Source organism: Paraburkholderia sp. DHOC27, from assembly GCF_003429005.1.
Lineage (GTDB): Bacteria > Pseudomonadota > Gammaproteobacteria > Burkholderiales > Burkholderiaceae > Paraburkholderia.
This window is the reverse complement of the sequence record NZ_QVQV01000013.1, coordinates 55,273-109,754: the sequence shown is the minus strand read 5'-3', so window position 1 is coordinate 109,754 and position 54,482 is coordinate 55,273. Positions and strand designations below refer to the sequence as shown.

Genomic DNA, 54,482 nt, shown 5'->3' with positions numbered 1-54,482 from the left:
GCCTTTACCCGATACGCCCATCCTTTCCGGAGTCCGCTCCGCACCGTCCCATGAAAACGAGCATGCAAAGCAAGCTCGACCAGCTCACCACCCGGCTGGCCGAACTGAACGATCTGTTGAGCCGCGAGGACATCACGGCGAATCTCGACCAGTACCGCAAGCTCACGCGCGAGCACGCGGAGCTGGGGCCGGTGGTCGAGCATTACGCGCTCTGGCGTCAGGCCAGCAACGACGCGGTGACGGCGCAAGAACTGCTGACGGACGCGTCGATGCGCGATTTCGCCGAAGAAGAAATCCGCGCCGCTCGCGAGCGCATGGAGCAACTCGGCAGCGAACTGCAGAAGATGCTGCTGCCGAAAGACCCCAACGACGATCGCAACATCTTCCTGGAAATTCGCGCGGGAACCGGCGGCGACGAGTCGGCGCTGTTTGCGGGCGATCTGCTGCGTATGTACTTGCGCTTCGCTGAACGCAACCGCTGGCAAGTCGAGATGATGTCGGCCAGCGAATCGGATCTGGGCGGCTACAAGGAAGTGATCGTGCGGATTGCGGGCGAAGCGGCCTATTCGAAGCTGAAGTTCGAATCCGGCGGGCATCGTGTGCAGCGCGTGCCGGCCACGGAAACCCAGGGGCGCATCCACACCTCCGCGTGCACAGTGGCGGTGATGCCGGAAGCGGACGAAATTGGCGAAGTGGAGATCAATCCCGGCGATCTGCGTATCGACACCTTCCGCGCCTCCGGCGCTGGCGGCCAGCACATCAACAAGACCGATTCGGCGGTGCGGGTGACGCACTTGCCTACAGGCATCGTCGTGGAATGTCAGGACGACCGCTCGCAGCACAAGAACAAGGACCGCGCGCTCAAGGTGCTGGCGGCGCGGATCAAGGACAAGCAGTACCACGAGCAGCACGCCAAGGAAGCCGCGACCCGCAAGAGTCTGATCGGCTCGGGCGACCGCTCGGAGCGTATTCGCACGTATAACTTCCCGCAGGGGCGCCTGACGGATCACCGTATCAATCTGACGTTGTATCGCCTCGAATCGATCATGGATGGCGACCTCGAAGAACTGATCGCCGCGCTGGTCAGCGAACATCAGGCCGAATTGCTGGCGTCGCTTGGCGATGCGGACTGATCACGAAACCGCACGCGTGCCATCAACCATGAACGACGCCGCCGGCCTGCTTCGCGCCTCACCGTTGCCTGCGCTTGAAGCGCGCATTTTGCTCGGGCATGTGCTCGGCTGGCGCCGCACGGAGTTGATCACGCGCAGCGACGAACCGCTCGCGCGTGATCAGGTGGCGCGCTACCACGCACTGGAAGCGCGGCGTATTGCTGGCGAACCGGTTGCGCAACTGGTGGGTGCGCGCGAATTCTTCGGGCTTGAATTCGAAGTCACACCCGACGTGCTGATTCCGCGCCCCGAGACGGAGTTGCTGGTCGAGACGGCATTGGCCGCGCTCGACGGCCTCTCGCGGCCATCCGTGCTGGACCTCGGCACCGGCACTGGCGCCATCGCGGTGGCGCTTGCCTCGGCGCGACCCGATGCGCGGGTCTGGGCCGTCGACCGCTCGGCCGAAGCGCTCGACGTCGCGGGACGCAACGCTGCGCGCCTGCTGGATCCGCAGCGCCCCGGTGGCCCGGTTCAGTTCACACGTAGCGACTGGTACGCAGCGCTTGATTCCGCGTTGCGTTTCGATGTGATCGTCAGCAATCCGCCGTATATCGCCAGCGGCGATCCGCATCTGGTGGAAGGCGATCTGCGTTTCGAACCGCGCGGCGCGCTGACCGACGAAGCCGACGGCCTGAGCGCGATCCGCGCAATCATCGCCGGCGCGCCGGCACGCTTCGAGGCCGCACGCGGCGGCGTGCTGTGGCTCGAACACGGCTACGATCAGGCCGCCGCCGTGCGCGCCTTGTTGTCGGAACGCGGATTCGCAGCGGTACGTTCGGCAGAAGATCTCGCCGGCATCGAACGCATCAGCGGCGGCACATGGCTGCCCGAGGGCGCCTGACGTTGCACCAGTGATTACACCTTCGATTGCAATCGCGCTGATCGGGCCCACCTGAACTCATGCGGACGGCCGCTGGCGCCTTTGCCCCTCGTCAGCCCATTGCAACGAAATCCGCTATCATTTGCATCTATCTCCACCACATTCCGGAACCGCAAGGTCAGTCATGGATACGCAACAACGCATCAAGCAAATCGTCGACGACAACGCCGTCGTGCTCTTCATGAAGGGCACCGCGCAGTTTCCGATGTGCGGCTTCTCGGGCCGCGCCATCCAGATTCTGAAGGCATGCGGCGTCGACGCGCCGAAGACCGTCAATGTGCTCGAGGACGAAGAAGTCCGCCAGGGCATCAAGCAATTCTCCAACTGGCCGACCATTCCGCAGCTCTACGTGAAGGGCGAATTCATTGGCGGCTCGGACATCATGATGGAGATGTACCAGAACGGCGAACTGCAGCAGCTGTTTGCCGCTGCCTGATCTGGTCAAGCCGGGCAATCAGGTGCCGCAAGCCACCGCAACATACGCTGCGGCACCGCGCCGGCTGATCATCGCGATCACCGGGGCGACCGGCGCCATCTACGGCGTCCGGCTGCTCGAAACGCTGCGCAAACTGGGCGGCGTCGAAAGCCACCTGCTGGTATCCAGCGCAGGCTGGCTCAACATCCAGCACGAACTCCAGCTCAGCAAGGACGACCTGCACGCGCTCGCCGATGTGGTCCACTCGGTGCGTGACGTGGGCGCCACCATTGCGTCCGGCTCGTTCGCCACTGACGGCATGATCGTCGCGCCCTGCTCGATGAAAACACTGGCGAGCGTCGCGCACGGCCTGTCCGACAACCTGATCACGCGTGCCGCCGACGTCACGCTGAAAGAGCGCCGCCGGCTTGTGTTGATGGTGCGCGAAACACCGCTCAACCTCGCGCATCTGCGCAATATGACCGCCGTCACCGAAATGGGCGGCGTGATCTTTCCGCCGCTGCCGGCCTTCTACAATCAGCCCGCTTCGATTGACGAAATGGTCGATCACACCGTCCTGCGCGTACTCGATCTGTTCGCGCTCGGCCCGGCGCTCGCGCCCGCCTGGGCGGGGCTGCGCGGCGCGCCGACGGACTGAGTCAGCCGCGCACGGGCCGTCCATTCACAACGCGTGTGACGCAATCAAATCCCGTTTGAGCCGTTTATCAACGGATTGTCCGGCCTTATATTGGCAGCAACCCAACTTCCGAGTCGCCCTCGCGCGAACTTGCTGCCATGTCCCGCTTGCCGTCGCTTTTCCTGTCTCACGGCGCTCCCACGCTCCCCATTGACCCGTCCATGCCGCGCGCCGAGTTCGGTGCGCTGTCGAGCCAGGTTCCGCATCCCGAAGCCATCCTGATGCTGTCGGCGCATTGGGGCAGCGCCCAGCCGCTCGCGAGCACGGCGGAGAAACCCGAGACCATCCACGACTTCTACGGTTTCCCGCGTCAACTGTACGAGATTCAGTACCCGGCTGCGGGCGCGCCGGACATCGCGCGTCGGGCCGTCTCGCTGCTCACCGAACACGGGCTGACCGCCGGCACCGAGCCACATGGCCTCGATCACGGTGCATGGGTGCCCATGCTGCTGATGTTTCCGCAGGCCAATGTGCCGGTCGCGCAGTTGTCGATCCAGCCACATAAGGATGCCGCGCATCATTTCCGCGTGGGTCGCGCGCTTCGGGCGCTGAAGGATGATGGTGTGATGGTGATCGGCTCTGGGCAGATCACCCACAATCTGCGCGCGGCGGATTTCTCGGCGCGGCCAGAAGACGCCGATCCACGCGTGATCGAGTTCACCGACTGGTTCGAGGAGAAGCTGGCCGCGCACGACATCGACGCGCTGCTCGACTATCGCCGCCAGGCGCCGCATGCTGTGTTGATGCATCCGACCGACGAGCATCTGCTGCCGGTTTTTGCCGCGCTCGGCGCGGCGGACGACGATTACACGTTGGCCATTCAGTCGCTCGGGACTTATCAGAAGTCGCTGGCGATGACGAATTACGTGTTTGGTACGGCTTGAGGGGTATGAGGCTGTGCGGGCGCCGCATTTGCGCACTGATTGGCTGAGTGTGCAACAGAGGCACAAATAAAAAAGCCTGCCTGATCATCTCAGGCAGGCTTTTTTGCTTCACGAGGACGCGCGGCCAGCAGAAAACCAGCGCCCCCAAAGCGCAAACTCAATGCGCTCCCATACCCTCGAGCACTTCATCGTGCTCATCGCGCTCGTCGAGATAATCGCTGCGATAACCGGTATGCACGCCCCAGTAATAGAAAATCAGCGCGGCGATAATCACCACCACCATGTCCACGCCATACGGCAGGATATCGTGGCCACCAAACTGCTTGCTGCCGATCAGCGACAGAATGGCCATCACCGGCAAATACGCCACCAGCCACCAGGCGGCCTTCAGATCACGCCCCCAACCACTGAAACCCGACTTCGCCTGGAAGTAGAAGTACACCGGCAGTGCAACGATCATCAGCAGAATGATTTCGCCCGTCAGCGGCCACTTTGCCCAGTACAGCACCAGTGACGCGCACACGAATGCGAACGGCGCGATCACCTTCATGCCCGGAATGTGCAGCGGACGGTCGAGGTCCGTTGCCGCGCGGCGCAGCGCCATCAGGCTGATCGGGCCCGTCAGGTACGAGATCACGGTGGCCACCGAAATCACGGCTGCCAGCGAACTCCAGCCCCGGAAGAAAAACAGGAAGATGAACGAAACCAGCAGGTTGAACCACATGGCCTGGCGCGGCACACCGTAGATGGGGTGCACGTTGCCGAAAATCTTCGGCATCGTGTTGTTGCGCTCCATCGCGTAGATCATGCGGCTCGTGGTCGCCATGTAGGTCGTACCCGTGCCGCTCGGGCTCACGAAGGCATCCACGTACAGCAGGAAGGCCAGCCAGTTCAGGTTGAGCGCCAGGGCGAGTTCGGCGAAGGGCGACGCAAAGCTGAAGTGGCTCCAGCCCTTCACCACGTCGGCCGGATTCACCGCGCCGATGTACGCGATCTGCAGCAACACGTAGATCACCAGCGCCAGCAGGATCGAACCGATCACCGCGAACGGCACGCTCTTCGCCGGATTACGCGCTTCCCCCGCGAGGTTGATCGGGCTCTGGAAGCCGTTGAAGGCAAACACGATGCCGCTCGTCGCCACGGCCGTCAACACGGCGGACCAGCCATACGGCGCAAACGTGCTCGCTTCACCAAAGTTCTCGTGGTGAAAGCCCGTGAACATCAAACCGGCAATCGTGGCCGCGGGAATCACAAACTTGAAGATGGTGATTGCCGAATTGGCGCGCGCAAACAACTTCACGCCCCAGTAGTTCAGCATGAAATAGATAATCACCAGAATCGCGGATAGTAATAACCCATTAGTGGTTAATGACCCGTCGACGAACAACGCATGCGCCCAGGGATATGGCCAGGTGCTCATGTATTGAATGGACGCCTCGGCCTCAATGGGAATCACTGAAACAATGGCGATCCAGTTGGCCCATGCGCTGATGAAACCCACCAGCGCACCATGCGAGTAGCGCGCATAACGCACCATGCCGCCGGATTCGGGGAACATGGCGCCGAGTTCGGCGTAGGTGAGCGCAATGGCGAGAATCACCACCGCGCCGATGACCCACGCGCAGACGGCCGCCGGACCCGCAATTTTTGCCGCCTTCCATGCACCAAACAGCCAGCCGGAACCGATGATGGAACCGAGGCCGGTCAGCATCAGCGCGAAGGGGCCGATGTTCCGTTGAATAGAACTTTTCACGTCTTCTCCTGAGTCAGAATCATGTCGGCACCGCGTGATGGCTTGTGACGCTGGAGACGGGTGACGGGCATGAGTGCGGCGGCGAGACCGAAAGGTGCAACCGCCATACGCGGCGCGTAGTTTAACGGTTGCACCACGAGATTGCAGTGAAGCAAGGGTTATCCCCTAGCGAGATTCTGATCTGTTTGCAAGCTTTGTAAGAATACAACGGACATGGTTGGAAATTCCTGTAAAGAATTGCGCCGACTGTTGACCTTCTCTCGAAATCGCCGTATAACGTTCGGGCAGGATTTCAAGCGGCGAGTGAATTGGTCTTTCGTAGTTCGCCCATCAACGGTACTCCGGTTGGTCCCATTACCCCCTTCCTTGATTTTCATGCACCCATTGGGCTTCGGCCTTATTTACCATCTTTAGGAACAAGTAATATGGAAACCGGTACCGTCAAGTGGTTCAATGACGCAAAGGGCTTTGGCTTCATCACGCCGGACGGCGGCGGCGAAGATCTGTTCGCGCATTTCTCGGAAATCCGCACGGAAGGCTTCAAGACGCTGCAAGAAAACCAAAAGGTCACGTTTGAAGTCAAGACGGGCCCGAAGGGCAAGCAAGCTGCTAACATCAAGCCGGTGTAAGCAAGCACGCTTCCTTCTGGATGCGAAAAAACCCCGCCAAGGCGGGGTTTTTTTATGTCCGGCTCAAAGGCATTCTGCCTGAGTTTTGGAAAACGGTTCTGTTATCCGAACACGCGGCGTGCGTGAATGCCGAGTCCCGTCGCGACGCTGGCGAGGCGGTCGCCGAAAACCGGTTGTGCGTCGGGAAATGCCGCGGCCAGCGCGGTTGAGAGAAACGCCAGGCCCGTCGAGCCGCCGGTGAAATAGATCGCGCTGACATCGCGCGGGGCGACGCCCGCTGCCTGCACCGTGTCGCGGGCCGCCTGCACGATGCGCAGGGTTTCGTCGTGACCCGCCTTGACCAGTTGGGCCTCGTCGAATGCCAGACGCAAATCCTCTTCCACCAGTTCCAGATCGATCATCGTCTCGCCGCCCGCCGCCACGCCGATCTTGGCCTCTTCCGCGTGGGCGGCCAGCGCGTGCCCGAGGCGGCGCTCGACCACGCGCATCAGCCGGTCGTGCTGGGTCACGTTGGTGAACAGATGGCGCATCAGCGCCAGTTCGCTTACGCGCTTGGGCGCGTAAACCGTGTTGATCAGATGCCAGGTGGCGAGATCAAAGTAAATCCGGTTCGGCAGTTCGCGCCCTTCCGGATCCAGCGACTGGTAGCCCAGTTCGCGCAGAATGGTGCCCAGTTCGACGCGCCGGTCGAAGTCCGTGCCGGCGACGTGCACACCGTGGTGGGCCAGCACGTCGTCCTTGCGCTCAACCCGCTTCATCCGCTCGGGTCCGACGCGCACCAGCGAAAAGTCCGACGTACCGCCGCCGATGTCGGCCACCAGCACCAAACCCTCTTCTGTCAGATGCGACTCGTAGTCGAAGGCCGCGGCGATCGGCTCATACTGGAAGTGAATCTCGCGCAGTCCTACCGAACGGGCCGCCGCTTCCAGTTGATGTTGCGCCAGTTGGTCCGCACGCGGATCGTCGTCGACAAAGAACACCGGGCGTCCGAGCACCGCGCGATTGATGGCTGCGCCCGCGCTTGCCTCGGCGGACCGCTTCAGATGATCGACGAAGATCGCAATCACTTCCGTGTACTTGATCGCCGAACCGTCGCCGAGATCCGTGGAATTCTCGGCGAGCGCCGAACCGAGGATGCTCTTCATCGAGCGCATGAGCCGGCCGTCGAAGCCGTCGATGTATGCCTCCAGCGCCGCCCGTCCAAAATCGCGGGTGTTTTCGTCGGTGTTGAAGAAGACCGCGGTGGGCAGCGTGGTGTACGCACCTTCGACTGGCGCGAGGCGCAGCGCGGCGCCGTCGGGAACGGCAACGGCGGAATTCGATGTGCCGAAGTCAATCGCGCAATAGGTCATGGCAGGGAATCGCCGCTTGCGGCTGGCGCGGACAGGAAGAGGATGGGCTTTGTATCACGAAAATGCGGCGGGTATCAACTGAAGTCGGTCTGACGGTTCGCCGTGCGCTCGCGTATCCAGCGGGCGCGACAAACCCGTCGTCAAACCGCACGCCTGGCTTCCGCCCATCAGACGCGGAACGCCATCTCGTACAAGGCACCCGCCGCGTCGCAGCGGAACGAAAATTGCTCATCCGCACAGGATACGCTGGTCAATTTTCCTGACACGAGGAGATTTATCGCAATGGCCGAACCGCCTACCGCAGCGGTGCAGGAAAAACCGCAGGCCGTGATCGAAACCGATCTCCCGTCGCGCCTCGACCGTCTGCCTTGGGGCCGGTTCCATTCCCTGATCGTGGTCGCGCTCGGCGTCACTTGGCTGCTGGACGGTCTGGAAGTTACCTTGGCGGGCGCCGTGGCCAGCGCGCTCAAGACCAGCCACACCCTGCACTTTTCCAACACAGATATTGGGCTCGCCGGCAGCGCCTATATTGCAGGCGCGGTGCTCGGGGCGCTGGGATTCGGCTGGCTCACCGACCGACTCGGCCGTCGCAAGCTGTTCTTCATCACGCTGTCACTGTATCTCGCGGCGACCGCCGCGACGGCGCTGTCATGGAACCTGGCGAGTTTCCTGCTGTTTCGCTTCCTGACCGGCGCGGGGATTGGCGGCGAATACACGGCCATCAATTCGACGATCCAGGAATTCACGCCCGCCCGCGTACGCGGCTGGACGGACCTCGGCATCAACGGCACGTTCTGGGTGGGCGCCGGCATCGGTGCGGCAGGCTCGCTCGTGCTGCTCGATCCGCATCTGCTACCGGGCGATTGGGGCTGGCGCGCGTGCTTCTTCATCGGCGCGGCGCTGGCGCTCGCGATCCTGCCCATGCGTATCTGGGTGCCGGAGAGCCCGCGCTGGCTGCTCACGCACGGCGAGGCGCAAGAGGCAACGGAGATTGTCGAGGGGATCGAAGCACGCTTTCGCGAGACCGGACACCGCCTCGACGACACGTCGTTTACCCGTTTGCGGTTGCGGACCCGCGACCACACCCCGCTCGCTGAAGTGTTCCACGCAATTTTCACCGTGCACCGGCGACGCGCGCTGGTCGGCTTGTCTCTGATGACCGCGCAGGCGTTCTTCTATAACGCCATCTTCTTCACCTATGCGCTGGTACTCACCGATTTCTACCACGTGCCGGGCGACCACATCGGCTGGTATCTGCTGCCGTTTGCGCTCGGCAACTTCCTCGGGCCGCTCTTGCTGGGGCGTCTGTTCGACGTGATCGGCCGGCGCAAGATGATCGCGACTACCTACGCGCTATCCGGCATCCTGCTGACAATCAGCGGCTATCTGTTCGAGCAGCAATGGCTCACCGTCACGACCCAGACGGCGGCGTGGATGGTGATTTTCTTCTTCGCCTCGGCCGCTGCGAGTTCGGCTTATCTGACGGTCAGCGAATCGTTTCCGCTGGAGATCCGCGCGCTGGCCATCGCACTGTTCTACGCGTTCGGCACCGCGCTGGGCGGCATCGCCGGACCGGCCTTCTTTGGACGACTGATCGATACCCACCAGCGCAGCGAAGTTTTCACGGGCTACTTGGTCGGCTCGGCGCTGATGGTGGGTGCAGCGATCGTCGCGGGCATCTGGGGGGTGGATGCGGAGCGGAAATCGCTGGAGAACGTGGCCGCGCCCTTGTCCGCGGTCGGCGAGGGGGAATGAAAAAGCGCAGTCCGTGTGGACTGCGCTTTTATCTTTTCATGCTGCCTGAGCGTGACCCGAAGCCTGAATCACCACTCACCCGCTATAAATATCAAAACGCTTTTTTCCACGCGCCGCTGAACGCAATGTCACTCAGCGGCAGACGCGTGCGCACCGACTTCTCACGCTCGCGCAACACCGGATCGAGCTTGTCCACTTCGCCGAAATGCCCGAGCGAGATCATCGCAATCACCTCCACATCGTCAGGAATCGCGAAGGCCTTGCGGAACGCATTGACGTCGAAGCCGCTCATCTGATGCGCCGCGAGTCCCAATGCGTGTGCCTGCAGCACCAGCGCCATTGCGGCCGCGCCCGTGTCGTACGGCGCGCAGCGGTTTATTTCGCCCTTGTTGGTCAGCGTATGCGTGGTCGCTGCGATCAGCACCGGAGCCGGCGCGTTCCAGCCTTGATTGAACGGCACCAGCGTGGCGAAGGCGCGCTTGAACGAGACTTCGTCGGCGCTGCGGTCGAACACCATGAAACGCCAGGGTTGGAGGTTATACGACGAGGGCGCCCAGCGCGCCGCTTCGAGAACAGCATGAAGATGCTCGCGGCTGACCGGCTCGCTCGAATAGGCGCGCGGGCTCCAGCGGCCGGCGATCAGTTCGTGGATAGGAACGGCGGTAGGGGCGGGTTTGTTGGCCATGCGCTTCTCTCGGTCGAAATTCATGATCGACGGGCAAGAGCCCGGGGCCACATAGCATAACCGGGGTTTGCAACGCGCGCTTTAAATGCCGGGAAGAAATGCAGTGGAATGCGGTGATGAAACGCGCCTGTCCAACGAGGGCGAAGAAACGCGGCGGTCAAAAGCGGTGGTCCAACGACAGCGGTGAAGGCGGCGGTCAAATAAGGCGGTGAAACACGGCGGCGAAACAAAGGTAGCGAAACGAAGACGGCGAAATGTGGCGGTCCGAAAACCGCGCGTCAAGACCGCCGCGCAAGGCGGCGGCCCGCAGCAGCGGGCCGCCCCTCGTTCAAACAGGCTGTGGAGTCGCCGCCCGCTCGCCGCGATTGATACGCAGCACGATCACCGACGCCACCAGACACAGGCCGCCCGAAATCATCGACGCCACGGTGTACGTGCCAAGGCTCGAGCGCAGCATGCCGGCGCCGAACGCAGCGAACGCCGCACCAAGCTGGTGGCCGGCCACCACCCAGCCGAATACGACCGGCGCGGCTTCCTTGCCGTAGACATCCGTGGCGAGACGCACCGTGGGCGGCACCGTCGCGATCCAGTCGAGCCCGTAGAACAGCGCAAAGAGCGGCAAGCCGAAGAAATCGATCCCAAACGCGTGCGGCAGATACATCAGCGAGAGCCCGCGCAGGCCGTAGTAGAAAAACAGCAGCACGCGCGCGTTGAAGCGATCCGACAGCCAGCCCGAGAGCGTCGTGCCGAACAGGTCGAAAATTCCCATCGCGGCCAGCAGCGATGCGCCCTGCACTTCGCTCAGCCCGTAGTCGCCGCACATCGCGATCAGGTGCGTGCCGATATAGCCGTTGGTGCTCGCGCCGCAGATGAAGAAGCTGAAGAACAGGAGCCAGAAGTCGCGCGTCTTGCTCGCCATCGCCAGGGTGCCGAAGGCGATCGCCAGCGGATTCTGTTTCGTGACGTTGGTGACGATGGGCGCGTCGGCGGGTTCGCCGTAGGGGCGCAGTGTCAGATCGGCAGGACGTTCGGGCAGCAGGAAGGCGATCAGCGGCAACACGATGGCCGCCGCGCCCGCTACCACCCACACCACGGGACGCCAGCCGTGGTGCTCGGCAATCGCCGCCAGCAAGGGCAGGAACACCAGCTGACCGGTGGCCGAACTGGCGGTGAGGATGCCCATCACCAGCCCGCGATGCGTGGTGAACCAGCGGTTCACGACCGTAGCCGACAGCGACAACGCCGCCACGCCGGTCGCGCCGCCCACCATCACGCCCCAGATGAGGATCATTTGCCACGGATGCGTCATCAGCGAAGACAGCCCAACGCCCGCAGCCATGACGCCCATCGCGACCAGCACGGTGGGGCGCACGCCGAAGCGCTGCATGGCGGCTGCCGCGAACGGCCCCATCAGGCCGTACAACGCGATATTCACCGAGATGGCGAGCGAAATGGTGGCCCGGCTCCAGCCAAACTGATGTTCCAGCGGCACCATCATCACGCTTGGCGTGGCCCGCGTTCCGGCGGCGGCCAGCAACACCAGAAACACCACCGCTACGGTCAACCACCCGTAGTGGAAGCGCCCGCCAATCATTCTCGCTGCCCAGTTCATCGCATCTCCAGACGGCGCACACCTGCTATCTCGCGCCGGGTCTACTTTATTACGGCTTTCGTAAAGGACTTGTGACAGATCAGTCACAATAGTGTTGCGATCTTAGTGACTGGTCAGTAACATGTCAAGGCATCCGCAACTGGAAGTGGACCCACCATGTCACGAAACGAAACCTCAAACCCCACCGGGGCGGCCCGCCGCTCGCGTGTGCAGACCGCCGGCCCGCTGGCGCAGGAGCGTCTGCTGCGCGCGGCCGGCGAACTGTTTTATCGGGAAGGCGTGCGGACCGTGGGGGTGGATGCCGTCGTCGAACGGGCGGGCGTCAACAAAATGAGCCTGTACCGCCAGTTCTCGTCCAAGGACGATCTGGTGCTCGCGTATCTGCAGCAGGCGGATCAGCGGTTTTTCAACTACGTCGAAAAGAGCTTCGCCATGCATCCGGGCGAGCCGGCCAAACAGCTTCAGCAATATTTTGACGATCTCGCCGTGCGGGCTTCGGTCGAGGACTATCGCGGCTGTCCGTTCGTCAATGTGGCCGTGGAATTTCCCGACGCGACGCACGCGGCCCGACAGTTTGTGTTCGACCAGAAGGCGCGGCTGCTGGCGCGGCTGACCGAACTGGCAACGGCGGCCATCGCCGATGATCCTGTCGCGCTGGCGCACGGACTCGGATTGTTGATCGAAGGCGTGTATGCCGCGAGCCAGACCTACGGCCCCGGTTGTGGCGCGATTCTCGCCGCGCCGCGCGTGGCCGCGCTGTTGATTGCCGCTGCCTGTCCGCCAGCCGTGGCGGTCTCCTGATGATCTACGCGTGATCTCCGCCATCTCATAGCGCGCCGGTAAAATAGCGGCTCTTGCTACGTTTTCAGCCGCGCTTTCCCCCATGCCGCTTTCCGCAGATTCCAACGAAGTCATCCTCTCCAACACCCGCCACTGGCTCACGCGCGCAGTGATTGGCCTCAATCTGTGTCCGTTTGCGAAAGCCGTGCATGTGAAGAACCAGATCCGTTACGCGATCAGCGAAGCGACCAGTCTGGAAGGTGTCCTGATGGATCTCGAGGCGGAACTGAACACGCTGGCCGAGACTGATGCCGCGCAGATCGACACCACGTTGTTGATCATCCCGCACGCGTTGGCGGAGTTTCTCGACTACAACGACTGCCTGTTCTTCGCGGACCAGCTGCTCAAGCAAATGCGACTGGCAGGCGAACTGCAGATTGCGAGCTTTCACCCTGCGTATCAGTTCGAAGGCAGCGAAGCGGACGATATCGAGAACTACACGAACCGTGCGCCCTATCCGATTCTGCATCTGCTGCGTGAAGCGAGCATCGAACGCGCGGTGGATGCGTTTCCGGATGCCGCGGACATCTACGAGCGCAATCAGGACACGCTGCGCCGCCTCGGGTTGGCGGGCTGGCAGAAGTGGATGAGTGAGCCGGCTGGAGAGTGAGCGGCCTAAGCCGCTTGCACCTCTTTAAGCTTCGACGAAAAACCGCTCGCGCAACTCCGCGAGACCGAGCGACTCCATCACCTCGTTCAGACGCTCCGCCGGACGCCGGCGCGGTAAATCCTTGTACTGGGCGATGATGAGTTCGTTCTTCATCGAATGCTCCCAGCCAACCAGTTCCGTCACGCTGACCTGATAGCCGTGCGCCTCGAGTTGCAGGCAGCGCAGCACGTTCGTGATCTGGCTGCCAAATTCCCGCGTGTGCAGCGGATGCCGCCAGATTTCCGTCAACGCATTGCCTAGCGATTTGCTCTTGTTCTGGCGCAGCACGCCGGCCACCTCGGCCTGACAGCACGGCACGACCACGATGTATTTCGCATGCTTCTGCAACGCGAAGCGGATCGCGTCATCCGTCGCGGTATTGCAGGCGTGCAGCGCGGTGACGATATCAATCGTCTCCGGCAGGCGTTCGGAGGTAATCGAGTCCGCAACGGACAGATTCAGAAACGACATCCCCTTGAAGCCGAGCCGCGCCGCCAGTGCCTCGGAACTCTTCACCAGCTCTTCGCGCGTCTCGATGCCGTAGATGTGCGATTGATCCTGTTGCTCCTTGAAAAACAGGTCATACAGGATAAAACCCAGATACGACTTGCCCGCGCCGTGATCGACGAGCGTCAGATCGCCTTGGGTTTCTTTCAGATCTTTCAACAACGGCTCGATGAACTGGAACAGGTGGTAGACCTGTTTCAGCTTGCGGCGACTGTCCTGATTCATCTTGCCGTCGCGCGTCAGGATATGGAGTTCCTTCAGCAATTCGACGGATTGGTTGGGACGGATTTCGTGAGTTTTGATCGACATCGCACAGACCGACATCCTTTACACGGCGAACGTGCGAAAGGCGACGGATAAAAGGAAAAGTTGCTGCCAGTTTACCCAAAGCGCGGCACGACCACTGATTCACCGCCGCGATGAGACGCAAACCGGGCCTTTCCTGGAACACTTCCTGCTCTAAATGGGAGCGCGGAGCGAACCAGAGGGCACGTGATAAGCGCGATATGCGGTCAAAGTCCTGTTTCAGGCCGTATAAGAACAACAAACACACTGTCGGGCGCTGTTTCGATAAGCGAACCGCATGCGTGTGGGGGAGGTCGGACCCGGAACATGGGGCCGAACGTTACGTAACCTGCAGTGCGCCGCGATCTTAACTGGAAGCGCGCTCAGAAGAAACTTGAGGCGGCAATGGATACGATACCCAACGGCAACGCCGAACAGAAGTTTCAGGAATTGCTGACCAAACTTTTGGCCACCCCCGCGTGGTCCGAGAAGCAGCAGCTCGAACTGGAAATGGCCCGTGACATCTCCGTGGAGATGCTGCGCCTCGCCGAAGCGATGCGCGACGGCAGCGTCGATATGGAAACCTGCCTGACGATGCTGAAGTACGCGAAGGTGCTCGACTTCGTGATGACGACGCTCGCGTCGCGCCGCGATATCAAGCCGCAAACACTGCGCGTCATTTTCAAGCTGGCCGGCCTGAAGGTCGACGAGGAGTACCCGGGCTGAGCCCGGCATGCCGCTTCGTCGCGCGGTGGGCACGGCGAAGCACGACGATCATGGCCGCTCACACGGCAGCGGCCATGCTTGACGCTTTCACACGATCGTCAGGTGTACCACCGTTTTCGCGGCACGCTGCATTGCAGCATTCGGCAATCCGGCCCATTCCCCTCGAAGCTTTGCAGCGCCAGCATCTGCCTCGGATATTTCGAGCATCGTAGTCCTTAGCTTCTCCACGTTATGCCGCAGTGCGGCACATCAGACATCGCATCCACACTGTGGAACGGTCAATGAATTGGCTTGACCGGATTTCTTCGGACCTCCTACTATCGGCATCGTGTCCTGCTTGATGCTCGCGTCACTCACGCGCGTCACTCGCGCGCGCGGTTTCGGCGCGAAGCGTCGCTCAAGGGGAGCCCTGATCATCACGCAGTCTCGCCGGCAGAGCGAGACGCACACGACAAGATGCGCCGCCAGCAGGCATCGCAGCGGACCGCGCGCTTCACAAAATGGATGCCGCCACGGAGGAGACGTTGTCATGCGCAAGATGCGTTGGGTCGTGATCTTTCTGTGTTTTCTCGCCATCGCAGTGAACTATGTAGACCGCGCGAATCTGGCGGTCGCGGCACCGCAGATCGAAAAATCGCTCGGCATCGGACCGGCCGAAATGGGCCTGATCCTCAGCGGCTTTTTCTGGACCTACGCGTTCATGCAGATGCCGTTCGGCTGGTTCGTCGATCGCGTCGGCGCGCGGATCGCGCTGCCACTGGCGGTGGGCTGGTGGTCGCTGTTCACGGCGGCGACGGCCGTGGCGAGCAGCGTCGGCGCGATGTTCGGCTGCCGTCTGATGCTCGGCGTCGGCGAGGCGGGGGCATACCCGTCGTGCGCGAAACTCGTCGCGCAGTGGTTCAAGCCAGCCGAGCGCGCAATCGCCACCAGCATCTTCGATAGCGGCTCGCGAGTCGGCTCGGCACTCTCCATTCCGCTCGTCGCGCTCATCATCAGCACGGCCGGGTGGAAAGCGTCGTTCGTCATCACGGGCCTCGTGGGCATTCTTTGGATCGTCGGCTGGCTGGTGATCTATCGCAGCCCCGCGCACGGCGACATGACCGGCCCCACGGATGCGATCGTGCCGCGCCCCACGCGCTCCGCGGTTCCGCAAGCCACGTGGGGCTCGCTGTTTCGCCACCGCACGCTGTGGGGCATGATGCTGGGCTTCTTCTGCCTGAACTTCGTGATCTACTTCTTCATCACGTGGTTTCCGAGCTATCTGGTGCAAACGCGCGGCTTTTCGCTGAAATCGCTCGGCACCCTCGGCATGATTCCGGCACTGGTCTCGATTCCGGGCGGCTGGCTCGGCGGTCTCGTCTCCGATGCGCTCTACCGGCGCGGCTGGAGCCTCACCGCGTCGCGCAAGACGTGCATGGTGGGCGGCATGCTGCTGTCGTCGGTGATCACGCTCTCCGCGTTCACTTCGAACGTGTACCTGATGCTGGCGTTCTTCGGCGTCGCGTACGGCAGTCTCGCGTTTGCCGCGGCGAGCATCTGGTCGCTGCCGGCCGACGTCGCCCCGACGCCGAATCACGTTGCGTCGATCAGTGGGATTCAAAACTTCGCGTCGAATCTGGCGGGCATCGTCATCACCACCTTCACCGGCGTGATGGTCGCCTTGACGAAGGGCTCGTTCACGATTCCGTTGATCGTCGCCGGCGGCTTCTGTTTTCTGGGCGCGTTCAGCTATCTCGTGATCGTGGGACGCATCGAACCTTTGCCCGCGGAACCGGGCGGCCAGCACGGCGGCACGGAGGCGGCGCGTTCGACGGTTTGAGGTTTTGAGTGCGCGAGTTCGAGGCGTGTAGGCTGGCCGGATGATTGGATGGCTGGCGCTGAGACGGAGTCGCGCAATCTGCGCGGAGACTTGATCTGCTGCGACCGCGCGATGAGCTTGTGGCCCGCTGCAACCGCACCGCATTTGCTGATGCGTCGCGTGAGCGGTCGGCCCAGTTGCGTGACGGCCCGGCGCGGTCCTGCGCGGATCGCGCTCAATCTCGCGTTTGCCCCGCACCGCACACGGTGGGAAAATAGCGCGCTTCGTGCGCCGCGCCTCGTGCATCAGGCTTTGTGCGCGGGCCGCGCGCAACGTGTCTCGTACGAATTGCGTTGAACCGCGCGGCGCGTGCTGCCAGAGCGCCCCCCCTCCACCAGAAAAGCACCGCATGCCCACTTCCCTTGATTCCGCTAGCGTCGCCGTAATCGGCGGTGGTCCTGCCGGCCTGATGGCCGCCGAGACGCTGGCTCGCCAAGGTGTGCGGGTCGATGTCTACGACGCCATGCCGTCGGTGGGTCGCAAGTTTTTGATGGCGGGCAAAGGCGGGATGAACATCACGCATTCGGAGCCGCTCGAACCGTTCCTCGGGCGCTACGGCGCGCGACGCGCCCAGATCGCGCCGCTACTCGACGTCTTCGGACCAGACGCGCTGCGGACATGGCTGAAAGAGCTGGGCGTGGAAACCTTCGTCGGGAGTTCGGGGCGGGTCTTTCCCACGGACATGAAAGCGGCGCCCATGCTGCGAGCATGGCTGCATCGTCTGAAAGAAGCGGGCGTGCGATTTCACATGCGCCACAAGTGGACCGGCTGGGTCGACGCGGAGGTCGGCCTTCAGCCGCAGGCGCTGCGCTTCAACACGCCGGACGGGGAACGTACCGTCAAAGCGGATGCCGTGATTCTCGCCCTGGGCGGTGCAAGCTGGCCGCGCCTCGGCTCAGACGCCGCGTGGGTGCCATTGCTCGGCGAACGCGGTGTGGCCATCGCGCCGCTGCGTCCCGCGAATTGCGGCTTCGAGGCGGACTGGAGCGACTTCTTTCGCGCCCGCTTTGCCGGACAACCGGTGAAGCCCGTCGCCATCCAGGTGACGGATGTAGACAAAAAAGTCCAGAATCGACAAGGTGAGTTCGTCGTGACCGAAACGGGCATCGAGGGGAGCCTGGTGTATGCGATGTCGGCGGCGATCCGCGAGCGGCTGTTGGCGGACGGCCGCGTCACCATCGAACTCGATCTGGCGCCCGATCTGCCGCTACAGCGCGTGATCGACGAAGTCACCCGGCCGCGTGGCTCGCGGTCCATGTCGAGTCATCTGCAAAGCCGGATCGGCCTGGGCGGCGTGAAGGTCGGCTTGCTGCACGAGGCGTTGTCGAAGGAAGCTTTCACCGATGCCACGCTCGTCGCCCACACGATCAAGCAGCTATCGCTAACTCTCACACGACCACGGCCGATCGAAGAAGCCATCAGCAGCGCGGGCGGCGTGCCCTTCGAAGCGGTGGATGCTCATCTGATGGTCGAGCAACTGCCCGGGGTGTTCTGCGCGGGCGAGATGCTGGACTGGGAAGCGCCGACTGGCGGCTATCTGCTCACCGCGTGCTTCGCGAGCGGACTGGTCGCAGGGCGTGGCGCGGCCGCGTGGCTCGGCGGCCGGAACGGCGGCGCACGAACCTAAGCGCGCAAACGGAAAGGCGGATGGCTCAGCAAAGCTCGAAGGTTGTGACGTAAGGGTTGCGGCTCGACGCCCCGCCTCGCACCCGACCCCGCTTCAACGCACCTTCAACCGCCACAACGACGTCACTTCAGCCATGCGCGCCGCATGCAGCGGATCCGTCTCATCAGTGGACTTCGGATGCCGCGGACGGACGTCCTCGCGGCCCGCCACCGTCAGCCCTGCTTTCTCGATCGCCGACAGCAGGAATTCGCGCGTGCGCAGGCCCAAGTGTTCAGCAAAGTCGGACAGGATCAGCCAGCCCTCGCCGCCCGGCGACAGATGCTCCGCGAGCCCATTGAGAAAGCCGAGCAGCATGTGGCTTTCCATGTCGTAGATGGCATATTCGATCGGCGACGCGGGCCGCGCCGGCACCCACGGCGGATTGCAGACCACAAGCGGCGCGCGGCCTTCGGGGAAGAGATCGGCCTCGATCACCTCGACCTGCTGCGCATAGCCGAGCCGCTCGATGTTCTCACGCGCGCAGGCGAGCGCACGCGGGTCCTGATCCGTGGCGACGATCTTCTTGACGCCCCGTTTGGCCAGCAGCGCGGCCAGTACGCCGGTGCCGGTGCCGATGTCGAACGCCTTGTTCAGCGAAGGCAGCAGCGTACGCGCCACGAGATCCACGTACTCGCCGCGCACGGGCGAGAACACGCCGTAGTGCGGATGAATGCGCTCACCGAGCACCGGAATCTCGACGCCCTTCTTGCGCCACTCATGCGCACCGATCAAGCCGAGCAGTTCGCGCAACGAAACCACGGAGGGTTCATCGGCGGCCCCGTACGTCTCAATGCAGGCCTGCTGCACATCGGGCGCACGGCGCAGCGGGATCGTGTACGTGGCGTCGAGCGGAATCAGCAGCATGCCGAGCGTGCGCGCGCGTTGCGACTGCGCCTGACGGTGAAAGTTGAAGGCGTCGATCAGTGTCTCGGCCTGCTTGCGCGGCTTGCGTTCGAGACGCCGCGTCACCGCCTGCAAAAGCTGGCGGGCGTTCTGGAAATCACCCTGCCACAGCAGCGCCGTCCCTTCGCAGGCGAGGCGGTAAGCGGTATCCGCCGTGGTACGGTCATCTGCCACGACCACGCGTTTGGGCGGCGGCACGGCCGCTTCGGAGCGCCAGCGGGCAGAGCGGGGGCCTTCGGCTTCGGGCCAGGTAATGGTGGCGGGCGTGGCGGACAGAGACATGGTGAACCAGGAAGTGATTGCTCGGACGACGCAGCAAAACTTGCGTCTTGGGCGGCCGTATGGCCGGGTGGACTTGGGCGGTGCCGAATGATGCCCGAATACTGACGCCTGCGTACGCCAAATCGAAAACCCGCAGATAGCCGAACGCTCCGGCTTGTCATATAATAGCGCCCTGCTTTCGCCCCCTTAGCTCATTTGGTAGAGCACTTGACTTGTAATCATGAGGTGGTCTGTTCGAATCAGACAGGGGGCACCAGAATGACGACGGGCTACGCGATGTTTGCGTAGCCCGTTTTGTTTTTGGCCTGAGTTTTTAGGTCCGGTTACTTCACGACCTTCAGATGACCCCGGCCGCCGGCTTTCGATCCATCGTCGTCGGGCTTGGGACCGTCATCATCCTCATCGTTCGCCCTGACGTCTTTCGACTCTGCCGCAGGCGCAACCTCAAGCGCACGCGGTCCCGCACCGGCCGCCTTCACCGGCGGTTCGACTTCTTCCGTGGTTTCTTCATCCGCGCCGGAATCGGTGGCCTCGCCGCCCGCTGAATCGACCGGGAACGCCATGCCCTGACCGTTCTCGCGGGCGTAGATGGCGAGGATGTTCGCCACCGGCACTTCGATCTTGTGGGACTTGCCCGAAAAGCGCGCGCTGAATTCGACCCACTCGTTGCCCATCTGCAACTGGCTGGTGGCCTCGAAACTGATGTTCAACACGATTTCGTTATCGCGTACGAACTGGCGCGGCACACGCGTCTGATTGTCGACGCGTACTGCGATATGCGGGGTATAGCCGTTATCCGTGCACCACTCGTACAGCGCACGCAGCAGATAAGGCTTGGTGGAAATCTCTTGCATCAACTGTCCTCATACCAGGCGGCGCGCCGCACTTCGTCGACACCGGGCGCTCAAACTCGACGCCCGGCGCGCAACGCCCCGCCTTCAGGCCAAACTCAACGACGCATCACCTTTTCCGACGGCGTCAGCGCTTCGATATACGCCGGACGGCTGAAAATACGCTCGGCGTATTTCATCAGCGGCGCTGCGTTCTTCGACAGTTCAATGCCGTAGTGATCCAGACGCCACAGCAGCGGCGCGATCGCCACGTCGAGCATCGAGAACTCTTCGCCGAGCATGTACTTGTTCTTCAGGAAGATCGGCGCGAGTTGCGTCAGACGATCACGAATCGCGAGACGGGCCTTCTCGTGATTCTTCTCGGCAGCCTTGCCCTTTTCGTTTTCCAGCGTGCCAACGTGGACGAACAGTTCCTTCTCGAAGTTGAGCAGGAACAGGCGCGCGCGTGCCCGTTGCACCGGGTCGGCCGGCATGAGTTGCGGATGCGGGAAGCGTTCGTCGATGTATTCGTTGATGATGTTCGATTCGTACAGAATCAGGTCCCGTTCGACGAGGATCGGCACTTGACCATACGGATTCATCACAGCGATGTCTTCCGGTTTGTTGAACAGGTCGACGTCGCGGATCTCGAAGTCCATGCCCTTCTCGAACAACACCAGCCGGCAGCGCTGGGAGAACGGGCAAGTTGTGCCGGAATACAGAACCATCATGTTTACGTTTCCTCAAAAAGCTGAAGGGCCAGCGCGCGGAAAAACCGTCCAGCGGTCTTTCCTTGCGCCGGCCCCACGCCAGTCATGGCGTGATTATTTGATATCTTTCCAATACGCGGCGTTCAATCGCCAGGCGAAAAAGCTCAGGATGCCGAGGAACAGCAGCACCCACACACCCAGGCGGTGGCGGGTTTGCTGCGTGGGTTCGGCCATCCAGGACAGGTACGACACGAGATCGGCCACATCCGAATCATAATCCACCGGCGATAACGTCCCCGGCGTGACCTGCTGATAACCGACGAATTTATGGACTGTTTCCCCGCTCCTTTCGTCGACTACGTCATCGAACTTCGCCGTACGCTGCCCCTGAAGCTGCCACAACACGTTGGGCATGCTCACGTTTTCATACACCAGATTGTTCCAGCCGGTTGGCCGCGTATCGTCGCGATAAAAGCTGCGTAAATACGTGTAAATCCAGTCTTTGCCTCGCGCCCGCGCCTCCAGCGACAAATCCGGCGGCGTGGTGCCGAACCACGCTTTCGCGTCGTCCGGCTTCATCGCGATCGTCATCGTGTTACCGATCTTATCGGTCGTGAACAGCAGGTTTGCCTGAATTTCCTGCGGCGTCAGCCCCAAACTGGTCAACGAACTGTACCGAACCAGGTTGGCGCTATGGCAATTCAGGCAGTAGTTTACAAACAATTTGGCGCCGTGCTGCAAAGAAGCGAAATTGTCCGCGTTATCGGGCGCGCGGTCGAGCGGGAAATTGTCGTCCGCATACGCGGGCGCCGCCAGCAACGCGAGCGCCAACGTCAACGATGCAGCCCCGATCACAGCGAGCCTCGCAAGTATTTTTCTCATCTTCGTGTCTCCTTGGCCTGCGATTAATGAGGCTTGAACCGCACCCGTTCGGGTGGCTGCTTGAAATTGCCAAGCGGCGTCCAGAACGGCATACCAAGGAAGAACGCGAAATAAATCAGCGCGCAAATCTGCGCAATCAAGGTCGCGGCGGGCGACGGCGGCTTGGTTCCGAGGAACGCCAGCGTCAGGAAGGCCAGCACGAAAATGCCGTAGAAGACCTTGTGGAAAAACGGCCGGTAGCGAATCGACTTCACCGGCGAGCGGTCCAGCCACGGCAGGAAGAACAGCGAGATCACCGCGCTGCCCATCACCACCACGCCCCAGAACTTCGATTCGGTGAAGAACATGGCCAGAATCACCAGCACGGCCAGCACCGGCAATCCCACCTTCCATTTGCCGCGGGCCCGCACCAGCGCGAACAGCCCCAGCAGCGCGATCACGATCATCAGCACGACCTTGAACGGATCGGTGGTGGCGCGCAGCATCGCATAGAACGCGGTGAAGTACCACACAGGGGCGATCTCCGACGGCGTCTGCAGCGGATTGGCCGGGATGAAGTTGTTGGCTTCGAGGAAGTACCCGCCCATCTCCGGCGCAAAGAAGATGATTGCCGCGAAGATCAGCAGGAACACCGCGACGCCCATGAAGTCATGCACAGAGTAGTACGGGTGGAACGGAATGCCGTCGAGCGGGATGCCGTTCGCGTCCTTCTTCGCCTTGATCTCCACGCCGTCCGGATTGTTCGAGCCCACTTCGTGCAACGCCACGAGGTGCGCCACTACCAGCCCGATCAGCACCAGCGGAATCGCGATCACGTGAAACGCGAAGAAGCGGTTCAGCGTGACGTCCGACACCACGTAGTCGCCGCGAATCCACAGCGACAGGTCCGGGCCGATGAACGGAATCGCCGAGAACAGGTTCACGATCACCTGCGCGCCCCAGAACGACATCTGGCCCCACGGCAGCAGGTAGCCGAAGAATGCCTCGGCCATCAGACACAGGAAGATGGCGCAGCCGAAGATCCACACGAGTTCGCGCGGCTTGCGATACGAGCCGTACATCAGCCCGCGGAACATATGCAGGTACACCACGACGAAGAACATCGACGCGCCCGTCGAGTGCATGTAGCGGATCAGCCAGCCCCACGGCACCTCGCGCATGATGTACTCGACCGAAGCGAACGCCAGCGTCGCATCGGGCTTGTAGTTCATGGTGAGGAAAATGCCGGTGACGATCTGGTTGACCAGCACAAGCAACGCCAGCGAGCCGAAGAAGTACCAGAAGTTGAAATTCTTCGGCGCGTAGTACTCGGAGACGTGCTTCTTCCACGTCGCCGTCATCGGAAAACGGCGGTCGATCCAGCCGACCAGCCCGGTGGTCTCTGCCTCGTGTTCGATCGCCATTACGCTTCTCCTTTCTCGTCCTTACCAATCACGAGCTGCGTGGCAGACGTGAACATGAAACGAGGAATGTCCAGGTTCTGCGGCGCAGGTTTGTTCTTGAAGACGCGGCCGGCCAGGTCATAGGTCGAGCCGTGGCACGGGCACAGAAAGCCGCCGGGCCAGTCGTCTGGAAGATTGGCTTGCGCGCCTTCCTGGAAGCGCGGCGTGGGTGTGCAGCCCAGATGGGTGCAGACGGCAACCGCGACGAGAAGATTCTTGTGTTCGGGCCGTGAGCGGAATTCGTTGTTGCAGTACTCCGGCAACGGCATCGAGAAAGGTTTTTCGGTATGGGGATCCGCTACTTCGTTATCGGCTTTCTGAACATCGGCGAGCATGCGGTCGGTACGGTTGAGAATCCACACCGGCTTGCCACGCCAGGCAACGGTCATCATGTCGCCCGGCTTCAAATTGCTAATATCGGCTTCGACCGGCGCGCCGGCAGCCTTGGCTTTTTCAGATGGTGCAAACGAACTAACAAAGGGTACGACAGTGGCAACACCGCCTATGCCACCTGCTACGGTCGTCGCGATCAGCCAGGTACGCCGGCCACCATCGACGAGCTCATCTTCTTTGTCTCGCATCACACGCCCCACTTCTGAGTTGGATTTTTCCTTCACGTCTCTTCTACCGACGCTAGTTTGCTCGAATGGAGTCGCCATTTACAAGGCCCGAATGCCAAAAACCGTGCGAAGTCTTTGATATCCAAGGGTTTCCCCGGACCAATCAGAAACTTTTTTGTATCTCCTTTTAAGTGGACCCTGTGGATTTCGTGCCTTTTTGTTTAGTAATCACACAGGATTGTGAATATCAATAAAGAGGTGCTCGATATCGAAATTTTCTGACAGATGCGCACCCAGCGCCTGAACGCCAAAACGCTCAGTGGCGTGATGACCGGCGGCGAGAAAAGCCACGCCGCTTTCCAATGCCGTATGCATGCTCGGCTCCGAAACCTCACCGGTCAGATACACATCGGCGCCGGCCTCGATGGCCGCGTCGAAGTAGCCTTGCGCTGCGCCCGTGCACCATGCCACGCGGCGCAGTTCGCGGTCCGGGTCGCCAAACACGAGCGGCGTGCGGCCGAGCGTCTCTTCGACCTCGGCGGTGAAATGCGCCAGCGAGACCGGCATGGGCAGCGTGGCCATCCAGCCGATGTCGTTGTCGCCGAAGCGCGTGTCGCCGATCCAGCCCATCTTCGCGCCCAGTTGCGCGTTGTTGCCGAGCTCGGGGTGATCGTCGAGCGGCAGATGGTAGGCAAACAGGTTGATGTCGTTGGCGAGCAGCAGCTTCAGACGCTCGTATTTGCGGCCGGTGATCTGCGGCGCTTCGTTGCGCCAGAAATAGCCGTGATGCACGAGCACGGCGTCCGCGCCCCAGTCCAGCGCGGCCTCGAGAAAGGCCAGCGAGGCGGTCACGCCGGTGGCCAGCTTGTTGACCCGGCGGCGACCTTCCACTTGCAGGCCGTTCGGGCAGTAGTCCTTGAAGCGCGCGGTTTCGAGAACTTTGTTCAGATACAATTCAAGTTCGATCCGATCCATATAAACCTCTAATCTTCAGATGCTTAGACGCTTTTGGCTGTTCTTTGCTCAAGCGGTGACCGTGCTGTTGGCGCTGATGTTCATCATTGCGACCCTTAAACCGCAATGGCTGCAACGCCAGGGGCAATTCGGCAAGCAACTCGCCGAGCCGATCGTCGCACTGCGCGAGGTAGCGCCAGGCATCGGTAGTAGTGGGCCCGCTCAGGCTTCGTATGCAGACGCCGCACAAAAGGCCTCGCCTGCGGTGGTGAACGTTTTCTCAAGCAAGGACGGATCGTTGCCGCCCGATCCGCGGGCGAAAGATCCGCTGTTTCGTTACTTCTTCGGCGACAAGAACAACAAGAAGCAGCAGGAGCAGCCTGCTTCGAATCTCGGCTCAGGCGTTATCGTGAGTTCGGAAGGTTACATTCTAACGAACCAGCACGTCGTGGATGGCGCCGATCAGATCGAAATCGCCCTCGCGGACGGCCGCACGACCACCGCCAAGGTCATCGGCGTGGACCCGGAGACCGACCTCGCGGTGCTCAAGGTGAACCTCACCAACCTGCCCACCATCACGCTGGGCCGCATGGACCAGACGCGGGTAGGCGACGTGGTGCTGGCCATCGGCAACCCGTTTGGCGTCGGCCAGACCGTGACCATGGGTATCGTCAGCGCGCTCGGCCGCAATCACCTCGGCATCAACACCTTCGAAAACTTCATCCAGACGGACGCGGCCATCAACCCGGGCAATTCGGGCGGCGCACTGGTCGATGTGCACGGCAATCTGCTTGGTATCAACACGGCGATTTACTCGCGCTCGGGCGGCTCGCTGGGGATTGGCTTCGCAATTCCGGTTTCGACCGCACGCAGCGTGTTGGAGAGCATCATCACGACGGGTTCGGTCACGCGCGGCTGGATCGGCGTCGAGCCGCAGGACGTGACGCCGGAGATCGCCGAGTCGTTCGGCCTCGATCAGAAGACCGGTGCGATCGTCGCGGGCGTGCTGAAGAACGGTCCGGCGGACCGTGCCGGCATCAAGCCGGGCGACATTCTGGTGAGCGTGGATGGCCAGGACATCACGGATACGACGCGCCTCCTGAACCTGATCGCGCAGATCAAGCCGGGCACGAACGCGAAGATTCACCTGGTGCGCAAGAATCGCCAGATCGATCTGGATGTGATGATCGGCAAACGACCGCCGCCGCCAAAGCAGCCGGCCGACGATGGCAATGACGATCAGGATGACAACGGCGGCTGATGGCGAGGGCGGTTAGGCCGCCCTCGTGCGCCTTTTGATCTGGCGCGCGCCGCTTGTGCAACCCGGCGCGCGTAGTGAGTTTGGGCCAGCGCGCCGCCAGGCGCGCCAGGGCATCTGGTGCACACCTGGCTCAAGACGCCGGTTAATTCGGCGCGTGCTCTTCTTCCACCACGTCAGGTTGCTTGCCGACGACCAGCCGCGCCGCGATGATGCCCGCCTCGTAGAGAATGATGAGCGGCAGCGCCAGAATCAGCTGCGAGAACACATCCGGCGGCGTCACGACGGCTGACACGATAAACGCGCCGACAATCACGTACGGACGAATCTGCCGCAGCTTCTTCACCGTCACAATGCCCATGCGCACCAGTAGCACCACGACAATCGGCACTTCGAAGGTCACGCCGAACGCGATGAACATGGTCAGGACGAAACTGAGGTAATTGTCGATGTCCGTGTTCATGGCCGCGCCGAGCGGCGCGTTGTAATGCGCCATCACGCGGAAGATGGTCGGAAACACCACGAAGTAGGCGAACGCCATGCCGCACAGGAACAGCGTGTAGCTGCTGCCCACCAGCGGCCCGACCAGCTTCTTCTCGTGCTGGTACAGGCCGGGCGCAACGAAGGCCCAGATCTGGTACAGCACGACCGGCAGCGCGATCACGAACGCCACCATCATGGTCACTTTCATCGGCACGAAGAACGAGCCGGTGACATCGGTGACGATCAGCTTGCCGTCTTTCGGCAGATTCACCATCAGTGGCCGCGCGAGCAGCTTGAAGATGTCCGGCGCCCAGTACACGAGGCCGAGGAACACCACGATGACGGCGATACCCGCACGGATGATGCGGTCGCGCAGTTCGACGAGATGGGAAATGAAGGTCTCTTCGGCGCCTTCAGTCTGGGTTTGCTGGGGGTCGCTCACACCGGCCCTCGGTAGGAGATTAACGCTAGGGTCATCAGAAGAAGCGCGTCGGCCGGCGCAAACTGACCGGCGTATGACGCGCCACGCGTGCTGCGCCCGACTGCACGCGCGTGCGGCGCGTGGTGGCGCGTTTGTACCACGTCGGCATGGCGCTCTGTTTGACTCGCCAGTTCTTGCGCTTTGACGCCGCAGCGGGCGGGCTGTGCCAGGTGGTCGTCGAGATCGGCGTACCGCCGCTCGCCGCACCTTCCAGTGAACCGCCGGCAATACTCGGGCTCACCGTCGAACCCGAATTCCAGGCGTCGTTCAGTTCGCTTTCGTGCTTGCGCAGGTTGTCGTGGATGGTGTTCTGAACGTTGCTCGCCGCTTTTTCGACATTGCTCGCCGCCGTCTCGAACTCCGTCTTCATGCGGCGCAATTCGTCGAGTTCGATCTCACGCGTGACTTCGGCCTTCACATCGTTGATGTAACGCTGCGCACGGCCGAATAGCGCGCCCGCCGTGCGGGCCACGCGCGGCAGCCGCTCGGGCCCGAGCACAACCAGCGCGACGACGCCGATCAGCGCCATCTTGGTTAGACCGAGGTCCAGCATGAATTGTCGTCCCCGTCAGAAAGCGGTTTGTGTGCCGCTTAGCGGTAATCGCCCGAGCGCGGCGTCTTTTCTTTTGCGTCCACGTCGACCGTGTCGGTGCGCGGCAGTTCGCGTTGTTGCGCTTCGCTTCCCGGCGTGTCCGCCTCTTTCATCCCTTCCTTGAAGCCCTTCACCGCGCCGCCCAGGTCGGTGCCGATGTTACGCAGCTTCTTCGTACCGAAGACCAATGCGACGATCAACAAAACAATCAACCAGTGCCAAATACTCAACGAACCCATGACTACTCTCCAATAAACCCCGCCGTCGCGTGTCTACGCGGCGAATGTCTGCGCCTTGCGGCTCGAATTGAGACACCTGCGTCTCATCTATACGTTGCCGCCACTGCTTCCGGATGCCGCCAGCGGCCCAGCGCATGATTGTGTCCTGATTATCGCGACGGCGCCGTTACATTCCGACAGAAAAACGCCCTCGCCCGATCTTCGCCATGCTGCGCGGTCCTGCCAGGCACCTGATCGGTGCATGACATCTGCAGCATGCGAACCACGCTCAACCCATGCGCTGCCACGGCCGCGGTCCGGCGAGGATGTGGGCGTGCAGGTGATACACCTCCTGCCCTCCGCCCGGACCGGTATTGATTACCGTGCGAAAGCCCGTCTCACCGCCGGTGTACGCCACGCCAAGCTGATCGGCGAGGCGTGCGACCAATACGAGCATTCTACCAAGCAGCGGCGCATCGCTTTCGTTGCTGTTCGAGAGCGTTTCGATGTGCTTACGCGGAATCACCAGCACATGTGTTTCGGCGGCCGGCCGGATATCGCGAAAGGCGACGAATTCGTCGTCCTCATGGACCTTGGTGGACGGGATCTCACCCGCGGCGATCTTGCAAAAAAGGCAATTCGAGTCGTGGCTCATGTTAGTCCTGAGGCGCAAACGGGCAACGCGGTGGGCTCAAAGCCGTCAGTACCATGCCCGCGGATTCAGCAGCGGCTTGTTATCGTACAGATACAGCCAGCCTTTGATAATACGGTACAACATCCAGATGCCGACAGCCCACAGGATCGGAATGCCGATCACCACGAAAAACAGCAGGCCGCCGATCAGATAACCGAGCATGCACCACCAGAAGGTGCGGATCTGCCACTGGAAGTGCGCCTCGTAGGGCGTGCCCACGACATCCGCGCGCTTCACGTAGTTGATAATGATGGCGATCAGCACCGAGATGCCGCCCGTCAGCCAGTAGACAGCGTAGAGCGCGTACAGCACGTGCGTCAGCGTGCGCAGGCTGCGCTCCTGCTCGGACTCGAGCGCGTTGCGATACGTTGGCGGCGGATATCCACCTTGCGACTGTTCCATGCGTGCGTCCTCCTGATGATTCGGGGTGCGGCTCAGTGGTTTAGCGGCATTGCGGCTTCGCGACGGTGCAGCTTCGTGGCGGCGGCCAGTGGCCGTGAACCGGCGCGTCGGGTCACGCCCGGCTCATTCGCCACTCATTCGCCGCTCATTCGCCGTTCTGCTCGCGATCCCGGCTCTTGCGCAAGGCTTTCTCTTCGATCCCGGACATGCCTTCGCGGCGCTCGAGTTCGGCCAGCACATCGGCGGGGCTCAGATCGAAATGCGACAGCATCACGAGACAATGGAACCACAGATCGGCCACCTCGCCGACCAGCGCCTTCGGCGCGCCGCCCTGCCGCACGTCTTTGGCAGCAAGCACGACTTCGGTCGCTTCCTCACCGATCTTCTTGAGGACCGCGTCGTCGCCCTTGTGAAACAGGCGCGACACATAGGATACGTCGGGATCGCCGCCCTTGCGGCTGTCGATGGTCGCGGCAAGCCGCAGCAGCGTGTCCTGCGTGGAAGGCGAAATTTGCGTCATTTGTAGATCTGTTCGGGGTCTTTCAGCACGGGATCGACCGCGACCCAGCCGCCGTCTTCCACCGTGCCTTCGAATTTCTGGAAAAAGCATGAATGGCGGCCGGTGTGACAGGCGATGCCCGACACCTGCTCCACCTTCAGCAGCACGACGTCCTCGTCGCAATCGAGCCGCACCTCGTGCACCTGCTGCACGTGGCCGGACTCCTCGCCCTTGAACCACAGGCGTTGCCGCGAGCGCGAGAAATACACCGCGCGGCCGGTCTCGACGGTCTTCGACAGGGCCTCGCGGTTCATCCACGCGAACATCAGCACGTCGTTGCTCGACGCTTCCTGCGCGATGACCGGCACGAGCCCGTTCGCGTCCCACTTCACCTTGTCGAGCCAGTCGACGGCCGTTGGATTCACCACGTTACAACCTCACCGAGATGCCTTGTCCGGCCATGAAGCGCTTGGCTTCGCCGACCGTGTGTTCGCCATAGTGGAAGATGCTCGCTGCGAGCACCGCGTCCGCGTGACCGCTCGTGATGCCGTCGGCCAGGTGTTGCAGCGAGCCGACGCCGCCCGACGCGATCACCGGAATCGGCACGGCGTCCGAGACCGCACGCGTCAGCGCCAGATCGAAGCCGCTCTTGGTGCCGTCGCGGTCCATGCTGGTGAGCAGGATTTCGCCGGCGCCGAGTTCGGCCATCTTGCGCGCCCACTCCACGGCTTCGATGCCGGTGGCCTTGCGCCCGCCGTGCGTGAAAACTTCCCAGCGGGGTTGCTCGCCATCGGCGGAAACGCGCTTGGCGTCGATCGCCACGACAATGCATTGCGAACCGTATTTGTCCGTCGCGTCGCGCACCAGTTGCGGGTTCGCCACCGCAGATGAATTCATGCTGATCTTGTCCGCGCCCGCGTTAAGCAGGCGCCGCACATCTTCGACCGCGCGCACGCCGCCGCCAACCGTGAGCGGAATGAACACCTGCGAAGCCACCGCCTCGATGATCGGCAGGATCAGATCGCGCTGATCCGAGGTCGCGGTAATGTCGAGGAAGGTGAGTTCGTCGGCGCCCTGTTCGTCGTAGCGACGGGCAATCTCCACGGGGTCGCCGGCGTCGCGCAGTTCGACGAAGTTGACGCCCTTCACCACGCGTCCAGCCGTGACGTCGAGACAGGGGATGATGCGTTTAGCTAGAGCCATGACCTTCAAATACTTGCCAATACCGCTGATGGGGCCGCTCAGAGGTGAGCGGCACAGTGCCGGCGCGCTTTGATGCCGGGCTGGGCGGCCAAACAGGCTAGCCGGCTAGCCGGCTGACGGACAGAGCGCATGCAGGGATGACCAGGGAAGCCGTGCTGGCCGCGCCTTGCTACCTGCGCACCGCGCCGGATCAAACCGGACCGCGCCAAACTTCGACGCCAGGACGCCTGCTCTCCACCCGCCTTGACCGTGATGCCACGCTGCCGCGCCCGCTTGCCGTTTCTCAGGCGTCGTCCGATTCGCGCAGCTTGTCGGCGTGCGATTGGGCCGCCGCGAAGTCCAGATCGCCCGAATAGATCGCGCGCCCGCAGATCACGCCTTCGATGCCTTCCACTTCCACTTCGCACAAGGCCTCGATGTCGGCCAGATTCGACAGGCCGCCGCTGGCGATCACCGGAATCTTCACCGCCCGCGCAAGCCGCACAGTGGCGTCGATGTTGATGCCTTGCAGCATGCCGTCGCGGCCGATGTCGGTGTAGATGATCGACTCGCAGCCGTAGTCCTCGAACTTGCGCGCGAGGTCCGCGACTTCGTGGCCGGTGAGCTTGCTCCAGCCGTCCGTGGCGACCTTGCCGTCTTTCGCGTCGAGACCGACGATGATATGGCCGCCGAACGCCGTGCAGGCATCCTGCAGGAATCCAGGATTCTTCACCGCCGCAGTGCCGATGATCACGTACGACAGACCGTCGTCCAGATAGCGCTCGATGGTGTTCAGGTCGCGGATGCCGCCGCCCAACTGGACGGGAATCTCGCCACCCACTTCATCGATGATCGCGCGGATCGCGTCTTCGTTCTTCGGCTTACCGGCAAAAGCGCCATTCAGGTCGACCAGATGCAGGCGCCGGGCGCCGCGGTCGACCCAATGTCGGGCCATCGCCGCCGGTTCCTCGGAGAAAATCGTCGCCTGGTCCATGTCGCCCTGTTTGAGGCGTACACACTGACCATCTTTCAGGTCGATGGCGGGAATCAGCAGCATAGCAATCGGGTGTTGTCAGGGAAGAAGGTTTAAAGTCGGCCGGTTTGCGTCGGGTGGTAACCCGGTGCGCGTACCGTTTCGCTAGTTTAGTACAACTCGCTGCCCATCCCGCTGGACACGGTCCAGGCGCGTCGATCCGTGCTCCGCAACCTGCGCGGAGCCGGGAATGGACGGGGCATGGCAGGCGCTCACGGCTTCCAGTGCACGAAGTTGCGATACACTCGCAGCCCTGCTTCGGCGCTCTTTTCGGGGTGAAACTGGGTGGCGAAAATGTTGTCCCGTGCCACCGCCGAGGTGAACGGCGCGCCATACACGGTCTCGCCCGACGTATGCGCGGCGTTATCCGGTACAACGTAATAACTGTGGACGAAGTAGAAGAAGCTGCCGTCCTCGACGCCATCCCACAACGGATGCGGCTGCGCCTGGCGCACGCGGTTCCAGCCCATCTGCGGCACCTTGAAGCGCGAGCCGTCGTCCTGGGTCTGGCCCTCCAGTTCGAAGCGCACCACCTTGCCGGGCAGCAGCCCCAGCCCCGGCGTATCGCCCTCGGCGCTCCAGTCGAACAGCATCTGCTCGCCCACGCATACGCCCATCAACGGCTTGCTGCGTGACGCCTCGACCACGGCTTCCTGCAAGCCGGACTCGGCGAGGCTGCGCATGCAATCCGGCATTGCGCCCTGGCCCGGCAATACCACGCGGTCCGCCGCGCGGATCGCTTCGGGACGGTCGACGATCGCCACGTCCGCTTCCGGCGCGGCCTTGCGCAACGCCTGGGCGACCGAACGCAGGTTGCCCATTCCGTAATCCACAATCGCTATCGAAGTTTTCATTTCAAATTAGGCAGTAGCGCCTTCAGACCGTTGACGATGAACTCCACCGCCAGCGCGGACAACATCAAACCCATCAACCGCGTGCCGATGTTGATGCCCGTTTGCCCGACCCAGCGGGCAATCGGCTCGGCAAGCCGCAGCGAAAAGAAGCACAGCGCCGCGAGCACGGCGCCAATCACGATCAGACTAACCCGGTCGTACCAATGTGGCGAGTCGGCCGAATAGATAATCACCGTGCTGATCGCGCCCGGCCCCGTCAGCAGGGGGATGGCGAGCGGGACCACCGCGATGTTGTCCTTCTGCTGTGCTTCGTGGCGCTCCTCCGGCGTGGAGCGGCTGTTGCCGATCTGCGCGTTCAGCATGTTGATTGCCATCAACAGCATGATGATGCCGCCGCCCACCTGCAACGAGCCAACCGAGATACCGAAAAAGCTGATGATCCGCTGACCGAGCAGCGTCGTCACCGCGATCACGCAGAACACCGAAATGGCCGCGATCCGGATCGTCTTGCGCCGTTCCGTGTCCGACTGCTCGGCCGTCAGGCTCATGAAGAACGGAATGGCGCCGACCGGATTGATCAGCGCCAACAGCGAGATAAACGACTTGAGGATATCCATCGCAAGCCGGGCACCCGCAAGGCGCGCACCCGGTCCGGTTCGTCCTGCGTTTTACGCTTTGTCTAGAGACTACCCTTGGTGGACGGAATCTGCCCCGCCGCGCGCTCGTCCAGTTCGACCGCCATGCGCAGCGCGCGTCCGAACGCCTTGAACACCGTTTCCATCTGATGATGGGCGTTCAGGCCACGGAGGTTGTCGATATGCAGGGTCACGCCGGCGTGATTCACGAAGCCGCGGAAAAATTCGATGGAGAGATCGACGTCGAACGTGCCGATACGCGCACGCGTGAACGGGACATGGAATTCGAGGCCCGGCCGACCGGAAAAGTCGATCACGACACGCGAGAGCGCCTCGTCGAGCGGCACGTAGGAATGACCATAGCGACGGATGCCCTTCTTGTCGCCCACGGCCTTCGCGACCGCCTGCCCCAGCGTGATGCCGACGTCTTCGACCGTGTGATGGTCGTCGATATGCGTGTCGCCATGCGCCTCGATGTCGAGATCGATCAATCCATGCCGTGCGATCTGGTCGAGCATGTGGTCGAGGAACGGCACGCCGGTGGCGAGCTTTTGCTTGCCGGTGCCGTCCAGATTGATCTTGATACGGATCTGCGTTTCGCTAGTGTCGCGAACGACTTCCGCCTGGCGCATGGTAATTCCTCGAATCTGACTATGAAAGAAAGGGGATGAAGGGAACGCCGCGCGCTGTAGCCGCTGTGACCACGGTGGCCGCTGTGCGAACCGCTACGCGCGACAGCACGCCATCAATGCAGCACCAGCTTCAATGCGGCCACCAATTGCGCGTTTTCTTCAGGGGAACCGACCGTCAGACGTACGCAATTTGCCAGCAATGGATGCATTTTACTCACGTTTTTGATCAAAACCCGAGCCGTGAGCAGGGTTTCGAACGTCGCTGACGCGTCCGGAACGCGCACCAGCAGAAAGTTACCCGCGCTCGGAAACACTTCCGCACCCGGCAACTCCGCCACGGCATGGGCGAGCCGCGTGCGCTCGTCGCGCAATTGCGCGGCTTGCGCATCGAGCACATCGAGATGGTCGAGCAGGAAATCGGCGGTGGCCTGGGTCAGCACATTCACATTGTAAGGAGGCCGCACCTTGTCGAACTCGGTCAACCAGGCCGAGCGTCCCGCCAGGTAACCCAGGCGAATGCCCGCGAGACCGAGCTTCGACACCGTGCGCATGACGACCACGTTGTCGTAGGCGTCGGCGCGCGGCAGCCAGCTTTGCTGCGCAAACGGCTGGTAGGCCTCGTCGATCACCACGAGGCTCTTGTCCGCGGCGGCGATGATGCGCTCCACGTCGGCGTCGTCGTACAGCGTGCCGGTTGGATTGTTCGGGTAGGCCAGGTAGATGATCGCCGGTTCGTGCTCGGCAATCGCGGCGAGCATCGCTTCGGTGTCGAGGGTGAAATCGGCCTTGAGCGGCACGCCGACGAATTCGAGGTTGGCCAGTTTCGCGGAGAGCTGATACATCACGAAGCCCGGCACCGGCGCCAGCACCTTCGCGCCCGGCTTCGCACAGGCCATCGACATCATGCTGATGATCTCATCCGAGCCGTTACCCAGCAGTACATCGCAATTTGCCGGCACCTGCATCGTGCGCTTGATCTTCTCGAGCAACGCCTCCGGCCGCGGGGCCGGATAGCGGTTCAGCGCGACACTCGCAAGACGCTCGCCGAGTTGCGCGGCGAGCGGCGCGGGCAGCGAAAACGGATTCTCCATGGCGTCGAGCTTCACGAAGCCCGCAGCGTCCGGAACGGGATAGCTCGTCATCGCGAGTACGTCGCGGCGAATGATGTCTTGAGGTGTTGTCATGAGTCAGCGAGCCGGCCCACGTGGGCCCGGCGAGACGAGAGCGGCGCGAGAACCGCTCAAGTTGGTCAATGTTATGGTTGTGCGCCAGACAGCGGGCTGGCGTGAGGAATCTGGCAGGCGCGGCAAGCGCGCCCAGTCGCCATCTTTCGTCCTCAGTCGCCCTTGCCGCCATGCTTCATGCGGTACTCGGCACTGCGGGCATGTGCCGGCAAGCCTTCGCCATACGCCAGTTCCGCCGCAATCTCACCGAGCGTTTGCGCGCCCTCCGCGCTGACCTCGATGACGCTCGAACGCTTGAAGAAATCATAGACGCCGAGCGGCGACGAAAACCGTGCGGTACGAGACGTAGGCAACACATGGTTCGGGCCCGCGCAGTAGTCACCGAGGCTCTCGCTCGTGTAGCGGCCAAGGAAGATCGCGCCGGCATGGCGGATCAGCTTGCTCCATTGATGCGGTTCCAGCGCGGAGATTTCGAGGTGTTCCGGCGCGATGTCGTTGGCAATCGCGCAGGCTTCCGCCATGTCGCGCACCTTGATGAGCGCGCCACGGCCTTCGAGCGACGCCTGGATTACATCGCGGCGCGGCATGCTCGGCAGCAGTTCGTTGATGGCGTCGTGCACGCGGGCAATGAACGCATCGTCCGGGCACAGCAGGATGGATTGCGCGAGTTCGTCATGCTCGGCCTGCGAGAACAGGTCCATCGCGACCCAGCGCGGGTCTGTGGTGCCGTCGCACAGCACGAGGATTTCCGACGGCCCCGCGATCATGTCGATGCCCACGGTGCCGAATACGCGGCGCTTGGCCGAGGCGACATACGCGTTGCCCGGCCCGCAAATCTTGTCGACTGCCGGCACGGTGGCCGTGCCATACGCCAGCGCACCCACTGCCTGCGCGCCGCCAATCGTGAACACGCGGTCCACGCCACCCAGCAGCGCCGCCGCCAGCACCAAGGGATTCTTCACGCCCTCGGGCGTTGGCACCACCATGACGATTTCGCGCACGCCGGCCACGCGCGCCGGAATGGCGTTCATCAACACCGACGACGGATAAGCCGCCTTGCCGCCCGGCACATAAATACCGGCGCGGTCGAGCGGCGTTACCTTCTGACCGAGTACCGTGCCGTCCGACTCCGTGTATTGCCAGCTATGGCTGCCGCATTCGATCTTCTGCTTCTCGTGATAGCCACGCACGCGCGCGGCGGCCGCTTCGAGCGCGGCACGGCGGCGTGGGTCGAGCCCTTCGAGCGCGGCTTCGAGTTCGGCCATCGGCAGTTCGAGCGACGCGACGCTCGGCGCGCTGAGACGGTCGAAGCGGTTGGTGTACTCCAGCACCGCGTCGTCGCCCCGCGCCTCCACGTCGGCCAGAATCTGCGCGACCGAGCGCTCGATCGCTTCGTCTTCGCTCGCCTCGAACGCGAGCACCGCGTGCAGCGATTTCCGGAAGTCGGAAGTGCTGGAATCGAGTTTGCGAATCTTGATAGACATGCTGGTATCCGTTTCGGTAAGGCGCGCCTGACACGTCTCAGGCTACTTCAGGGCAACTACTTCAAGGCGACGGCTTCAAAGCAAGTTCGGACAACTTTGCAGTTTCAATGCGCGGTTCTTTGCCGCCGCCGTTTGCTCAGACCGCTGCGTGACCGTGCTGCGACGCGCGTTCGAACGCGTCGAGAAACGGACGCAGCGCGGCGCGCTTGAGCTTGAGCGCGGCCTGGTTCACCACCAGTCGCGAGGAAATCTGCATGATCTCTTCCACTTCCACCAGATCGTTGGCGCGCAGCGTGCCGCCCGAGCTGACCAGGTCGACGATCGCGTCTGCCAGTCCCACCAGCGGCGCGAGTTCCATCGAGCCGTACAGCTTGATCAGGTCGACGTGCACACCTTTGGCCGCGAAATGCTCACGTGCCGTTTCCACGTACTTCGTGGCAACGCGCAGCCGCGCACCTTGGCGCACCGCGTTCGCATAATCGAAACCTGCCTTGACGGCAACCGACATCCGGCAGCGCGCGATATCCAGATCCACTGGCTGATACAGGCCACTGCCGCCGTGTTCGAGCAACACATCTTTGCCCGCCACGCCGAAGTCGGCCGCGCCGTACTCGACGTAGGTCGGCACATCCGTAGCACGCACGATGATCACGCGCAGGTTGGCGTCCGTGGTCGGCAGAATCAGCTTGCGCGAAGTCTCCGGGTCTTCAGCCACCTCGACGCCGGCCGCGGCCAGCAGCGGCAACGTCTCTTCGAAGATACGCCCTTTTGACAGCGCGAGTGTCAGCGGCGCGCTCACGGCCGGTGACGACGAGGTTTGCGGCTGCGCGCTCATGCGGCGCTCCCTTTGATGCGGCGCACCTTTGCGCCAACGGCTGTGAGCTTCGATTCCATCCGGTCGTAGCCACGATCCAGGTGATAGATACGGTCGATCAGCGTCTCGCCTTCCGCGCGCATGCCGGCAATCACGAGACTCGCGGAGGCACGCAGGTCGGTAGCCATCACCTTGGCGCCGGACAACTTGTCCACGCCCGTGACGAGCGCCGTGTTGCCGTCAATGGTGATGTTCGCGCCCAGGCGGTTCAACTCCTGCACATGCATGAAGCGATTTTCGAAGATGGTCTCGACCACTTGCGAGGTCCCGTTCGCGATCGTGTTGAGCGCCATGAACTGGGCCTGCATGTCGGTCGGGAAGGCGGGGTATTCGGAGGTGCGCAGGCTCACCGGATGCGGACGCCCGCTCATGCGCACGCGCATCCAGTCGTCACCTTCTTCGATGGTCACGCCCGCTTCGCGCAGTTTTTCCGTGACGGCTTCGAGGATCAGCGGACGCACGTGGCGCAACACCACGTCACCACCCGCTGCGGCCACGGCGCACAGGAAGGTGCCGGCTTCGATACGGTCCGGGATTACCGTGTGCTTTGCGCCGTGCAGCTTGTCGACGCCCTGGATCACCAGCCGGTCCGTGCCGATACCGTCGATCTTCGCGCCCATCTGCACCAGCAGTTGCGCGAGGTCGCCCACTTCCGGTTCGCGCGCCGCGTTTTCGATGACGGTTTCGCCGTCGGCGAGCACCGCGGCCATCAGCAGGTTTTCAGTGCCCGTGACGGTGATCATGTCGGTCACGATGCGCGCGCCCTTCAGACGCTTGGCACGCGCTTCGATGAAACCGTGCTCGATCGTGATGTCCGCGCCCATCGCCTGCAAGCCCTTGATGTGCTGATCGACCGGCCGTGCGCCGATCGCACAACCGCCTGGCAACGACACCTTCGCTTCGCCAAAGCGTGCGAGCAGCGGCCCGAGCACGAGAATCGAGGCGCGCATCGTCTTGACCAGCTCGTAGGGCGCGACGAGGTTGTCGACCTTCGATGCGTCGAGCGAGACACGGCACTCGTTGGACTCCGTGCGCACACCCATCTGGTTGAGCAGCTTGAGCGTGGTGCGCACGTCCTGCAGATCCGGCACGTTCTCGAGATGCACCGGCTCCGCACTCAGCAACCCTGCGCACAGGATCGGCAACGCGGCATTCTTTGCTCCTGACACGACGATCTCACCGGCCAGCCGCTGGCCGCCTTCAATCACGAGTTTGTCCATACCTGTCAGTTCCTGATCTGCCCGGCCCGCTGCCGAGGCTGTGTGGCTCATCGCGGCGGTGCCGCTGCCGGCTTCACGCCTGTCTTGAGTAATTCGCACTAACGTTCCAGATTACGCGTTTTGCCATTCGGCGGGCGTCAGCGTCTTCATGCTGAGCGCGTGGATTTCCTGCTTCATGCGGTCGCCGAGCGCGGCATAAACCAGTTGATGACGCTGGATCAAGCGCTTGCCCTCGAAGCTCGGCGAAACGATGGTCGCAAAGAAATGCTGGCCGTCGCCTTCCACTTCGAGATGCTCGCAGGCGAGCCCGCCGGCAATGTATTGCTTGACCTGTTCAGGAGTCGGCAATGTGGACATGGGGAATGCTCCTCGTCAGTGGCGCAGCTTGTAGCCAGTGGCGAGCATGCGCATCGCCACGGCCGCCAGCACCACGAAGAAACCAAAGACAATGGCCAGGCTCACGAGCGGGTCGATATCCGACACCCCAAAGAAACCGTAGCGAAAGCCGTCGATCATGTAGAAAAAAGGATTGAGCCGCGACACTTCGCGCCACACCGGCGGCAGCGTATGCGTCGAATAGAACACGCCCGAGAGGAACGTGAGCGGCATGATCAGGAAATTCTGGAACGCGGCGAGCTGGTCGAACTTCTCGGCCCAGATACCTGCGATGAGTCCGAGTGTGCCGAGAATGGCCGCGCCCAGCACCGCGAATGCAACGATCAGGAGCGGCGCGTTGAAGCTCACCGGCACGAACCAGATCGTCACGATAAACACGCCGAACCCGACCGCGAGCCCACGCACCACCGACGCCAGCACATAGGCGAAGTACATCTCATAGTGGGACAACGGCGGCAGTAGCACGAATACCAGGTTGCCGGTGATCTTGGACTGGATTAGCGACGACGAACTGTTGGCGAATGCGTTCTGCAAGACGCTCATCATCACCAGACCGGGAATCAGGAAGCTCGTGTATTCGACGCCGGGATAGACCTGCACATGGCCGCGCAATGCGTGGCCGAAGATGGTCAGATACAGCAATGCGGTAATGACCGGCGCCAGCACGGTCTGGAACGACACCTTCCAGAACCGCAGGATTTCCTTGTAAAACAGCGTTCTAAAACCGCTGAAACCACTGAAACTGCTCACGCTGCTCATGCCAGCCCCTCGATCACTTCCGGACCGTTCATCACCTGAACGAACACATCTTCGAGGTCGGCTTTGCGCACCTCGATTTCTTCGAACGTGCAACCCGCGTTGCGGCATTGCGCGAGAATCCGCTCGACTTCGTCGTAGCTCGACAGACGCAGCAGATGTTGCCGGCCGTTGCCGTTGCTCGCGCCAACTTCGACTTCGAGCGGGCGCAGCTCGGCAGGCAGGACGCCTTGCGCGAAGCGCACGAACAGTTGCATGCCGGCGAAGCGTTGCAGCAGCGTGCTGGTGCGTTCGAGCGCGACCACTTCGCCACGGCGCAGCATCGCAATGCGATCACACAGCGATTCGGCTTCTTCCAGATAGTGCGTGGTCAGCACGATCGTGTGACCCTCGCGGTTCAGACGCGAAATGAATTTCCACAAGGTCTGACGCAGTTCGACGTCCACGCCCGCGGTGGGCTCGTCTAGCACGATCACCGGCGGCCGGTGCACCAGCGCCTGCGCGACCAGCACGCGGCGTTTCATGCCGCCGGAGAGCGCACGCATGTTGACGTCCGCTTTCTCGGTGAGGTCGAGATTGGCCATCACTTCGTCGATCCACGCATCGTTGTTGCGCAGACCAAAATAGCCGGACTGAATACGCAAGGTTTCGCGCACCGTAAAGAACGGATCGAATACGAGTTCTTGCGGCACGACACCGAGCGCACGCCGCGCGTCGCGGAAATCGTTGACGACATCATGACCGCGCACCGCGATGCTGCCTTCGTCGGCGCGCGCGAGTCCTGCGAGGATGCTGATGAGGGTCGTCTTGCCCGCGCCGTTCGGACCGAGCAGTCCGAAGAACTCGCCTTCTTCCACCGTGAGGCTGACGCCCTTGAGCGCCTGAAGCTCTTTGTAGCGCTTTTTGACGTTACGAATTTCTATGGCTGGCATGACTGTGGGCCGCTTGAAATCACGGCGCCTGATAGATGTGCGAAGTGCAGGGAGGAACGAAATTGGGGCCCGTTAGAAGCGCCAAAAAACGTTTGATTATAGGGCAAAGTCGAACCGCTCGACTCAGCCGGGGGATTGGGAAGCTGATGCGAGGGTGGCAACGCAGCGCGCCGAGGGTTGCGGAAAGCCGCCCCACGCCGCGCGAGGCGGCGGCGCGCCTTGCGACGTTAAAGCGCGGGAGCGGGCGTCAGGCGACCCAGCAGGGCGTCGACGCCGTAGGCATGCGCCAGACTGGCGAGACCAGCCGGCAGGTTGACGATGTCGAGCGCGCCGCCGCGCGCCTGAGCGGCGCGTTGCCAGGCGATCAGCACAGCGAGCGCCGATGAATCGAATTGCTTGAGCGGCGCGCAGTCCACGCCGCGCGCGCCCGCTGAGATACGTTGCAGACCGGCCGCGAGCGCAGCCTTCGCGCTCGCGTGCGTGAGCGTCGAACCGGTTTCGAAGCGGCCGGCGTGACCGGCAGCCGAACCGACCTCAGCGTTTGCTGCCGTACTCACGATTGCTTGCCGGCAGCAAGCTGCTGGTTGCGCTGCGTGAGGAACTGGATCAGGCCATCCACGCCGTGCTGCTGGATCTGCTCGTTGAATTGCTGCTGATACGCCTGGATGAGCCATGCGCCGAGCACGTTGATGTCATACACGCGCCAGCCTTGCGGCGTCTTGTATAGACGGTAGTCGAGTTCGATGGGCGAGCCATTGTTCATCACCGTGGAGCGCACCACCGTGTCGGTGTCGTCCGGATTCATGCGGAACGGCTTGTATTGAATCTGTTGATCCTTCACCTGCGCCAGCGCGCCCGAATACGTGCGGATCAACAGCATCTTGAACTGCTCGACCACGGCGTTCTGCTGTTCAGGCGTTGCGGTGCGCCAGTTGCGGCCCATTGCCAGTTGCGTGGTACGACGGAAGTCGGTGTACGGCAGGATCTTTTCGTTGACCAGCTGGGTGATATGCGAAATGTCGCCCTGCTGGATCGACTTGTCGCTTTTCACTGCGTCGACCACCTGCTGGGTGACCGTCTTCACCAGGCCATCCGGCGAACTGCTGTCAACGGCTTGCGCGAAAGCCGAGCCGCCGAACGAAACAAATGCCGAGAACAACGAAACGAGAAGGAATTTTTTCATATTAAGAGCCTTGCTGAAATAACAGTGCAAACCTTGGAGCCCGCAACCGGGCGCGAGTTCATTAGCATCCCACGCCCAGACTGCGAGAGTCGTTTCCAGGTGTTACGGCAGCAACAATCAATGCAGCCTGAATGTCGGGAAATTCAACCGCGGCGGTACGATCTGGTCGGCTGGGACCTGAGTGGTTTCCGGACCGCCGTTCAGATCAATGGGAGGCGTGCCTTCAGCAGATGATGCAGGCACCGCACCCGCAGCCGCCGGTACTGCAGACGTTTCGGCACCTGATGCGCCCGCTGGCGCAGTCGCCGCCCCGGGCGTAGGCGCGGCTGTGGCGCCCGCTGCCGGCGCGGCCGCCCCACTTTCCGAGTCGTCGTACTTGGGCAGCGGCGCATTGTCGCCGTAGTCCGGCAATGCCGCGCCCGCCGAGCCGCCCTTTCCTTGCGACAACAAATAGTTACGCCGTTGCAGATAAGCGTTGCGCACGAACGAGTATTTATCGAGTGCGGCGCCTTCCAGCACGTCGCTCGCGCCCAGCAGGTTGGCGCGCGTGTTGACGATGTTCACGCCATACAGCGCCCAGCTCAGGCCGTCCGGGTGAATATAAGAGAGCGGATTCACGTAGTAGGCGCCAATCGAACCCACCGCATCGCGCACCGTGCTCGGCCCGAACAGCGGCAGCACCAGGTACGGACCCGCAGGCACGCCATAGTGACCGAGCGTGAGGCCGAGGTCGTTGTCGTGCTTGGGCAGCTTCGCGAGAGTGGCCACGTCGAACAGGCCGCCCACACCAAACACGGTGTTGATGACGATCCGCATGATGTCTTCGACGCCATCCGTGATCTTCAACTGCAGCAGGTTATTCGCCGCGACGTAGACGTCGCCGATGTTCGAGAAGAAGTTGGTCACGCTATCGCGCACCGGCTGCGGCGTGATCTTCACGTAGCCTTGGGCCACCGGCTTGAGCGCGTACTGATCCACCTTGTCGTTGAAGGTGAAGATCGAGCGGTTCAGGCCTTCCAGCGGATCGCCCTTGGTGGGCGTATTAACGGTCGCACAGCCCGCGAGCATTGCCGCGGCCAGCGCCAGCGCCGAACTACGGACGCGCATGGTCTGCATTCTTGTTCTCCTTATTGACCCGACGCGGCCGATGCGGCCACTGCCGGCGCCGGCGCGGGCATGGCCGGCGCAGGGGCCGCAGCGGACGCGCCCGATTTGGCTGCGCCAGAGTCAGCTGCCTTGCTATACAGGAATTGTCCAATGAGGTTTTCGAGCACGATGGCCGACTGGGTCATCGAGATCGTGTCGCCGGCTTTCAGCATTTCGCTGTCGCCGCCCGGTTCGAGACCGATGTACTGCTCGCCAAGCAAACCCGCCGTCAGGATCTTCGCCGAGGTGTCCTTCGGAAACTGGTATTGCTTGTCGATGTCGATCGTAACCAGGGCTTGATACGAATTCGTGTCGAAGTTGATCGAATCGACCCGGCCCACCGTCACGCCCGCGCTTTTCACCGGCGCGCGAGCCTTCAGGCCGCCGATATTGTCGAACTTCAGTTTGACCGGGTAGGTTGCCTGAAACGACAACGAGCTCATGTTGCCGGCCTTCAGCGCCAGAAACAGCAGCGCTACAAAACCCAGCACCACGAACAGGCCGACCCAGAAGTCGAGAGCAGTCTTTTTCATCGTCATCCCAAAGAGAATCCTTGCGCCCACGACGCTTCCCGCACGACGCGAGGGCATCGACACCCGCGGCGGAAAACGTGCGGCGCAGCTTTTTAGCTGAACATCAATGCAGTCAGCAGGAAATCGAGGCCGAGCACCGCGAGCGATCCGTACACGACCGTCTTGGTCGTGGCACGCGATACACCCTCGGGCGTCGGTTTGGCTTCATAGCCCTGAAAGAGCGCGATGAACGTCACCGCAAAGCCGAACACAATACTCTTGATCACGCCGTTGCCGACGTCCGCCCACACGTCCACGCCGCCTTGCATCTGCGACCAGAACGAGCCGGCGTCGACGCCGATCATCAGCACGCCCACGACATAACCGCCGAACACGCCGACCGCGCTGAAGATGGCGGCCAGGATCGGCATGGAGATGATGCCTGCCCACAAGCGCGGTGCGATCACGATCTTGACGGGGTCGACCGCCATCATTTCCATGGCGGTGAGCTGTTCGCCCGCCTTCATCAAACCAATCTCCGCCGTGAGCGACGTACCGGCGCGGCCCGCGAACAGCAGCGCGGTGACCACCGGCCCGAGTTCACGCACGAGCGAGAGCGCCACCAGCAAACCGAGCGCCTGCTCCGAACCATAGCGGTTCAGTGTGTTGTAGCCCTGCAGACCGAGCACGAAGCCGACGAACAAACCGGACACCGCGATGATCACCAGCGAATAGTTACCGACGAAGTGGATCTGCTTCGTGACAAGACGCGGACGGCGCAGCAGCGGGAAGAACTGCAGCACTAGCCGCAGGAACAGGCGCGTGGCGTAGCCGGCCGTTTCGAGGCCGCCGATCACCGAGCGTCCGATCGTACTGATCATGCCTGCCCTCCGCCGATGCCAAAGTCTGCCGCAAGCGGCGTGTTGCTTGGATAGTGGAACTTGAACGGGCCGTCCGGCGCGCCGTCGATGAACTGGCGCACGGTCGGGTCCGTGGACGCGCGCAACTGCGCGGGCGAGCCTTCCGCGTGGACACCGCCGTTGGCGAGGAAATAGACGTAGTCGGCAATCGCGAACGATTCCGGCACATCGTGCGTGACCAGGATCGAGGTAGCGCCGAGCGCCTGGTTCAGCGCGCGAATCAGGTTGGCCGTAATGCCGAGTGAAATGGGATCGAGGCCGGCAAACGGCTCGTCGTACATCATCAGTTCGGGGTCGAGCGCGATGGCGCGCGCCAATGCCACGCGCCGCGCCATGCCGCCGGAAATCTCCGACGGCGCGAGATCGCGCGCCCCGCGCAGACCCACGGCATTGAGCTTCATCAACACCAGGTCGCGGATCAGTTCTTCGGGAAGGTCAGTGTGCTCGCGCAGTGCAAACGCCACGTTCTCGAACACGGACATGTCGGTGAACAACGCGCCAAACTGGAACAGCATGCCCATCTTGCGACGCAGCGCGTACAGCCCGTCGCGTGTCTGCCCGCCGATATCCTGGCCTTGAAACAGAATCTGGCCACGCTTTGCACGCACGAGGCCGCCGATCAGACGCAAGACCGTGGTCTTGCCGCAACCCGAGCCGCCCATGACCGCCACCACCTGGCCGCGCTGGAAGCGCAGGTTCAGGTTCGACAGGACGAGCCGGTCGCCATAACCGAAGTCGACGTCACGCAGCTCGAGAAGGGTCTCGGGAGAGGAAGGCACGAAGCTAACAATCCTTTTACACAGAACGCCGGATTATAGGGCCAACGTGCAAAAGCTGCCGTGACGGGCCCTGTCCCGATAAGCGGGGCTTCGCGATTATGGCGTAAACCCTTGACGCATTGCGGAAACTGCAAGAGAGGGGTCGGCAGCCTCGGTGACGGCCCGCACGACGGCCGCGCTGCCAACGCCCGTGGCGAGCACTTGCGGCAGCACCTGCTGGTCGATGCCGCCAATCGCCACCAGCGGCACCACGTCCCCCAGCAGACGCACATAACGGGCGAGCCGCGTCAAACCCTGCGGCGCGGTGGGCATCACCTTGGTGGTGGTCGGGAAGACCGCGCCGAGCGCGATGTAGCTGGGGCGGAAATGCAGCGCGGTGAGAATTTCGTAGTAGCCGTGCGTCGACAGGCCGAGGCGCATGCCGGCCGCCGCGAGCGAGGCGAGGTCGGCCTCATGCAGGTCTTCCTGGCCGAGATGCACGCCGTACGCGCCAGCTGCCAGCGCCGCCTGCCAGTGATCGTTGATGAACACCTGGGCGTCGTGCTGATGACCTGCCGCGACGCAGCGGGCGATTTCCTGCACCAGCACGCCCGGCTCGGCTGTCTTGCGACGCAACTGCACCGTCTTCACGCCATAGCTGACCACGCGCTCCACCCATTCTGCAGTCGGCAGAACCGGGTAAAGACCGAGGCGCGGCGGACACGGCGCGAACGCTTGCGCCGGTGCGGCCAGCAAGCCGGACACGCGCGGAAAACGCGTCAGGTCGCACGGCCAGGCGTCGACGGCGGCGGTCGTTTCGTCGCCGTCGCGCCAGGCCATTGCCAGCACCAGCGCGTCGTGCGGCGCGAAACCGCAATCCAGAAACGCGGCCAGCGCCGGAATCCAGTCTTCCGCCAGATGCCCTTCCAGCGCGTAGCGCTCACCACCGAGATGCAAGGTGGCCCGCCCCGCAGCGGCTTCGATCACGCCCGCGCCCTGAACCTGCCAGCGCGCAATCTGTTCGAGGTGCTGCTGCGCATCGGCGATGACGATCAGGTCGCCGCCGTTCGCATCGTCGGGCGCGGCGAGGCAAATGCGCCAGGCCACATGCGACGCCGGCCAGTCACCGAGGCGTGCGCGGATACGCTCGGCGGCTTCCGTGAGTTCATCGGCGGGCGGCCAGAACAGATCGCGGCCCCCCAGCGGCAAAGTCTCTTTCGTGCTGGACGTCATGCGGCGCTCCCATCCTGATGCCAGAACGGCATGCCGACCACCGGCGTGCTCGCGTGGGCGGCTTCACGTTCGGCCATCGGACCGGCCAGATAAGCTTGACGCCCTGCTTCGGCACCCAGCGCGAAAGCGCGGGCCATCGCCTCGGGATGCGTGGCTTGGGAGACCGCCGTGTTCAGCAGCACGCCGTCGAAACCCCACTCCATGACCTGAGCCGCATGCGACGGCACGCCGAGACCGGCGTCGACGATCAACGGCACATCGGGCAGACGGTCGCGCAGAACCCGCAAGCCGTACGGATTGATCACGCCCTTGCCGGTACCGATGGGGGCGCCCCACGGCATCAACGCTTCGCAACCGGCGTCGAGCAGCCGGCGCCCAATCACGAGATCTTCCGTGCAGTACGGCAGCACCTTGAAGCCGTCCTTGACGAGTCGCGCAGCGGCTTCGATCAAGCCAACCGGGTCCGGCTGCAACGTGTAGTCGTCGCCGATCAGTTCGAGCTTGATCCAGTCGGTTTCGAAGACTTCGCGCGCCATATGCGCGGTCGTGACCGCTTCGTTCACGCTCTGGCAGCCGGCCGTGTTCGGCAGCAGCGGCACGCCGTGGCGTTTGAGCAGATCGAAGAAGCCGGCTTCGGCGCCGCCCTCGTTCATCTGACGGCGCAGGGCAACGGTGACCATGCCCGGTTTCGCGGCGTCGATCGAATCGGACAGCGACTGCAACGACGGATAGCGTGACGTGCCGAGCAGCACGCGGCTGGCGAAGGTTTCGCCGTACAGCGTGAGGGCGTCGGCGGAGGGAGAAGAGGTCATCGGGTCATCCTTGTTTCTGGCAATACGCGGCGGCATGGGCACACGCAGCCGTTTGTCCGTTCGCGAGCGGTGACTTGCCGTGCCGCCTGCGAAGATTCATTCCATACATTCCAGACGTTCCAGGCGCGAACGCTGTGGCCCACTCGTGCGGGCGCAACCGCCCGGTCTGTCAGCCGCCGGCAACCGGTTGCACGACGTCCAGCTTGTCACCCGCCTGCAGCGCGCGCGCTGCGTGCTGGGTACGGGCCACGAAATCGCCATTCAGCGCCACCGCGAAAGGCGGACGGGCGCCGAAGGCAGCCAGGGCATCGGCGACGGTCGCTCCATCCGGGAGCGTGAGCGGCTTCTGATTGATATGAATGTTCATGGTGTGCAAATACGTTTCAATCGGTGATGCGGAGCGCGCGGCAAGCAACCATCGCGCTCAAAGGTATGAAAAAGCCCGCAATGCTCATGCCGGGACGTGCGCATGCGGCGCACGGTCGAGACGATCGAGCTGGAACAATTCGCTCCAGCGCGCCTCGCGTCGCCAGTCGGCAAAGGCGTCGGTGTCGCCGATGCGGCCATCCAGCAGCGCCGTCGCGAAGCGCACCGCTTCGTCGGCGACTTCCGGCACGATCATGTAGCCGTGTCGGTAGAGGCCATTCACGCGCAGCGTGTGCGCACCGTCCCAGACGAGCGCCGGACGGTGGTCCGGCAAGGTGGGGCGGCACTGCGAATTCAGCTCGAGTATGCGCGCCTCGCCGAAGCCAGGATGCACCGAGAACGCCGCGCTCAGCAACTCCAGCGCGGAACGCACGCTGACGGGCGACATGTCTTCGCCTTCCACCTCGGTGGCGCCGATCACGTAGAGATCGTCCTGCTTCGGCGCGATGTACAACGGATAGCGCGGATGCAGCAAGCGCACCGGCCGTGTCAGATTGATGCCGGGTGCGTGTACGCGCGCCACTTCGCCGCGTATGCCACGCAGCGTGGGCAGCACCGCCTTCGCCCCAAGGCCGCGGCAGTCGATGGTAACTCGCGCGGCCGGCAGCGCCTGCTCATCCACGGGGGTGTTCCAGTGCGTCTGAACGCCACGCTCGGCGAGGCCCGCGGCCAACGCGGCGAGCACCTGCCGATTATCTAGTTGTCCTTCACGCGGCAGCAGCCAGCCTTGTGTGAAACGGCCCGTCAACGCGGGCTCTGTTGCACTGATCTGCGCGCCCGAGAGCCCGACGAAACCACCGTCGAGTAACTCGCTCGGGGCATTCGCACGTACCCGACGCTCGAATAGCGGTGCCTCGGTCCGATCTGCGTGATGCCACACGACCAACGTGCCATTGCGCTGGAAAAACACCGGCTCGGGCAGCTCCGCCAGCACCTGCGGCCAGGTATCCAGCGAGGTCGCGCCAAGGCGCGCGATCAGCAATTCAGCGCTGGCTGCTTCGGCGAGCGGCGCGAGCATGGCCGCTGCCACCCAGGCTGCGGCGTTCGAGCCGGCGGCGTCGCCGCGCTCGTAAAGCGCCACGCGATAGCCCGCGCCGGCAAGCCGCCACGCAACCAGCCGGCCGCACAGGCCGCCGCCGAGCACAGCGAAATCAGAAGAGGGGCAATAAACTGAAGAATGAGCGGTCATCGTATCCTTTCCGTACGGCAAAAAGCGCACGTACCCAAGGACGAAACCGGCGGGCGAGCCGGCCGGGCAAGAAGCGCATCCAATGACGGAAGCTGCCCGGCGGGGAAATGGAAGAATGACTGACTTCCGGAAACTTCCCGCGCCGGTATTACCCGGATCGGGTGCAAAGGGTCTCTCTCAGCCTCGCCGCGGCGTGCAGCCCGCGCACAAAGCACCCCTGTTTCGTCGAAGGTCATTAGACCATAAAAGCCGATACGGCTCAAACGGATGGCCGGAGGATACAGGCGGCGGCGCCCGTGCCGGCGGCTGCGGGAATTCATGTGGCGCCCCTCGGCGCTCTGGCACAATGCCAGCAGAAATGCCGCATTTAGCCACCTGATACGGCCCCAGCATTAATTTTCGCTTAAGGCACCCGGGCCAGAATCCGGAAATCGTTTGACGGGGCGCCATCCGGGCTGGTTGGCAAGACACGTTGACGGGCACGGCGGGGCTGGCCCAGGACGGACAGGCCCAGTACAGCCCGGTTCGGGATGCGCAATGCCGGAATGGGTTGGCCCATGACCGACCACCCCGGACGGGCCGGCCCAAATGGGCCACCCCGAAGTACCGCTATTTCTTCAGGATGCACATGACACCCAATATCACCCCTGCCGGCACCCCAGAGCCAGACGAAAAAGTCTCTGCCTGGAGTCTGATCAAGCCCTACTGGGTTTCTGAAGAATGGAAAGTTGCGTGGGGTCTGCTGCTCGCCATCGTGGCGATCAACCTCACCAACGTCTGGCTCAGCGTGAAGTTCAACACGTGGAATGGCGAGTTCTACAACGCGCTTCAGGCCAAGAACGTCCACGAATTTCCGCACCTCATGGCCGTGTTCTCGGTCATCGTGTTTGCGATGATCATCCTCTTCGTGTACGGCCGTTATCTGCGTCAGATGCTTGGCTTCCGCTGGCGCCAGTGGCTCACCAATCGCTACCTCGAAGAATGGCTCGGTGACGGCGCCTTTTACCGCATCGAACGCGATCGTCTCGCCGACAACCCCGACCAGCGTATCAGCGACGACCTGCAGTCTTTCGCGACCAGCTCCCTGTCGCTCTCACTGGATCTGCTTTCGACGGTCGTCACGCTGATCTCGTTCGTCACCATTCTCTGGGGTCTCGCTGGCGCGGTGACCTTGAGTCTCGGCGGCATGCCCATCGTGATTCCGGGCTACATGGTGTGGGTGGCCGCGCTCTACGCGCTCGGCGGTTCGTTCCTGATCCACAAGCTGGGTCATCCGCTGGTGTCGATCACGTATCAGCAGCAGAAGGTGGAGGCAGACTTCCGCTTCGGCCTGATCCGCGTGCGTGAAAACGCTGAACAGATCGCGTTCTACGATGGCGAAGCCACCGAACGCGGGAATGCGCACACGGTCTTCCAGCGCATTCGCGACAACTGGTGGCGCGTGATGAAGTACACCAAGCGCCTGAGCTTCGTGCTGAGTTTTTATGGGCAGATCGCGATCATCTTCCCGCTCGTGGTCGCTTCGCCCCGCTACTTCGCCGGCGCCTTCACGTTCGGCGTGTTGATGCAGATCCAGGGCGCGTTCGGCACGGTCAGCGATTCGTTCTCGTGGTTCATCAACAGTTACGGCAGCCTCGTCGACTGGCGCGCTACCGTCAACCGTCTGCGCGAATTCAAACGCGTGGTACACGCCTCGCATCTGAAGGAGTCGGTTTCGCCGGCTACTGTGCACGGCGGCATCAATCTGCACTACGTCGACGCCGACCGCCTCTCCACCGGCGGCCTCAAGCTCGCGCTGCCGAACGGCGAAGCGCTTTCGCAGATCCGCGATATCGCCATTCAACCGGGTTCGCGCTGGCTGGTGCGCGGTCCGTCCGGTTCGGGCAAGAGCACCTTGATGCGTGCGCTTGCAGGCTTGTGGCCATTCGGCGACGGCTCGATCGACGCGCCCGTGAATGCGCGCATGATGTTCATCCCGCAGCAGAGCTACATGCCCATCGGCACGCTGAAAGCGGCGCTGACGTATCCCTCGCCGGCCGAAACGTACAACGACGACGAATGCCGCGAAGCCCTGCGCATCTGCCGTCTGGAAGAATACGTGGACCGGCTGGAAGAATCCGCTCACTGGGCGCGCGTAATGTCGCCGGGCGAGCAACAGCGTCTCGCCGGCGCGCGCGTGCTGCTGCACAAGCCCGACTACCTGTTCCTCGACGAAGCCACCAGCGCGCTCGACGCCGCGAACGAGGCGAGCCTGTATCACCTCTTCACGGAGCGTCTGCCGAAGGCGGCAATTGTCAGCGTCGCGCATAGCGAATCGCTGGCTGCGTTCCACGAAGAGACGCTCGAAGTCGAGCGGTCAGGTGAGCCGGTTGCCGCCTGAGCAACATCCCGAAACACGCGAGAACAATTCGAAAGCATTTGCGAACGGCTGAAGCTGTTCCATGCTTTGAAAATGACCCGAAGCGGCGACGATTGACCTGCGGACCGAGACGTATCCGGACCGCACGTCAATCACCGTTACCGGACCTCTCGCCATGTCATTCGACCGCTGCTTCAATCCCTTGACTCAACGACTCACGCAGATGAGTCGCGCCCTCGCTCAACACGCGGCGGCGCCGTCCGTTGCGTTCGGCACCGCGACTGCCGCGCTCCTGATGGCAGCCAGCGCCCATGCCGCGCAAATGGCCCAATCCCCGGAACCCGCCAACGTCTGCCCGGCGCTGCAACACATCGTCGCCGCCTCTGATTTCAAGCAACTGCGCGATGAACCCGCCGCGCAATTGCCGGGCGTGGCCAGCGCCGACGATTGCCGCGCCAACTCACACGCGTACGACTGTCACTGGCGCGCGCATTGGGACGCCGATGGCGTAGTCAACGATCCGCTCGAAGAACTCGGCGCCGACATCGCCGCCTGTTTTCCGGCCGTCGTGCATGACCTCAACACACCAACCCGCCAGCACTTCATCGTCACCAGCGGCGAGCGTCGCATCAACGTGACGGCTAGCGTGCAGGGCACGAACGAACTGCGTCTGCGCATCGCGCGCTGAACCTGACGCTGCTCCGTTTCATTCGTGCTCCGACACATCGAGGGATGGCATTGTGATTCATTCGCGCTCATGGCTACGCTCTGCCGTCTGGTGGACAAGCGGTTTTGCCGCGCCTGCAAAATGCCAATGGCAGCGGCAAAAACAGCGCCAGCGATCATGCGCGTGGGCCACGGCCGCCGCCCTCCTCTGCGTCGGACTGAACGGCTGCGCGTGGACCCTGATCACCGCAGCCGATGCCACCGGCTCGGTGATTCAGGCCGGCTACGCAATCGCATCGAACTACTCGTCGCCGACCTTCGTCAGCGGCCGGCCGGCGTCCCTCAGCGCGGTGTGCATCGAAGTGAACCAGACGGTTTCGGTGGGCGATTTCGTGCCGTCGTTGCAGATGGCGCTGGAGCGGCGCGGCATCCGTTCGGATGTCTACAACCCCGGCACCTCGCCCGCCGGCTGCGAGGCGCGGCTTGTGTATAACGCCTCCGTCGATTATGGACATCGCTCCTTTAGCGATGACCCTGTGCAGTATCTTGCCGTGATTGATCTGACCTTGATCCAGCAGGGGCACATCCTCGTCACCGCGCGCTACCAGACCGGCGAGCTCGGCGTGGACCGCTTCTCCAATGCGTCCGTCAAGCTCAGCGGCATGATCGACAAGATGGTGGTGGATCGCACCGAGTTGCGCCCGCAAACCATTCAGACCTCGCAGATCAATTGAGGCCGACCTTCGCCTAACCGTTGCCCGCCATTACCCGGGAAAGGTTTAGAAAGCATCGCCCGCTACCGACGCGCGAAGGTATCTCTTAACATCGGCGCCATGAACCAATCCATTCTCGTTGTCGACGACGACCCCGTCGTGCGCGACCTGGTGCGCGAATATCTACAGGGACGCGGTTACGCCGTCACCGTGCTGGAACACGGCATGGCCCTGCAACGTCGGCTGCAAAACGAACGGCCTGCGTTAGTTGTGCTCGACATCATGATGCCCGAGCTCGATGGCATCAGCGCACTGCGCGCGCTGCGTCTAGCGGGCGACGACATCCCCGTGATCCTGCTGACTGCGCGCGCCGATGTGATCGACCGCGTCATCGGTCTTGAACTCGGCGCGGACGATTATCTCGGCAAGCCGTTCGAGCCAAGCGAACTCGTTGCGCGCATCCGTAATGTTTTGCGCCGTCGTGGCGCGATCGCGCCGGGCGCACCGGAAAATCGCGCGCCCTATCGCTTTGGACGTTTCGAAGTGAATTTTCCGGCGCGCGAATTGCGCCGCGATGGTGAGCGGATCACGCTGCGCTCGAGTGAGTTCGCCATCCTGAAGGTTTTCGTCACGCACGCGATGACGGTGCTCACGCGCGCGCAACTACTGGAAAAGCTGCATGGCAACAGTGAAGCACATCGCAATCGCAGTCTGGATGTGTCGATCTGGCGTCTGCGCAGACTGATCGAAGTCGATCCGTCCGAACCGCGCTACGTGCAAACGGTATGGGGACAGGGTTACGTATTCGTGCCCGAGGGAGAAATCGGCGCCGCCGAGCGCTGCATGCCCGCGCTGCCCGATGCGTAACGCGCCGATATCAGCGACCTCAAAACATCAGAACGTCAGCACGCTCAGGAACATCCGCTGCAACCAGCCCACCGTCGTCGAATCGCTGACGATACCCTTGCCCGCCTGTTCGATGCGCGCATTCGCGACCTTGCTCGACGACACGTAGTTGCCCGCGTCGATATCCTTGGGATTGACGATGCCGGACAGTCGCAAGCGGTCGTGATTGCCGTTCATCGCAATCACCTTCTCGCCCGACACCAGCAGATTGCCGGTAGGCATGGTGCCGATCACCGTGACCGCCAGCGTGCCGGTCATGCCGTTGGTGTCGGTCATCGCGCCTTGCCCCTTGAAGTCCGTGGCGGCCGAGCCGATGTTGAATAACTTCGCGAGCCGCGCGGCGGTGCCGGTGGACTGATCCGCGGCGGTCGCCGTGATGTCGCTGCTGCGACTGGCGGTCGTGTTCGCGCTGCTGTTGCCACTGTACGACTCGGACAGGCGAATCGTCAGCACGTCGCCAATATGCTGCGCGCGTGGCGTTTCATACAGTAGCAACGACGACCCGGCCTGATAGATCGCCCCTTGCGTATTGACGTTGAGCGGAGCGCTCACGAGCGGCGGCAGCATCGGCGTCTCGACAATGGAATCCTGATGGCTGCTCGCGCACGCAGCGAGGCTGAGCGCGGCGGTCACCGCGACGTTCAACGTAGCGATGCAACGTAACGGTGTCATGGAGATTTCCTGCACATAGCGAACGGAACCAAAGAGCGGCGCATGCGGGTCCACCTCAACCGGCATCGGCCGTGCTCGCCTGCCATTGCCGCACCAGCGACTTCACGAAAGCGTCGGGGTCTTTGAGCAGATAGGTCAGCGTGCCGTTATGACTGGCCGGCAAGAAACACAACGTGATCGAACTGACGGCGTTTTCCCACACATAGACGGGCACCGGGCTGTTGTCCGCGGAGAGATTGCGCGTCGCGAG

General features: G+C 62.7%; 60 protein-coding genes, 1 tRNA gene and 1 riboswitch (1 of these 62 running past the window's edge). Of the genes, 18 read left to right on the top strand and 43 right to left on the bottom strand.

What is annotated here, in order from left to right; all coding sequences use genetic code 11:
• Positions 1 to 50 precede the first annotated feature (50 nt).
• The 5 genes from prfA (at position 51) to D0B32_RS30790 (ending at position 4,048) form a co-directional block, all read left to right on the top strand.
• Positions 51 to 1,133 carry a peptide chain release factor 1 gene (gene prfA / locus D0B32_RS30810; RefSeq protein ID WP_117338094.1) on the top strand — a complete coding sequence of 361 codons (1,083 nt, stop codon included), beginning with the start codon at positions 51 to 53 and terminating at the stop codon, positions 1,131 to 1,133.
• A gap of 28 nt (positions 1,134 to 1,161) precedes the next feature.
• Positions 1,162 to 2,013, top strand: a complete 852-nt coding sequence (prmC, locus tag D0B32_RS30805; protein WP_259295222.1) for a peptide chain release factor N(5)-glutamine methyltransferase — start codon at positions 1,162 to 1,164, stop codon at positions 2,011 to 2,013.
• Positions 2,014 to 2,176: 163 nt separating this feature from the next.
• A complete protein-coding gene (gene grxD, locus D0B32_RS30800; protein ID WP_117338092.1) occupies positions 2,177 to 2,488 on the top strand; it encodes a Grx4 family monothiol glutaredoxin in 312 nt (103 codons plus the stop codon).
• Positions 2,481 to 3,125 carry a UbiX family flavin prenyltransferase gene (locus D0B32_RS30795; RefSeq protein WP_310591218.1) on the top strand — a complete coding sequence of 215 codons (645 nt, stop codon included), beginning with the start codon at positions 2,481 to 2,483 and terminating at the stop codon, positions 3,123 to 3,125. Before grxD ends, D0B32_RS30795 begins: the two co-directional genes overlap by 8 nt.
• Positions 3,126 to 3,262: 137 nt before the next feature.
• Positions 3,263 to 4,048, top strand: a complete 786-nt coding sequence (locus tag D0B32_RS30790; RefSeq protein ID WP_117338091.1) for a class III extradiol ring-cleavage dioxygenase — start codon at positions 3,263 to 3,265, stop codon at positions 4,046 to 4,048.
• A gap of 157 nt (positions 4,049 to 4,205) precedes the next feature.
• Here the strand turns inward: D0B32_RS30790 and D0B32_RS30785 are convergent, their stop codons facing one another.
• Complete coding sequence (locus D0B32_RS30785; RefSeq protein ID WP_117338090.1) at positions 4,206 to 5,801, bottom strand: APC family permease; 1,596 nt, start codon at positions 5,799 to 5,801, stop codon at positions 4,206 to 4,208.
• A gap of 425 nt (positions 5,802 to 6,226) precedes the next feature.
• On the opposite strand from D0B32_RS30785, the gene D0B32_RS30780 reads away from it, so the two are divergent.
• On the top strand, positions 6,227 to 6,430 hold the full coding sequence (locus D0B32_RS30780) for a cold-shock protein (RefSeq protein ID WP_007180251.1): 204 nt from the start codon (positions 6,227 to 6,229) through the stop codon (positions 6,428 to 6,430).
• A 101-nt stretch (positions 6,431 to 6,531) separates the two neighbouring features.
• Here D0B32_RS30780 and D0B32_RS30775 read toward each other — a convergent pair whose 3' ends face one another.
• Complete coding sequence (locus D0B32_RS30775; RefSeq protein ID WP_117338089.1) at positions 6,532 to 7,782, bottom strand: Hsp70 family protein; 1,251 nt, start codon at positions 7,780 to 7,782, stop codon at positions 6,532 to 6,534.
• A gap of 282 nt (positions 7,783 to 8,064) precedes the next feature.
• Here D0B32_RS30775 and D0B32_RS30770 point away from each other — a divergent pair, with 282 nt between their 5' ends.
• Positions 8,065 to 9,537, top strand: coding sequence for an MFS transporter (locus tag D0B32_RS30770; protein WP_117338088.1), 1,473 nt, complete (start codon positions 8,065 to 8,067; stop codon positions 9,535 to 9,537).
• A gap of 91 nt (positions 9,538 to 9,628) precedes the next feature.
• Here the strand turns inward: D0B32_RS30770 and D0B32_RS30765 are convergent, their stop codons facing one another.
• Positions 9,629 to 10,222: a nitroreductase family protein gene (locus D0B32_RS30765; RefSeq protein WP_117338087.1), complete on the bottom strand. Its 594-nt coding sequence runs from the start codon at positions 10,220 to 10,222 to the stop codon at positions 9,629 to 9,631.
• A 328-nt stretch (positions 10,223 to 10,550) separates the two neighbouring features.
• Positions 10,551 to 11,834, bottom strand: coding sequence for an MFS transporter (locus tag D0B32_RS30760; protein WP_117338086.1), 1,284 nt, complete (start codon positions 11,832 to 11,834; stop codon positions 10,551 to 10,553).
• A gap of 156 nt (positions 11,835 to 11,990) precedes the next feature.
• On the opposite strand from D0B32_RS30760, the gene D0B32_RS30755 reads away from it, so the two are divergent.
• Positions 11,991 to 12,635 (top strand): TetR/AcrR family transcriptional regulator, encoded by a 645-nt coding sequence (locus D0B32_RS30755; protein WP_117338085.1) that lies wholly within the window; start codon positions 11,991 to 11,993, stop codon positions 12,633 to 12,635.
• 82 nt (positions 12,636 to 12,717) lie between these two features.
• Positions 12,718 to 13,284: a DUF1415 domain-containing protein gene (locus D0B32_RS30750; RefSeq protein WP_117338084.1), complete on the top strand. Its 567-nt coding sequence runs from the start codon at positions 12,718 to 12,720 to the stop codon at positions 13,282 to 13,284.
• A gap of 24 nt (positions 13,285 to 13,308) precedes the next feature.
• Here the strand turns inward: D0B32_RS30750 and D0B32_RS30745 are convergent, their stop codons facing one another.
• A complete protein-coding gene (locus D0B32_RS30745; protein WP_117338083.1) occupies positions 13,309 to 14,139 on the bottom strand; it encodes an SAM-dependent methyltransferase in 831 nt (276 codons plus the stop codon).
• 381 nt (positions 14,140 to 14,520) lie between these two features.
• Here D0B32_RS30745 and D0B32_RS30740 point away from each other — a divergent pair, with 381 nt between their 5' ends.
• From D0B32_RS30740 to D0B32_RS30725, 3 genes are all read left to right on the top strand, one after another.
• Positions 14,521 to 14,841: a DNA-binding protein gene (locus D0B32_RS30740; RefSeq protein WP_117338082.1), complete on the top strand. Its 321-nt coding sequence runs from the start codon at positions 14,521 to 14,523 to the stop codon at positions 14,839 to 14,841.
• Between the two features lie 529 nt (positions 14,842 to 15,370).
• Positions 15,371 to 16,660, top strand: a complete 1,290-nt coding sequence (locus tag D0B32_RS30735; RefSeq protein ID WP_117338081.1) for an MFS transporter — start codon at positions 15,371 to 15,373, stop codon at positions 16,658 to 16,660.
• A 388-nt stretch (positions 16,661 to 17,048) separates the two neighbouring features.
• The gene (locus tag D0B32_RS30725; protein WP_117338079.1) at positions 17,049 to 18,326 is read left to right on the top strand and encodes a TIGR03862 family flavoprotein; all 1,278 of its coding nucleotides are present in this window, start codon (positions 17,049 to 17,051) and stop codon (positions 18,324 to 18,326) included.
• Positions 18,327 to 18,419: 93 nt separating this feature from the next.
• On the opposite strand, the gene D0B32_RS30720 is transcribed toward D0B32_RS30725, so the two are convergent.
• Positions 18,420 to 19,550: a class I SAM-dependent methyltransferase gene (locus D0B32_RS30720; RefSeq protein WP_117338078.1), complete on the bottom strand. Its 1,131-nt coding sequence runs from the start codon at positions 19,548 to 19,550 to the stop codon at positions 18,420 to 18,422.
• 180 nt (positions 19,551 to 19,730) lie between these two features.
• Between D0B32_RS30720 and D0B32_RS30715 the strand changes: the two genes are divergently transcribed.
• A tRNA-Thr gene (locus D0B32_RS30715) sits at positions 19,731 to 19,806 on the top strand.
• A gap of 67 nt (positions 19,807 to 19,873) precedes the next feature.
• On the opposite strand, the gene D0B32_RS30710 is transcribed toward D0B32_RS30715, so the two are convergent.
• The 6 genes from D0B32_RS30710 to D0B32_RS30685 form a co-directional block, all read right to left on the bottom strand.
• Positions 19,874 to 20,404: a ClpXP protease specificity-enhancing factor gene (locus D0B32_RS30710; RefSeq protein WP_117338077.1), complete on the bottom strand. Its 531-nt coding sequence runs from the start codon at positions 20,402 to 20,404 to the stop codon at positions 19,874 to 19,876.
• Positions 20,405 to 20,499: 95 nt separating this feature from the next.
• Positions 20,500 to 21,111, bottom strand: a complete 612-nt coding sequence (locus tag D0B32_RS30705) for a glutathione S-transferase N-terminal domain-containing protein (protein ID WP_006052302.1) — start codon at positions 21,109 to 21,111, stop codon at positions 20,500 to 20,502.
• Positions 21,112 to 21,204: 93 nt separating this feature from the next.
• Positions 21,205 to 21,972: a cytochrome c1 gene (locus tag D0B32_RS30700; protein ID WP_117338076.1), complete on the bottom strand. Its 768-nt coding sequence runs from the start codon at positions 21,970 to 21,972 to the stop codon at positions 21,205 to 21,207.
• A 23-nt stretch (positions 21,973 to 21,995) separates the two neighbouring features.
• Positions 21,996 to 23,375, bottom strand: coding sequence for a cytochrome bc complex cytochrome b subunit (locus tag D0B32_RS30695; RefSeq protein ID WP_117338075.1), 1,380 nt, complete (start codon positions 23,373 to 23,375; stop codon positions 21,996 to 21,998).
• Positions 23,375 to 23,995, bottom strand: a complete 621-nt coding sequence (gene petA / locus D0B32_RS30690) for a ubiquinol-cytochrome c reductase iron-sulfur subunit (RefSeq protein ID WP_117338074.1) — start codon at positions 23,993 to 23,995, stop codon at positions 23,375 to 23,377. The genes D0B32_RS30695 and petA overlap by 1 nt, the downstream gene beginning before the upstream one ends.
• 207 nt (positions 23,996 to 24,202) lie before the next feature.
• Positions 24,203 to 24,949, bottom strand: a complete 747-nt coding sequence (locus tag D0B32_RS30685; RefSeq protein ID WP_117338073.1) for a Nif3-like dinuclear metal center hexameric protein — start codon at positions 24,947 to 24,949, stop codon at positions 24,203 to 24,205.
• A 19-nt stretch (positions 24,950 to 24,968) separates the two neighbouring features.
• Here D0B32_RS30685 and D0B32_RS30680 point away from each other — a divergent pair, with 19 nt between their 5' ends.
• Positions 24,969 to 26,189 (top strand): Do family serine endopeptidase, encoded by a 1,221-nt coding sequence (locus D0B32_RS30680; protein ID WP_117338072.1) that lies wholly within the window; start codon positions 24,969 to 24,971, stop codon positions 26,187 to 26,189.
• Positions 26,190 to 26,331: 142 nt separating this feature from the next.
• On the opposite strand, the gene tatC is transcribed toward D0B32_RS30680, so the two are convergent.
• The 29 genes from tatC to D0B32_RS30535 all read right to left on the bottom strand — a co-directional run bounded on the left by tatC (position 26,332) and on the right by D0B32_RS30535 (position 48,916).
• Positions 26,332 to 27,111, bottom strand: coding sequence for a twin-arginine translocase subunit TatC (tatC, locus tag D0B32_RS30675; RefSeq protein WP_117338071.1), 780 nt, complete (start codon positions 27,109 to 27,111; stop codon positions 26,332 to 26,334).
• A 34-nt stretch (positions 27,112 to 27,145) separates the two neighbouring features.
• Positions 27,146 to 27,703: a Sec-independent protein translocase protein TatB gene (gene tatB, locus D0B32_RS30670; RefSeq protein ID WP_117338070.1), complete on the bottom strand. Its 558-nt coding sequence runs from the start codon at positions 27,701 to 27,703 to the stop codon at positions 27,146 to 27,148.
• A 38-nt stretch (positions 27,704 to 27,741) separates the two neighbouring features.
• Positions 27,742 to 27,981 (bottom strand): Sec-independent protein translocase subunit TatA, encoded by a 240-nt coding sequence (gene tatA, locus D0B32_RS30665; protein WP_117338069.1) that lies wholly within the window; start codon positions 27,979 to 27,981, stop codon positions 27,742 to 27,744.
• A gap of 268 nt (positions 27,982 to 28,249) precedes the next feature.
• Positions 28,250 to 28,615 (bottom strand): histidine triad nucleotide-binding protein, encoded by a 366-nt coding sequence (locus D0B32_RS30660; RefSeq protein WP_117338068.1) that lies wholly within the window; start codon positions 28,613 to 28,615, stop codon positions 28,250 to 28,252.
• Between the two features lie 45 nt (positions 28,616 to 28,660).
• On the bottom strand, positions 28,661 to 29,056 hold the full coding sequence (locus D0B32_RS30655; protein WP_117338067.1) for a hypothetical protein: 396 nt from the start codon (positions 29,054 to 29,056) through the stop codon (positions 28,661 to 28,663).
• 145 nt (positions 29,057 to 29,201) lie between these two features.
• Positions 29,202 to 29,567 (bottom strand): phosphoribosyl-ATP diphosphatase, encoded by a 366-nt coding sequence (locus D0B32_RS30650; RefSeq protein ID WP_404935624.1) that lies wholly within the window; start codon positions 29,565 to 29,567, stop codon positions 29,202 to 29,204.
• A gap of 5 nt (positions 29,568 to 29,572) precedes the next feature.
• A complete protein-coding gene (hisI, locus tag D0B32_RS30645; RefSeq protein WP_181969960.1) occupies positions 29,573 to 29,983 on the bottom strand; it encodes a phosphoribosyl-AMP cyclohydrolase in 411 nt (136 codons plus the stop codon).
• A gap of 1 nt (position 29,984) precedes the next feature.
• A complete protein-coding gene (gene hisF, locus D0B32_RS30640) occupies positions 29,985 to 30,758 on the bottom strand; it encodes an imidazole glycerol phosphate synthase subunit HisF (protein ID WP_117338065.1) in 774 nt (257 codons plus the stop codon).
• A 283-nt stretch (positions 30,759 to 31,041) separates the two neighbouring features.
• Entirely contained in the window at positions 31,042 to 31,794 is a 753-nt protein-coding gene (gene hisA, locus D0B32_RS30635; protein WP_117338064.1) for a 1-(5-phosphoribosyl)-5-[(5-phosphoribosylamino)methylideneamino]imidazole-4-carboxamide isomerase, read from the bottom strand.
• 188 nt (positions 31,795 to 31,982) lie between these two features.
• Complete coding sequence (gene hisH, locus D0B32_RS30630) at positions 31,983 to 32,624, bottom strand: imidazole glycerol phosphate synthase subunit HisH (protein ID WP_117338063.1); 642 nt, start codon at positions 32,622 to 32,624, stop codon at positions 31,983 to 31,985.
• Positions 32,621 to 33,241, bottom strand: a complete 621-nt coding sequence (locus D0B32_RS30625; RefSeq protein ID WP_117338062.1) for a YchE family NAAT transporter — start codon at positions 33,239 to 33,241, stop codon at positions 32,621 to 32,623. Before D0B32_RS30625 ends, hisH begins: the two co-directional genes overlap by 4 nt.
• 62 nt (positions 33,242 to 33,303) lie before the next feature.
• Positions 33,304 to 33,891 carry an imidazoleglycerol-phosphate dehydratase HisB gene (gene hisB / locus D0B32_RS30620; protein ID WP_117338061.1) on the bottom strand — a complete coding sequence of 196 codons (588 nt, stop codon included), beginning with the start codon at positions 33,889 to 33,891 and terminating at the stop codon, positions 33,304 to 33,306.
• Between the two features lie 113 nt (positions 33,892 to 34,004).
• The gene (gene hisC / locus D0B32_RS30615) at positions 34,005 to 35,075 is read right to left on the bottom strand and encodes a histidinol-phosphate transaminase (RefSeq protein ID WP_117338060.1); all 1,071 of its coding nucleotides are present in this window, start codon (positions 35,073 to 35,075) and stop codon (positions 34,005 to 34,007) included.
• 152 nt (positions 35,076 to 35,227) lie between these two features.
• Positions 35,228 to 36,559, bottom strand: a complete 1,332-nt coding sequence (gene hisD / locus D0B32_RS30610) for a histidinol dehydrogenase (RefSeq protein WP_117338059.1) — start codon at positions 36,557 to 36,559, stop codon at positions 35,228 to 35,230.
• 136 nt (positions 36,560 to 36,695) lie between these two features.
• The gene (gene hisG, locus D0B32_RS30605; protein WP_117338058.1) at positions 36,696 to 37,394 is read right to left on the bottom strand and encodes an ATP phosphoribosyltransferase; all 699 of its coding nucleotides are present in this window, start codon (positions 37,392 to 37,394) and stop codon (positions 36,696 to 36,698) included.
• On the bottom strand, positions 37,391 to 38,653 hold the full coding sequence (gene murA, locus D0B32_RS30600; RefSeq protein ID WP_117338057.1) for a UDP-N-acetylglucosamine 1-carboxyvinyltransferase: 1,263 nt from the start codon (positions 38,651 to 38,653) through the stop codon (positions 37,391 to 37,393). The genes hisG and murA overlap by 4 nt, the downstream gene beginning before the upstream one ends.
• A 111-nt stretch (positions 38,654 to 38,764) precedes the next feature.
• Positions 38,765 to 39,010: a BolA family protein gene (locus tag D0B32_RS30595; protein ID WP_117338056.1), complete on the bottom strand. Its 246-nt coding sequence runs from the start codon at positions 39,008 to 39,010 to the stop codon at positions 38,765 to 38,767.
• 15 nt (positions 39,011 to 39,025) lie between these two features.
• Positions 39,026 to 39,808 (bottom strand): ABC transporter permease, encoded by a 783-nt coding sequence (locus tag D0B32_RS30590; protein WP_117338055.1) that lies wholly within the window; start codon positions 39,806 to 39,808, stop codon positions 39,026 to 39,028.
• Entirely contained in the window at positions 39,805 to 40,737 is a 933-nt protein-coding gene (locus D0B32_RS30585) for an ABC transporter ATP-binding protein (RefSeq protein ID WP_117338054.1), read from the bottom strand. The genes D0B32_RS30590 and D0B32_RS30585 overlap by 4 nt, the downstream gene beginning before the upstream one ends.
• 227 nt (positions 40,738 to 40,964) lie before the next feature.
• The gene (locus D0B32_RS30580) at positions 40,965 to 41,294 is read right to left on the bottom strand and encodes a lipid asymmetry maintenance protein MlaB (protein ID WP_181969963.1); all 330 of its coding nucleotides are present in this window, start codon (positions 41,292 to 41,294) and stop codon (positions 40,965 to 40,967) included.
• Positions 41,291 to 41,920, bottom strand: a complete 630-nt coding sequence (locus D0B32_RS30575) for a phospholipid-binding protein MlaC (protein WP_117338053.1) — start codon at positions 41,918 to 41,920, stop codon at positions 41,291 to 41,293. Before D0B32_RS30575 ends, D0B32_RS30580 begins: the two co-directional genes overlap by 4 nt.
• Before the next feature lie 117 nt (positions 41,921 to 42,037).
• Positions 42,038 to 43,036 (bottom strand): VacJ family lipoprotein, encoded by a 999-nt coding sequence (locus tag D0B32_RS30570; RefSeq protein WP_117338052.1) that lies wholly within the window; start codon positions 43,034 to 43,036, stop codon positions 42,038 to 42,040.
• A gap of 11 nt (positions 43,037 to 43,047) precedes the next feature.
• Positions 43,048 to 43,599, bottom strand: coding sequence for an outer membrane lipid asymmetry maintenance protein MlaD (gene mlaD, locus D0B32_RS30565; protein WP_117338142.1), 552 nt, complete (start codon positions 43,597 to 43,599; stop codon positions 43,048 to 43,050).
• A 92-nt stretch (positions 43,600 to 43,691) separates the two neighbouring features.
• A complete protein-coding gene (gene mlaE / locus D0B32_RS30560; protein WP_117338051.1) occupies positions 43,692 to 44,459 on the bottom strand; it encodes a lipid asymmetry maintenance ABC transporter permease subunit MlaE in 768 nt (255 codons plus the stop codon).
• Entirely contained in the window at positions 44,456 to 45,277 is an 822-nt protein-coding gene (locus D0B32_RS30555) for an ABC transporter ATP-binding protein (RefSeq protein ID WP_117338050.1), read from the bottom strand. Before D0B32_RS30555 ends, mlaE begins: the two co-directional genes overlap by 4 nt.
• A gap of 96 nt (positions 45,278 to 45,373) precedes the next feature.
• The gene (gene thiE, locus D0B32_RS30550) at positions 45,374 to 46,489 is read right to left on the bottom strand and encodes a thiamine phosphate synthase (protein WP_117338049.1); all 1,116 of its coding nucleotides are present in this window, start codon (positions 46,487 to 46,489) and stop codon (positions 45,374 to 45,376) included.
• On the bottom strand, positions 46,486 to 47,301 hold the full coding sequence (locus D0B32_RS30545) for a thiazole synthase (protein ID WP_117338048.1): 816 nt from the start codon (positions 47,299 to 47,301) through the stop codon (positions 46,486 to 46,488). Before D0B32_RS30545 ends, thiE begins: the two co-directional genes overlap by 4 nt.
• 169 nt (positions 47,302 to 47,470) lie before the next feature.
• Positions 47,471 to 47,668: a sulfur carrier protein ThiS gene (gene thiS / locus D0B32_RS30540; RefSeq protein WP_117338141.1), complete on the bottom strand. Its 198-nt coding sequence runs from the start codon at positions 47,666 to 47,668 to the stop codon at positions 47,471 to 47,473.
• Positions 47,669 to 47,752: 84 nt separating this feature from the next.
• Positions 47,753 to 48,916: an FAD-dependent oxidoreductase gene (locus D0B32_RS30535; protein ID WP_117338047.1), complete on the bottom strand. Its 1,164-nt coding sequence runs from the start codon at positions 48,914 to 48,916 to the stop codon at positions 47,753 to 47,755.
• Positions 48,917 to 49,033: 117 nt separating this feature from the next.
• Positions 49,034 to 49,145, bottom strand: a riboswitch (TPP riboswitch).
• Positions 49,146 to 49,544: 399 nt separating this feature from the next.
• On the opposite strand from D0B32_RS30535, the gene D0B32_RS30530 reads away from it, so the two are divergent.
• The 4 genes from D0B32_RS30530 (at position 49,545) to D0B32_RS30515 (ending at position 53,521) form a co-directional block, all read left to right on the top strand.
• Positions 49,545 to 51,296: an ABC transporter ATP-binding protein/permease gene (locus tag D0B32_RS30530; RefSeq protein WP_117338046.1), complete on the top strand. Its 1,752-nt coding sequence runs from the start codon at positions 49,545 to 49,547 to the stop codon at positions 51,294 to 51,296.
• A 202-nt stretch (positions 51,297 to 51,498) separates the two neighbouring features.
• The gene (locus D0B32_RS30525) at positions 51,499 to 51,963 is read left to right on the top strand and encodes a hypothetical protein (protein ID WP_117338140.1); all 465 of its coding nucleotides are present in this window, start codon (positions 51,499 to 51,501) and stop codon (positions 51,961 to 51,963) included.
• 196 nt (positions 51,964 to 52,159) lie between these two features.
• Positions 52,160 to 52,675 (top strand): hypothetical protein, encoded by a 516-nt coding sequence (locus D0B32_RS30520; protein WP_117338139.1) that lies wholly within the window; start codon positions 52,160 to 52,162, stop codon positions 52,673 to 52,675.
• A 99-nt stretch (positions 52,676 to 52,774) separates the two neighbouring features.
• Positions 52,775 to 53,521 (top strand): response regulator, encoded by a 747-nt coding sequence (locus D0B32_RS30515; RefSeq protein ID WP_117338045.1) that lies wholly within the window; start codon positions 52,775 to 52,777, stop codon positions 53,519 to 53,521.
• Between the two features lie 27 nt (positions 53,522 to 53,548).
• Here the strand turns inward: D0B32_RS30515 and D0B32_RS30510 are convergent, their stop codons facing one another.
• The gene (locus D0B32_RS30510) at positions 53,549 to 54,232 is read right to left on the bottom strand and encodes a flagellar basal body L-ring protein FlgH (protein WP_117338138.1); all 684 of its coding nucleotides are present in this window, start codon (positions 54,230 to 54,232) and stop codon (positions 53,549 to 53,551) included.
• 55 nt (positions 54,233 to 54,287) lie between these two features.
• A protein-coding gene (locus D0B32_RS30505; RefSeq protein ID WP_259295221.1) for a hypothetical protein crosses the window boundary here: on the bottom strand, positions 54,288 to 54,482 show its final stretch. 570 nt of this gene lie beyond the right edge of the window; only the last 195 of its 765 coding nucleotides appear in the window; its start codon lies beyond the right edge, outside the window; its stop codon occupies positions 54,288 to 54,290.

What these genes read in the sequence shown, in the direction of transcription:
- prfA (WP_117338094.1), top strand. Translation starts at nt 51, where the DNA reads ATGAAAACGAGCATGCAAAGCAAGCTCGACCAGCTCACCACCCGGCTG.
- prmC (WP_259295222.1), top strand. Translation starts at nt 1,162, where the DNA reads ATGAACGACGCCGCCGGCCTGCTTCGCGCCTCACCGTTGCCTGCGCTT.
- grxD (WP_117338092.1), top strand. Translation starts at nt 2,177, where the DNA reads ATGGATACGCAACAACGCATCAAGCAAATCGTCGACGACAACGCCGTC.
- D0B32_RS30790 (WP_117338091.1), top strand. Translation starts at nt 3,263, where the DNA reads ATGTCCCGCTTGCCGTCGCTTTTCCTGTCTCACGGCGCTCCCACGCTC.
- D0B32_RS30780 (WP_007180251.1), top strand. Translation starts at nt 6,227, where the DNA reads ATGGAAACCGGTACCGTCAAGTGGTTCAATGACGCAAAGGGCTTTGGC.
- D0B32_RS30775 (WP_117338089.1), bottom strand. Translation starts at nt 7,782, where the DNA reads ATGACCTATTGCGCGATTGACTTCGGCACATCGAATTCCGCCGTTGCC.
- D0B32_RS30770 (WP_117338088.1), top strand. Translation starts at nt 8,065, where the DNA reads ATGGCCGAACCGCCTACCGCAGCGGTGCAGGAAAAACCGCAGGCCGTG.
- D0B32_RS30765 (WP_117338087.1), bottom strand. Translation starts at nt 10,222, where the DNA reads ATGGCCAACAAACCCGCCCCTACCGCCGTTCCTATCCACGAACTGATC.
- D0B32_RS30760 (WP_117338086.1), bottom strand. Translation starts at nt 11,834, where the DNA reads ATGAACTGGGCAGCGAGAATGATTGGCGGGCGCTTCCACTACGGGTGG.
- D0B32_RS30755 (WP_117338085.1), top strand. Translation starts at nt 11,991, where the DNA reads ATGTCACGAAACGAAACCTCAAACCCCACCGGGGCGGCCCGCCGCTCG.
- D0B32_RS30750 (WP_117338084.1), top strand. Translation starts at nt 12,718, where the DNA reads ATGCCGCTTTCCGCAGATTCCAACGAAGTCATCCTCTCCAACACCCGC.
- D0B32_RS30745 (WP_117338083.1), bottom strand. Translation starts at nt 14,139, where the DNA reads ATGTCGATCAAAACTCACGAAATCCGTCCCAACCAATCCGTCGAATTG.
- D0B32_RS30740 (WP_117338082.1), top strand. Translation starts at nt 14,521, where the DNA reads ATGGATACGATACCCAACGGCAACGCCGAACAGAAGTTTCAGGAATTG.
- D0B32_RS30735 (WP_117338081.1), top strand. Translation starts at nt 15,371, where the DNA reads ATGCGCAAGATGCGTTGGGTCGTGATCTTTCTGTGTTTTCTCGCCATC.
- D0B32_RS30725 (WP_117338079.1), top strand. Translation starts at nt 17,049, where the DNA reads ATGCCCACTTCCCTTGATTCCGCTAGCGTCGCCGTAATCGGCGGTGGT.
- D0B32_RS30720 (WP_117338078.1), bottom strand. Translation starts at nt 19,550, where the DNA reads ATGTCTCTGTCCGCCACGCCCGCCACCATTACCTGGCCCGAAGCCGAA.
- D0B32_RS30710 (WP_117338077.1), bottom strand. Translation starts at nt 20,404, where the DNA reads ATGCAAGAGATTTCCACCAAGCCTTATCTGCTGCGTGCGCTGTACGAG.
- D0B32_RS30705 (WP_006052302.1), bottom strand. Translation starts at nt 21,111, where the DNA reads ATGATGGTTCTGTATTCCGGCACAACTTGCCCGTTCTCCCAGCGCTGC.
- D0B32_RS30700 (WP_117338076.1), bottom strand. Translation starts at nt 21,972, where the DNA reads ATGAGAAAAATACTTGCGAGGCTCGCTGTGATCGGGGCTGCATCGTTG.
- D0B32_RS30695 (WP_117338075.1), bottom strand. Translation starts at nt 23,375, where the DNA reads ATGGCGATCGAACACGAGGCAGAGACCACCGGGCTGGTCGGCTGGATC.
- petA (WP_117338074.1), bottom strand. Translation starts at nt 23,995, where the DNA reads ATGCGAGACAAAGAAGATGAGCTCGTCGATGGTGGCCGGCGTACCTGG.
- D0B32_RS30685 (WP_117338073.1), bottom strand. Translation starts at nt 24,949, where the DNA reads ATGGATCGGATCGAACTTGAATTGTATCTGAACAAAGTTCTCGAAACC.
- D0B32_RS30680 (WP_117338072.1), top strand. Translation starts at nt 24,969, where the DNA reads ATGCTTAGACGCTTTTGGCTGTTCTTTGCTCAAGCGGTGACCGTGCTG.
- tatB (WP_117338070.1), bottom strand. Translation starts at nt 27,703, where the DNA reads ATGCTGGACCTCGGTCTAACCAAGATGGCGCTGATCGGCGTCGTCGCG.
- tatA (WP_117338069.1), bottom strand. Translation starts at nt 27,981, where the DNA reads ATGGGTTCGTTGAGTATTTGGCACTGGTTGATTGTTTTGTTGATCGTC.
- D0B32_RS30660 (WP_117338068.1), bottom strand. Translation starts at nt 28,615, where the DNA reads ATGAGCCACGACTCGAATTGCCTTTTTTGCAAGATCGCCGCGGGTGAG.
- D0B32_RS30655 (WP_117338067.1), bottom strand. Translation starts at nt 29,056, where the DNA reads ATGGAACAGTCGCAAGGTGGATATCCGCCGCCAACGTATCGCAACGCG.
- hisF (WP_117338065.1), bottom strand. Translation starts at nt 30,758, where the DNA reads ATGGCTCTAGCTAAACGCATCATCCCCTGTCTCGACGTCACGGCTGGA.
- hisA (WP_117338064.1), bottom strand. Translation starts at nt 31,794, where the DNA reads ATGCTGCTGATTCCCGCCATCGACCTGAAAGATGGTCAGTGTGTACGC.
- hisH (WP_117338063.1), bottom strand. Translation starts at nt 32,624, where the DNA reads ATGAAAACTTCGATAGCGATTGTGGATTACGGAATGGGCAACCTGCGT.
- D0B32_RS30625 (WP_117338062.1), bottom strand. Translation starts at nt 33,241, where the DNA reads ATGGATATCCTCAAGTCGTTTATCTCGCTGTTGGCGCTGATCAATCCG.
- hisB (WP_117338061.1), bottom strand. Translation starts at nt 33,891, where the DNA reads ATGCGCCAGGCGGAAGTCGTTCGCGACACTAGCGAAACGCAGATCCGT.
- hisC (WP_117338060.1), bottom strand. Translation starts at nt 35,075, where the DNA reads ATGACAACACCTCAAGACATCATTCGCCGCGACGTACTCGCGATGACG.
- hisD (WP_117338059.1), bottom strand. Translation starts at nt 36,559, where the DNA reads ATGTCTATCAAGATTCGCAAACTCGATTCCAGCACTTCCGACTTCCGG.
- hisG (WP_117338058.1), bottom strand. Translation starts at nt 37,394, where the DNA reads ATGAGCGCGCAGCCGCAAACCTCGTCGTCACCGGCCGTGAGCGCGCCG.
- murA (WP_117338057.1), bottom strand. Translation starts at nt 38,653, where the DNA reads ATGGACAAACTCGTGATTGAAGGCGGCCAGCGGCTGGCCGGTGAGATC.
- D0B32_RS30595 (WP_117338056.1), bottom strand. Translation starts at nt 39,010, where the DNA reads ATGTCCACATTGCCGACTCCTGAACAGGTCAAGCAATACATTGCCGGC.
- D0B32_RS30590 (WP_117338055.1), bottom strand. Translation starts at nt 39,808, where the DNA reads ATGAGCAGCGTGAGCAGTTTCAGTGGTTTCAGCGGTTTTAGAACGCTG.
- D0B32_RS30585 (WP_117338054.1), bottom strand. Translation starts at nt 40,737, where the DNA reads ATGCCAGCCATAGAAATTCGTAACGTCAAAAAGCGCTACAAAGAGCTT.
- D0B32_RS30575 (WP_117338053.1), bottom strand. Translation starts at nt 41,920, where the DNA reads ATGAAAAAATTCCTTCTCGTTTCGTTGTTCTCGGCATTTGTTTCGTTC.
- D0B32_RS30570 (WP_117338052.1), bottom strand. Translation starts at nt 43,036, where the DNA reads ATGCAGACCATGCGCGTCCGTAGTTCGGCGCTGGCGCTGGCCGCGGCA.
- mlaD (WP_117338142.1), bottom strand. Translation starts at nt 43,599, where the DNA reads ATGAAAAAGACTGCTCTCGACTTCTGGGTCGGCCTGTTCGTGGTGCTG.
- mlaE (WP_117338051.1), bottom strand. Translation starts at nt 44,459, where the DNA reads ATGATCAGTACGATCGGACGCTCGGTGATCGGCGGCCTCGAAACGGCC.
- thiE (WP_117338049.1), bottom strand. Translation starts at nt 46,489, where the DNA reads ATGACGTCCAGCACGAAAGAGACTTTGCCGCTGGGGGGCCGCGATCTG.
- D0B32_RS30545 (WP_117338048.1), bottom strand. Translation starts at nt 47,301, where the DNA reads ATGACCTCTTCTCCCTCCGCCGACGCCCTCACGCTGTACGGCGAAACC.
- thiS (WP_117338141.1), bottom strand. Translation starts at nt 47,668, where the DNA reads ATGAACATTCATATCAATCAGAAGCCGCTCACGCTCCCGGATGGAGCG.
- D0B32_RS30535 (WP_117338047.1), bottom strand. Translation starts at nt 48,916, where the DNA reads ATGACCGCTCATTCTTCAGTTTATTGCCCCTCTTCTGATTTCGCTGTG.
- D0B32_RS30530 (WP_117338046.1), top strand. Translation starts at nt 49,545, where the DNA reads ATGACACCCAATATCACCCCTGCCGGCACCCCAGAGCCAGACGAAAAA.
- D0B32_RS30525 (WP_117338140.1), top strand. Translation starts at nt 51,499, where the DNA reads ATGAGTCGCGCCCTCGCTCAACACGCGGCGGCGCCGTCCGTTGCGTTC.
- D0B32_RS30515 (WP_117338045.1), top strand. Translation starts at nt 52,775, where the DNA reads ATGAACCAATCCATTCTCGTTGTCGACGACGACCCCGTCGTGCGCGAC.
- D0B32_RS30510 (WP_117338138.1), bottom strand. Translation starts at nt 54,232, where the DNA reads ATGACACCGTTACGTTGCATCGCTACGTTGAACGTCGCGGTGACCGCC.